Here is a 57,671-nt window from a genome sequence, read left to right on the forward strand (position 1 = left end):
GGCTCCGGGCTCCGGGCTCCGGGCTCCGGGCTCCGGGCTCCGGGCTCCGGGCTCCGGGCTCCGGGCTCCGGGCTCCGGGCTCCGGGCTCCGGGCTCCGGGCTCCGGGCTCCGGGCTCCGGGCTCCGGCAGCGTCGCTAGCACATATCAAACCCGGCTACAACCCTTCGGAATATGCAACTTGTGGCCACTGGGCGGACCTTCGCGACCGACCGACGCGGCGGCCCACCGACCGCAGGGTACCGGTCACCGGGAAGCCGCCCGCCCCCCGAACCGTCCCCGAAGGCGCCGGAGTGCCGCGCCCCCTCCCGGGGAAGCCACGCGGGGTGGGGGGAACGGCCCGACGAACGACGGAGGTTCCAGCCGATGAACAACCCCGGCCTGGTCGCGTGGGCCCACGCGCTCGCCGAGTCCCTGCTGGCCGGGCCGCTGCCGCGCCGCTGGGCCCACAGCCTGGGCGCGGCCGAGCGGGCCAGGGCCCTGGCGCCCGCCCTGGGCGATGACGCCGAACTGTTGGCGGCGGCGGCCGTGTTGCACGACATCGGCTACGCGCCCGCACTGGTCGACACCGGCCTCCACTCCCTGGACGGCGCCCGGCACCTGCGCGCGATCGGGGCCGACGAACGGGTCGTCCGGCTCGTCGCGCACCACTCCTGCGCCTCGCTTGAGGCGGAGGCGCGCGGCCTGTCGGCCGAGTTGGAGGCCGAATTCCCCCACGAGTCAGCCGCGTTGGACGACGCGCTCTGCTACTGCGACATGAGCACGACCCCGGACGGAACGCCCACCAACCCGGTGGACCGCATCCAGGAGATCGGCGAACGGTACGGCGAGGACAGCGTGGTCGGCCGGTTCATCCGCCGGGCCAGGCCCGAGATCCTGGGCGCGACCGCCCGGGTGCTCAACCGCCTCGCCGGCGGAGAGGCCGTGGACATCGCCACCGCCCAGCGGCTCGCCTGGGAGAACAAGCAGGCCAAGAACTTCAACACCACCGATGTGGCCCTGGAGTTCGGCCTCCTCACCGCCGAGGTGGGCGAGGCCTTCACCGCCTGGATCAGGGGTCGGAACGATCTCGGCGAGGAACTGGCGGACGTCTTCCTCTACCTCACGGCGCTCGCCGAGATGAACGGCATCGACCTCGCCTCCGAGGTCACCCGCAAGATCGAGAAGAACCGCCGACGCACCTACGCACGCGACGAGAACGGCGTCCTCACCAGGACCAGCGACGGCTGAGCCCCCGGGCCCCAGGCTCCCGGACCCCGCCCGTCACCGCGCGGCGCGCGCCGCCCGGGTCGCCTGCTCGTAGCCCTCGCTGCCCGCCGTCTCCACCAGCCCCTGGAGCGAGCCGCGCAGATTGCGGGCCAGGGCCTCCTCGTTCCACCGCAGGCCGTCCACGCAGCCGACCGCGAAGGTGTCCGCCGCGTCCGCGACGTCGCCCAGCGCCGTGACCAGGGCGTCGAGGATCACCGGCTCCATGATGTTCAGCTCCAACTCGCCGGCCGCGACCGCCAGATGCACGGTGCTCGCCGCGCCCCGGACGCGGTAGCCGAGCTGCATCACCAGCTCGGGGATCACCGGGTTGACCTTGCCCGGCATGATCGAGGAACCCGCCTGGCGCGCGGGCAGGGTGACCTCGCCCAGCCCGCCGACCGGCCCCGACGACAGCAGCCGCAGGTCGCCCGCGATCTTCGCCATGACCTCACCGGTCCGGGCGCAGGCGTCCGCGATCGCCGCATACGGGTCGAGGTGCGCGAGCGCGTCGAAGAAGTCGTCCGCCGGGATCACGTCCCGGCCGGTCAGCGCCGCCAGCCGGGCCAGCGCGGCGGCGGTGAACCCCGCCGGCGCCCCGACCCCCGACCCGACCGCCGTCCCACCCAACGGCACGGCCCGCAACGCCTCGACGGACTCCCGCAGCGCCTCCCGGTTGCGGCGCACCGCCGCCGCCTGGGCTCGGTGCGTCTGGCCGACGGTCAACGGCACCGCGTCCTGGAGACAGGTCCGCCCCAGCCGCCGCACCGCGTCGAACTCCGCTGCCTTCGCCGCCAGGCTCACCTCCAGCCGCTCCAACGCGGCCAGCGCCGGCCCCGCCAACTCCCGCAGCGCCAGCGCCATCGCCGTCGGATAGGTGTCGTTGGTGGACTGCGAACGGTTGACGTGGTCGTTGGGGTGCACCACGGTCGCGCTGCCGCGTGCGGCCAGGAGCTGGCCGGCTCGGGCGGCGAGCACCTCGTTGACGTTCATGTTGGTGGACGTCCCGCCGCCGCCCTGCACCAGCGCGGTGGGGAACTGCGCCGCGTGCCGCCCCTCGGCGGCCTCCCGCGCCGCCCGCACGATCGCGTCGCCGCGCTCCTCGTCCAGCACGCCGAGCCGCACGTTGGCCAGCGCGGCGGCCGCCTTGGTCAGGGCGTAGGCGCGGACGAACTCGGGAACGTCGCCGAACCGGCGCCCCCGGCCGGGGAAGTTGGCCAGCGCCAGGCGGGTCTGCTCCCCGTAGAGCGGGACGGGCACGGGCGCCTGCGGCGCGGACGACCGCCGTTCGGGCGGCTGCGATGCGGAAGGGACGGTCACGTTCTTCCTCCGAACTCCCCGCCGTCGCGGGGGCGTTCAACGGTGTGGATGTGCAACGGGGCCGGCGGGCCCGGTGGCGTTCAACGGTGTGGACGGGCGCGGGCGTTCGACGAAGCGGGCGGGCGCACAACCGGCGTGCGGGCGGGGGGTCCGCGCGCCCCGCGCCGTCCTAGCGGGCGGGTCGGCCCAGCCGACGCCCGCCAACCTCCGAACGCCGGCCCCGCCGGGGAAGCACCGGACCCGCCGCCGAGGCCAACCGCCAACCGGGGCCGGGGCCCGCAACAGGGGCCCCGCCAGCGGCCGAGGCCAGTTGGGGAGGCACCGGTCTGGCGTTCGCGAGCCGGCCTCCGCCAGCCCCCGAGTCCGGCCGCCGCGCGGCCACGCTCCGACACCGACTGCCGCCCGCCAACCGACGTTCGCCGCCCGCCGAGTCCGGCCGCCGCGCGGCCACCCACCGGCCCTGGCCGCCGAGGCCAGTTGGGGAGGCACCGGTCTGGCGTTCGCCAACTGGTGTTCGCGAGCCGCCGAGTTCGGCCGCCGCGCGGCCACACTCCGGCCTGGCCGCCGAGGCCAGTTGGGGAGGCACCGGGCCAGGCGCCCGCCAACCGGCCGAGGCCAACCGCCGAACGCCCGCCAACCGCCGTGCGGCCACGCTCCTGCCCCGCCGCCGAGGCCAGCCGCCAACTGCCGGCCGTCGAGGCTCCGGGCCAGGCGCCCGCCAACCGGACCCGCCAACTGGCGTTCGCCAACCGCCGGGCCAACCGGCGCCCGCCGTTCGCCGAACGCCCGCCACCCGCCGGCCGCGGCGCGGCCACCCACCGGCCCTGGCCGCCGAGGCCAACCGGCGCCCGCCGGCCGCCGAGGCCACCCCGCGCCCCGCGCCCCGCGCCGCCGGCCCGCGCCGCCGGCCGCCGCCGGCCCTCACCTCCCGGCGGCGCGCCCCGCGCGCCGCCGGCCCGCGCAGGCGGTCAGCCGAGCCGAGGCTCGTCGCCCCGCGCCTTCGCGACCTGCGCCATCACGGCGATCTCGTCGAACACCCGCCACTCGCGGATGATCCTCCCGTTCCGCAGCAGGAACTGGGACGCCCCCAGGATCTCGATCGGGGAGTGGGTGACCGGGCCGTAGACGGGCGCGCCGTCGTAGGTGCCGGTCAGCCGCCACAGCACGCCGATCCGGGTGCCCTGCTCCGGCGCGGTGTTGACCGCGATGTCGCGCACCTCGACCGTGGCGTCGGGGAACGGGGCCAACATCTGGCTGAGTTCGATCTGGTAGTTCTTCGGCCGGGTCCTGATCCGCGAGCGGGTGGTCTCCAGGAACAGGTCGCGCTGGGTGAACTCGGGGACCCGCTCCAGGTGGCGCCGGCCCCACACGTCGTCGATGAACTCCCGGATGAACGCGGCCTCCTTCGCGTGCGTCTCGGGCCGGGGCCCGGACTCGCCGCGCACCAGCACGTCCTCGGGGGCCGGCGTGCCGAACAGCCCCTCCTCCTCGTCCGTGAACGCGACGGTGCGCGCGATCTCCTCGGGGTCGAGGCCGAGCGTGGTCACCACCCGGTACTCGTCACGCACCACCCACTCCTCGACGACCAGACCGTCGCGGACCAGGCAGATGGCGATGTTGCGGGACTCGGAGTTCCGGCCCGAGGGTGCGCCGTAGACCCACTGCCCCTCCTGCGGGCCCGAGTGGAAGACGCGGTGGTGGCTGATGAAGGCGTCGTCGCCGCGCCACTCGCAGATGACGTCCTCGGCGGTGCCGATGCGGTTCGGGAAGGCGCTCTTCTTCACCAACGAGCCCCGCAGCACGGTCTCCATGCCGCGTATCGGGCCATAGGCGCCGTGCACGACCATGTCGTCCGCGTAGTGCTCGTGAAGGCGACCCAGCCCGTACTCCTCCCAGATCTGGTCGGTCCAGCCGAGGATGTACTCCTCGGCGGACTCGAAGGGTGCATAGGTCTTGGGGTTGATCACCATGACGCGCTCACGCCTCTCAGCTGTGCGGTGACTGTTGTGCGGTGACTGTTGTGCCGTGACTGCCGTGACTGTTCGTGACTGTCTGTCGTGACGGTCAAGCTCTTGACTTGCTGGTGCTCGACCATTTGTATACGTATACATGACTGGTTGGAACCCCGCCAGTCCCTCCAGGCCGAGCCTCAGGGCCAGGTAGCCGCTCATCCCCCGGTATACAGGAGCTTGTTGTGACTGACCTTTCCCGTATCCGCTTGCGCTCGGCCACGAGACGACGGTGGGTCGCCACCGCCGCCGTGTCCACGGTCCTCGTCCTGCCGGCGACGGGCTGCGGGGCCGGCTCCGAGGTCGGGGAGTCGAGCGCCGACGTCACCTGCGACATCGATGTGCCGACCGAGCCGGTGACGGTCAACATCCTGGCCTACAACAGCACCGCCACCGACCCGTTCACCAACGCGCTCACCGCGAACTGCGGGTCCGACACCCTCGAACTCAAGCACCCGGCCACCGACCTCGCCGGGCAGAAGCAGCGCGCCGTGCAGTCCCTCTCCGGGAACACCGCGAGCTACGACCTGATAGAGCAGTTCGGCACCGTCTACCCGCTCTACGCGGCCCGGGGCTGGACGGCCCCGCTGGACGACTACATCGACACCTACGCCGACCGCTACCACCTCGACGACATCGACCCCAAACTCATGGCGACCCATGCGTACGAGGGCCACCAGTACGGACTGCCGACCTACTGGAGCGTCAACCACCTGGTCTACCGCGAGGACATCTTCGACTCGCTGGGCCTCGACGCCCCGACCACCTTCGAGGAGCTGCGGCAGGCGGCCGAGACGATCCAGGAGGCGGGCGTCGTCGAGCACCCGCTGGCCGTCCCGATGTCGCCGAGCAACGACATCCAGGGCCTCTTCGGCCAGGCCCTCCGCTCGCTGGGCGGCGACTACTTCGAGGAGGGCGAGCCCGTTCCCACCCTCGACACCCCCGAGGCCGTCGAGGCGGTGAACGAGGTGCGCTCGCTGATGCCCTACATGTCCCCGCAGGTCATGAGCTTCTCCTCACCCGAGGTCACCACCCAGCTCCAGACCGGCCAGGCCGCCATGGGCTTCCTGGTGTCCGGCCGGCTCGGCCCGCTGGTCGACGAGACCAAGTCGCCGCACGCGAACGACTTCGCCTTCGCCACCCCGCCGTCGGTCAGGGAGGGCGGCACGCCGCTGTCGTTCCTCTCGACGGACGGATTCGCCGTCGCCACCAACTCCCAGGCCGACCCCGAACTCCTCTTCCAGCTCGCCGCCGTGGCCACCGGCGAGGAGGCCGCCGCCTCCGTCATCCCCGAGGCGCTGCCGGCCCGGCTCGACCTGCTGGAGGACGCCGACATCCCGTTCGCGGCCAACGCCGTCGAGACCCTGGAGGAGGTCGATCCCCAACCGCTGACCCCCGTCCCCTACATGGCCGACGTCTACAGCGTGATCGGCGCCCCGCTCGGCGACGCCTTCGCGGGCGACCGGCCGGTCCAGGCCGCGCTGGACGAGGCGCAGGCCGCCGCCGTCCAGGCCATCGAAGACGGCGGATACGCCGACTAGTCCAGCCGCCGCCCCGGCCGCGACGGACCACCGGGCCCGTCGCGGCCGCGACCGAGAGAGGACCGCACCAGATGCGTCCCCGCACGTTCTTCGCCCTGTCGGGGCCGGCCATCGCGCTCATGGCGGCGCTGCTGATCGCCCCGCTGATCGCGACGCTGACCTGGAGCTTCCAGAACGTCCCCGTCGGCCAGTCGGGCACGTTCGTCGGGCTGGACAACTACCGGCAGCTCCTGACCAGTCCGCGCTTCGGCCGCGCCGCCGCGTTCACCGTCGCCTTCGCCCTCGTGATCACCTTCCTCAAGCTGGTGTTCGGCTATCTGCTGGCCGTCCTGCTCACCAAGGTGCGGCGTGGGCGCGCCATCTTCCTCGGGCTGCTGCTCTCCACCTATGTGGTGCCCACCGTCGTCGGCGCGCTGGACTTCTCCTGGCTCTTCAACGACGTCTTCGGCGGCCCCTTCAACCGGCTGCTGGAGGTCTTCGGCATCCACATCGACTGGCTCGTCAGCGAATGGCCGGCCCGGACCCTCGTCGCGATGCACATGCTCTGGCACGAGATCCCGTTCGCCGTCCTCATTCTCTTCGCCGGACTCCAGGCCCTCTCCAAGGAACCGCTGGAGGCCGCCGAACTCGACGGCGCCAACTGGTGGCAGAGACAGCGTTATGTCGTCATACCGAGCCTCGGACGACTCATCTCGTTCGTCTGCGTCATCGGCATCATGGACGCGCTGAAGATATTCGACTCCATTCGCATCATCACCCCGGCCGCCTCCCAACTCGGCACCGAGTCGCTGATGACCTACGTCTACCAGATCGCGCTGAACGACAGTTACCGACTCGGAATCGGCAGCGCTGTCAACGTTCTGACGATCATCCTCACCCTCGTCCTACTCGCTCCGTTCCTGCGCTCCACCTGGCGCGACGCAAGGGGGAAATGATGACGCTCACCGAAATCCGCCGCACGGGGACCGGGGAACGGGAACGCGGTCGGCTCGTTCCGACCACCAAACGGCCCCGCCGCCGCCGCAGCACCGACAACCCGCCCGGGTCCGGCGTCAGCTTCGTGGTCATGTGCCTGATCACCCTGCTGATGATGACCCCGTTCCTGTGGGCCGGACTCACGGCCGTCAAGCCGTTCGTGGACGCCTTCCGCAGCCCGCCGGTGTGGACGTTCACCCCGCAGTTCGACGCCTTCGAGCAGCTGTGGAAGGGCTCCACCTTCGCCGAGACGCTGCTCAACACCGCCTGGGTGGCGGCCCTTTCGGTCGTGGTGAGCCTGATCGTCGGCGCGCCCGCCGCCTACGCCTTCGCGCGCTACCGGGGACGGATCGGTCCCGCGCTGCTCGTGCTGGCGCTGATCTTCCGCGCGCTGCCCCGATTCGCTGTCGTCCTGCCCTTCTACCAGGTGTCCAGGTCAACCGGCCTCTATGACACCGATATCGCGCTGGTCATCGCCTTTGTCGCGGTCAACATGCCGTTTACCCTCCTCCTGCTCACCGGATTCTTCCGGGACCTGCCCGAGGAGTTGGACGAGGCCGCGATGGTCGACGGCTGCACCAGACTCCAGACGTTCCGCCGGGTCATTCTCCCGGTCGCCGGACCCGGACTTGTCACCGCCGGGCTCTTCGCCTTTCTGCTGGCCTTTCAGGAATACCTGATCGCCCTCACGTTGACCCAGAACGACGCCGTGACCATCCCCGTGTTCGTCGCCGCGCAGTCCGGCGCCGACGACACCTCGATGTACCAGGTGCTGGCCGCCTGTAGCCTCGCGCTGGCGCTGCCGATCATCTTGATCACCATCTTCGCGCGACGCTATTTTGTTGCTGGTCTCACCGGCGGGGCCGTCAAGGGATGAGCCCCGCACACCACCGCCCCCTCCGGCGCCACGCCGCGCGGCAGACCATCGCGGGGACCACCCCGCCCACCGCCCCGCAGGACCCGCCCACCGCCCCACAGGAGAAGCAGCAGATGAGAGAGAACCAGGTTCGACGCCTGGTACGGGCGGGGGAGCCGGCCCTCAACGCCTGGGTTTCCAGCGGGAGCCCGTACGCCGCCGAGGTGCTGTCACACGCCGGGTACGACGCCGTCACCATCGACCTGCAACACGGCATGTTCGGCGTCGACGGCGCCATCGCCCTCCTGACGGCGGTCAGCGCGGGCCCCGCCGTGCCCATGGTCCGCTGCACCCGGCTGGACCCGGCAGAGATCGGCAAGCTCCTGGACGCCGGCGCCTACGGGCTGATCTGCCCCAGCATCGACACCGCCGAACAGTGCGCCGCCCTCGTCGCCGCCTGCCGCTATCCGCCGCAGGGGCAACGGAGTTACGGCCCGGCGCGTGGCCTGCTCTACGGCGGGCCCGACTATGTGGCGGCGGCCGACGACACCGTCCAGGTCTGGGCGATGGTGGAGTCGAGGACCGCGCTGGAGAACCTGGAGTCCATCCTCGCGGTCCCCGGCCTCGACGGCGTCTATGTCGGCCCCAACGACCTCGCGCTGTCCCTCGGCGTCGAGCCCGGCACGGTGCCGGTCGCGCCCGAGGTCGAGGACGCCCTCGCGCGGGTCCTGCGCCGCGCACGCGCCGCCGGGGTCGCGGCCGGCGCCTACTGCGCGGACGCCGCGATGGCCCGCCGGCTCGCGGACGACGGCTTCCACCTCGTCACCCCGGGCAACGACATGGTGCTGTTGCGCGAGGGGGCCGCCCGGCGGCTCGCGGAGATCCGGGGCCGCCAGGCGTCCGGCGTGGGCGGAGGATACTGATGCGCGAACCGTCCCAGCGGCGCGGCAGCGGCGGCCCCTCGGCCGGCCGCGCGGAACGAACGGGCCGCCGGGGCACCGCCTCCGTCACCAGCCACGACGTGGCGCGCAGCGCCGGCGTCTCGCAGGCCACGGTCTCCCGCGCGCTGCGCTCCGACCCGAGCATCTCGGCCAAGACCCGGGAGAAGGTCCTGGAGGCGGCCCGCGTGCTGGGCTATGTGCCCAACGAACTCGGCCGCAGCCTCTCCACCCGCGCGACCCGCAGGATCGCCCTGGTCGCCGACCTGGACAACCCGCTGTGGCCGATGCTCGTCGGCCAGATACACGACGAACTCGCCGAGCGAGGCTACTCGTTGACGCTGCTCGCCGAGCGCGGCGACCCGGTGGGCATGGAGACCCAGCTGCTCAGCGGCTGGGCCGACGGCGTCATCATCACCTCGGCCAACCTGCACGCCAGGCTGCCGAAGGAACTGGCGCAGCGGCGCGTTCCGTTCGTCCTGGTCAACCGCACGATCGACGACCCGTCGGCGGACGCCGCCGTCGCGGACAACGCGGCGGGCGGGCGCGCCGCCGCGCAGCTGCTCCTGGAGGCCGGGCACACCCGGCTCGGCGCGCTGTTCGGCCCGACCGACACCAGCACCGGCCAGGACCGGGAGCGCGGCTTCCGCGAGGCGCTGGCCGAGGCCGGCGTGAGCCTGCCCAAGTCCCGCGTCGTGTACGGGCCGTTCGACTTCACCCACGGGCGGGAGTCGCTGCCCGCGCTGCTGCGCGGCCGCTACCGGCCGACGGCGGTGTTCTGCGCCAACGACATCATCGCCATCGGCGCCATCAACACGGCCCACGAGCTGGGCCTGCGGGTGCCGGAGGACATCGCCCTGGTCGGCTTCGACGACCTGGACCAGGCGTCCTGGCCGGTGTTCAACCTGACCACCATCAAGGCGCCGTTCGACGCGATGCTGGGCAGCGCGGTGTCGATGCTGGTCGAGCGGCTGTCCGGCTACCGGGGCAAGGGCCGGCTCCAGGTGCACCCGATCATGCCGGTGCTGCGCGGCACCCACGGCCCGGACGACGCGGCGCACGAGGACGCGGCACGCGGGGACTCCGGGCACGGGGCGCGGCCATGACCCGGCACGATCCCGCGCCGGGCGGCGTCTGCCTGCTGCTGCCCGGCATGTTGTGCTCGGCGCGCCTCTGGCAAGCCCAGCAGGAGGCGCTGAGCCGGCACGCCGAGACCCGGGTCGTCGAACTGACCGCCGACAGCGTCGCGTCGATGGCCGACCAGGTGCTGGACCTGCCGTACGAGCGCTTCGCGCTGGGCGGCCTGTCGCTGGGCGGCATCGTCGCCATGACGGTCGCGCACCGTGCGCCGGAGCGCGTGAGCCGGCTCGCCCTGCTGTCCACCAGCGCCCGCCCGCCGCGCGCCGAACAGCGCGCGGGCTGGGACGTGTTGACGGAACGCACCGTGTCCGGCGGCTTCGCCGACATCACGCCGAAGACGCTGCTGCCCCAACTCGTCCACCCCGCGCGGGTGCGCGAGCCGGCCCTGGCCGGGACCGTGGTGCGGATGGCCGACGAGGTCGGGCCCGAGGTCTTCCTGCGGCAGCTGTCCGCGCAGCGCTCGCGGACCGATCTCCGGGGCGCTGTGCGGGAGTTGCGCTGCCCGACGCTCGTCGTGGCCGGCGCCGACGACGCGCTCGCTCCGGTCGCGGCGCACGAGGAGATCGCGGCGCTGGTGCCGGGCGCCCGGCTGGCGGTCGTGCCCGACAGCGGCCATCTGACGCCGCTGGAACGGCCGGCCGAGGTGACGGAACTCCTCACCGGCTGGCTGCTCGCCGACGCTCACCCCGCCCACGCGGCCTGACCCTGCGGCGCCCGACCCGCACCGGCAGTTCGTTCGTTACCCGGTCGCCTGAGCCGCGCCGGGCCGGTTCGGCGACCGCCGGGCCGGCCCGTTCGTTGACCGTCGGTGACCGGCACCGGCCGCGCCCGCGCGGGCCCGTTCCCCGACCGCCGGCCCTTTCCGTTCCGCTGCCCGCCGGGCCGTTCGGGGCGGCCCCCAACGGGGCACACCCCGAACGGCCCGCGCGCCGCCGGCGGTTACTGGATAACGCCGGCGGTCACCGGTGGGCGTCGCCGACCAGCGAGGCCGGCGCCAGATAGCCGTTGGCGTCGAGCGCCACGCCCCCGGCCAGCGCCGCCTCGCGGACCGACTCGTCCCACTCCAGGCGCACCCGCCCGTCCCCGCCGGTCATGACGACCAGCTGGCCGGTCTCCTCGCCGACGCTCTCGATCGTCCGCCACGCGCCGGCCGGCACGGAGAGCGTGTCGAAGGGGCCGATCTCGGTGGAGACCGGGTTCTCCCGGTTGAGGGTCACCCGCCAGCGGCCGTCCTTGACCATGAGCACCTGCGAGGCGTCGTGGCGGTGCGCGTTGACCCCCTTGCCGGGCTCGGCGCGCAGCCACGCCAGGCTGAAGCCGTGCGGGTTGTGCACCCGGGGCGCGGCGTTCCGGTCCTCGGTGACGCCGTACCCGATGACCAGCGCGAGTTCCGCGCCGCCGCCGGGCAACTCCGAGTCCAGGAACGGCGTTGTCGACCAGACCAGGTCCTCCGGGGTGGCCAGCCGCTGCCGCATCTCCTCCGGGGTGACGGGGCGCAGCCGGCGCACCTCCGCCTCCGGCATCGGCTCGGTCAGCTCGACGCCCTCGGGCCGCTGGCCCGGCACGCCCCGGACGAGGCGGTTGTCCGCCGAGAGGTAGTTGCCGTGCTCCGCCGCCGCCTTCAGCACGGACGGCGCCCAGATGATGCCGCCGGTCTCGTCCATGCCGAGCGAGGAGAACATCCACCCGTCGTCGGCGCCGATGTTGGTGAACCCACGGAACATCCAGGTGGGCATGGAGACGACGTCCCCCGGGCGGATCACGCACTCGCCCTCGGAGCCGTCGACCCCCCAACGGAACAGCCACTCGCCGCTGAAGCAGCTGAACACCTCGGCGGTGAAGTGCAGATGCAGCGAGTTGGTGATGCCGTGTGGCATGGCCGCGACGCCCAGGTTGAAGCCGTGGGGGTCGCTGACGGGCACCACCTGCTCGGTGTTCTCCGCGACGCCGGGGCCGATGAGCGCGTAGTTCTCCTTCCCGGCGCACTCGGGCAGACAGGTGTCGATGAAGGCCGACCGGTCGGGAACCAGCTCGGCCCGTCGGATCGTGCGGCGTTCGATCTCCTCCGCGGTGACTGTGAGGCCCTGGGACTGGGACACAGACGTCTCCTCGCTCGGTGATGTATACGTATGCGTCATCTTAGGCTCGCCTGACTCGGACGGGCAAGCTCCCTGGTGGGGACGCATGGTGGGTTGACATCACGGAGTGCGCCAACCTCTAATGACATGCGTATGCGGGGGCCGATCGTCCCCACCGCGCTCCCCAACGGCCGGCCGGCCCCCGGCTCACCCGGTGTGGAGCGGCAACGGCGGCCGCCCGCCTTCACCCGCAAAAGCCCTGCCAGACAAGCGTTCAGCCGGTGCGGGACGCGGTCGGTCCCGTCCGGCGCGCACCGCGCCACCAGTCCGAAACCGTATGCATTACTCGTCCTTGAAAGAGGTGCGCGTTGCCGCTCCTGGGATGCATCGCCGACGACATCACCGGCGCCACGGACCTCGCCGGCGCCCTCGTGCGCCGGGGCGTCGCCACCACCCAGGTCTTCGGGGTGCCCGAGGGGCCGCTCGACCCCGACCCGGACGCCGTCGTGGTCGCCCTGAAGACCAGGACCGCCCCGCCCGCCGAGGCGCGGGAGTTGGCGCTGCGGGCCTGCCGCTGGCTGCGCTCGCAGGGCGTCCAGCACGTGTACCTCAAATATTGCAGCACCTTCGACTCGGTCCCGGAGGGCAACATCGGCCCGGTGACCGACGCCCTGAGCGAGGAGCTGGGGGCCGCCGGCGCGGTGCACTGCCCCGCGTACCCGGCCAACGGCCGGACCCTCTACCTGGGCCACCTCTTCGTCGAAGGGGCGCTCCTCTCCGAGTCCGGGATGGCGGACCACCCACTGACGCCCATGCGGGACCCCAACCTGCTCCGGGTGCTGGGCGAACAGACCGCCGCCGCCGTCGGCCTGTTGCCGTTCGACGTGGTGGACCGGGGCCCCGACGCCAGCGCCGAGCGGCTGCGCGGCCTGGCCGCTGACGGCGTGCGCCATGTCATCGCCGACGCGGTCAGGGACGCGGACCTGGACACCCTCGCGGCGGCGGCCGGCGACCGGCCGTTGAACGCCGGGGGCGCGCCGTTCGGCGCCGCCTGGGGTGCGGCGCTGGCCCGGGCGGCCGGCGTTGCCGGCGGGGCGGCGCCCGTGCCGCCGGCCGGGGGATCGGCGGTGCTGGCGGGCAGCGCCTCGCGGGCCACCGCCCGGCAGGTGGCGGCCTTCGCCCGGCGCCATCCCGTACTGCGCCTGGACGCCCGGGAGTTGGCGGCCGACGGCGGCACGGTCGGCGAGGCGCTGGCCTGGGCCGGCCGCCGCCTCGGGCGCGGCCCGGTCCTGATCGCGGCCGACACCGCGCCGGAGGCCGTCGCCCGCGCCCAGCGCGCGCTGGGCCGCGCCCGCGCGGCGGCGGTCGTGGAGGAGGCGATGGGCCGGCTGGCCGTCGGCCTGACCGCGCTGGGCGTGCGCCGCCTGGTGGTCGCCGGCGGGGAGACCAGCGGCGCGGTGGCCGAGGCCCTCGGGGTCGACCGGGTCCGCATCGGTCCCGAGATCTGCACCGGGGTGCCCTGGACGTTCTCCGCCGAGCCGCACGTCGCGCTCGCCTTCAAGTCGGGGAACTTCGGCGGCGACGACTTCTTCCTCGACGCCTTCGCGCGCCTGGCGGAACCGGGGGAGCCGGGGGAACGGGAGCCGGGGGAACGGGGGGAGCCGGCGGCCGGCGAGGCCGGTCGGGCGGAACGGGCCGGCGACGGCACCGTGGAGGGCGACCGTGACTGAGCCGGCGAACCGCACGGAAGCGGCTGAGCCGTCGAACGACGCCGAGGCGCGGGCCCGTTCCGCGATCGTCGAACTGGGCCGGGCGCTCTACGACCGGGGGATCACCCCGGGCCGGACCGGGAACCTCAGCGTCAGGATCGGCGACCGGCTGCTGATGACCCCCACCAACGCCTGCCTCGGGCGGCTTGACCCCGACCGGCTGTCGCTGGTCGGCCCGGCGGGCGAACTGCTCGCCGGCGACCGGCCGTCCAAGGAACTGGCGCTGCACCAGGTCTCCTACCGGCGCCACCCGGACGTCGCGGCCGTCGCGCATGTGCACTCCACCCACGCGGTCGCGGTCTCCTGCCTCAACGGGCTCGACCCGGCCCGGCCGTTGCCCGTGCTCACCGCGTACTTCGCGATGCGCGTCGGCCCGTTGCCGCTGGTCGGCTACTTCCCGCCGGGCGACCCCGGCCTGGCCCGCGCGCTCGCCGAGACCCCGCCCGAAGCGCGGTGCGCGCTGCTCGCCCACCACGGCTCCCTCGCCGCCGCGCCGACGCTGGAGGCGGCCGTGGACGCGGTCGAGGAGATCGAGGAGACCGCCAGACTGGCCCTGCTGCTCCACGGCCGCGACGCCCGCACCCTGACCGCCCGACAGGCCGCCGCGCTGTACCCCCGACGGAGAACGGAGAACGGACGGTGAAGACCGTGAACGTCGTCTGGTTCACCCTCGGCGGCACCATCGCGATGGCCGCGCCGGCCACGGACGACCCGGAAGGCGGGGTCGTCGCCGGGCTGCGCGGCGCCGACCTCGCGGCGGCCGTGCCCGGGCTGCGCGACCTCGGGGTGACCCTGGACGTGCGCGACGCGCTGGCCGTCGGGAGCGCGAACCTGACGTTCGCCGACTTCCTCGACGTGCTGGACGCCGCGTCCCGGGCGGTGACCGCCGGCGCCGCCGGGGTCGTCGTCACCCAGGGCACGGACACCCTGGAGGAGACCGCCTACCTGGCCGACCTGCTCTGGCCGCACCCGGAGCCGTTCGTGCTGACCGGGGCGATGCGCAACCCGACGCTGGCGGGGGCCGACGGCCCGGCCAACCTGCTGGCCGCCGTCCGCGTCGCCGCCGCCCCCGAGGCGCGCGGGCTCGGGGCGGTGGTCGTCTTCAACGACGCGGTCCACGCGGCGCGTTGGGTGCGGAAGACGCACAGCTCGCACCCCGGCGCCTTCGCGTCCCCGGACCTCGGCCCGATCGGGCAACTCGCCGAGGACCGCGTCCACATCCTGGCCCGACCGCCGCGCCCCGAGCCCCTCCCGACCCCGCCGGACCCGGCGCGGCTCGCCGCGACCAAGGTGGCGCTCCACACGGCGACGCTGGACGACGACGGCGCGCTCCTCGACGGGCTCGCCGCCACCCACCAGGGGCTGGTCGTCGCGGCCTTCGGCGTCGGGCATGTCGCGGCGCCGCTGGCGCCCGTGCTGGGCGCGCTGGCCGAACGGCTGCCGGTCGTGCTCACCTCCCGCACCGGGGCCGGCACGGTCCTGCGGCACACCTACGGTGGCGCCGGCTCCGAGGCCGACCTCCAGCAACGCGGCCTGATCAACGGCGGGTTCCTGCACCCCTACAAGGCCCGGGTCCTGCTCCGCCTCCTCCTCGCCGCCGGCACCCCACCCGCCGACCTCCCCGCCGCCTTCGCCCGCCACGGGTGAGTCCGCCACGGGTGAGTCCGCCACGGGTGAGTCCGCCACGGGTGAGTCCGCCACGGCTGAGCCCGCCACGGCTGAGCCCGCCACGGCTGAGCCCGCCACGGCTGAGCCCGCCACGGGCGGGGGCGCGGCGCGGCGTTCCCGCTCAGGCGCAGCCGTCGCCGGCCCCGTCATCGGTCCGGTCGCCGGCCCCGCCCGTGCCGCAGCAGCCGCCGCCCGCCGCGCGCCGTTCCCCGCCGGCCGCCGGTCGGGCGGGCGCGCCGATCGGCGGGAGCGGGCGCGGCCCGGCACAGCAACCGGCGTCCCGCCCCCGGACGTCGGGGCCTGGCGCGGCTCCGGCCGGGTCCGGCAGCCCGACGCCCGCCGGCAGCCCGCCGCCGCCGCAGACCCCCGTCGCCGGCAGGGTCAACGCGACGCTCCGGGCCGCCGCCAGGTCCCCGGCCAGCGCGGCGGCGAGGGAACGGACCTGCTCGTAGCCGGTCATCGCCAGGAACGTGGGCGCGCGGCCGTAGGACTTCGCCCCGGCCAGGAACAGGCCGGGCTCCGGCTGGGCCAACTCGGCCACGCCATGCGGGCGGACCGTGCCGCAGGAGTGGACGTCGGGGTCGATCAGCGGGGCCAGCGCGACGGGGGCGGAGAGCCGTTCGTCCAGGCCGAGTTGGACCTCCGTCAGGAAGGAGAGGTCGGGGCGCAGGCCGGTGAGCACGACGATCCGGTCCACGGGCGCGGTGCGGCGGCCGTCCTCGGCGACCAGCACCAGCCGGTTGTCGGCGTCCCGTTCGACGGCGACGGTGCGGAAGCCGTCGACCGCCCGCGCGTGGCCGGCGGCGACGGCCGCCCTGGCGGCCAGGCCCAGGGCGCCGCGCGCCGGGAGTTGGTCGGCGGCGCCGCCGCCGAAGGTGGTCGCCGAGATCGCGCGCCGCGTCACCCACAGCGCCTCGGTGCCCGCGCCCTCCTCGGTCCCGGCCAGCTCGGCCAGCGCGGCGAGCGTGGTGAACGCCGAGGCGCCGGCGCCGACCACGGCGGTCCGCCGCCCGGCGAACGTCGCGCGCACGGCGGGGTCGTGGAGGTCGGGAATGCGGTAGCCGAGGCGCCCGCGCGCGGCCAGTTCGCGTTCGCCGACGGCGGGGAGGCCGTCGGCGCCGAGAGGGCCGGGGGTGGACCAGGTGCCGGAGGCGTCGATGACCGCGCGGACCGGGACGCGTTCCTCGCCGCCGTCGGCGGTGGTCAGGTGAACGGTGAACGGCCGCCGGTCCCGGCCGGCGTCCGCCACCCGGTCGCGGCCGGCGCGGGCCAGGCCGGTGACGACGGTGCCGTAGCGGACCCGGTCGCCCAGGGCGTCGGCCAGCGGCTGGAGGTAGTCGGCGACCCAGTCGGCGCCCGTCGGGTACCGGTCGCTCGGGGGCGGGGTCCAGCCGGTCGGGGCGAGCAGCTTCTCGGCGGCGCGGTCGACGAGTTCGGCCCAGGTGGAGAAGAGGCGCACATGGCCCCAGGCGCGGACGGCGGTCGCGGCCGTCGGGCCGGCCTCCAGGACCAGCGGCGTCAGGCCGCGCCCGACGAGTTGGGCGGCGGCCGCCAGCCCCACGGGCCCGGCGCCGATGACCGCGATCGGCAGGGCGTTGCGCTCCGGCATAGCCACCATTCCTTTGCCACCTTCCCGCCATCCTTGATTCGACGGTTGTCGATATCCACTCCGGAGCCTGGCACTTGATATCGATGTCTGTCAACATAGAGGCATGTCGAATTCGGGATCGCAGCGGCCCCAACTCCCGGTGCTGCCCGGCGAGAACGCGGCCGCGCCCTGCTGCCCGCCGCTGACGGCGGGGGAGCTGTCCGTGCCGGACGCCGAACGGATGGCCGCGATGTTCAAGGCCCTGGCCGACCCGGTGCGGCTGCGGCTCTTCTCCAAGGTCGCCGCCCACCCCGGACGCGAGGCGTGCGTCTGCGACATCGCCGACGTCGGCGTCTCCCAACCCACCGTCAGCCACCACCTGAAGAAGCTCCGCGAGGCCGGACTCCTGACCTCCGAACGCCGGGGCACCTGGGTCTACTACGCCGTCGCCCCCTCCGTCGTCGCGGCGATGTCGGCGATGCTCGACCTGCCCGCCGACCGCTGAAGGACGTCCCGCCGTGCTCCCCGAGCCCACCGCCCCCCGCGCCTCCGTGCTGTTCGTCTGCGTCCACAACGCCGGCCGCTCCCAGATGGCCGCCGGCTTCCTCGCCCATCTCGCCGGCGACCGGATCGAGGTCCGCTCGGCCGGCTCCCTGCCCGCCGACCGCATCAACCCGGCCGCCGTCGCGGCCATGCGGGAGGCGGGCATCGACATCACCGCCGAGCGGCCGAAGGCGTTGACCACCGGCGCCGTCGAGGCGTCCGACTACGTCATCACCATGGGCTGCGGCGACGCCTGCCCCGTCCTCCCCGGAAAGCACTACCGCGACTGGCCGTTCGACGACCCCGCCGGCCGGGGCCCCGACGCCGTCCGCCCCATCCGCGACGCGATCCGCACCCGCGTCGAGCAGCTGATCCACGAGATCGACACCCAACCAAGGCCGTGACGGGCGGCCTTCGCCTCCCCGCCCGCCGGGGAACCCCCCGACCGACGCGGACAGCGGGGGACTCGGGTCAGATGTCGAGGAAGCGGACGTCCCTGGCGTTGCGTTGGATGAAGTGGCGTCGGGCCGCCACGTCCTCGCCCATCAGGATGGCGAACAGCTCGTCGGCGGCGGCCGCGTCATCGAGGGTGACCTGACCCAGGACCCGGTGGTCGGGGTCCATGGTGGTGACGCGCAACTCCTCGGCGTTCATCTCGCCCAGGCCCTTGAACCGCTGGATGGAGTCGTCCCGCAGCCGCCTGCCGGCCCGCCGGCCCCGCTCCACGAGCGCGTCGCGCTCGCGGTCGGAGTGGGCGTACTCGACGTGGTCCCGGCTCCACTTGATCTTGTACAGCGGCGGCCGGGAGAGGTAGACGTGTCCCTCCTCGACCAGGGGCCGCATGAAGCGGAACAGGAACGTCAGCAGCAGCGTGCTGATGTGCTGCCCGTCGACGTCCGCGTCCGCCATCAGGATGATCCGGTGGTAGCGGAGCCTGGCGATGTCGAAGTCCTCGTGCACGCCCGTGCCGAACGCGGAGATGATCGCCTGGATCTCCTGGTTGTGCAGGATTCTGTCGATCCTGGCCTTCTCCACGTTGAGGATCTTGCCCCGGATCGGGAGGATCGCCTGGTACTGCGGGTTACGGCCGGACTTGGCGCTGCCGCCGGCCGAGTCGCCCTCCACGATGAAGATCTCCGACATCGCCGGGTCGTTCGACTGGCAGTCGGACAGCTTGCCCGGCAGCGCCGCCGTCTCCAACAGGCCCTTGCGGCGGGTGAGTTCGCGCGCCCTGCGAGCCGCGACCCGGGCCGTGGCCGCCCGCATGGCCTTGCGCACGACGTCGACGGCCTCGTGCGGGTTGCGGTCGAACCAGTCGGTCAACCGCTCGTGGACGACCTTCTGCACGAACGTGCGCGCCTCGGTGTTGCCGAGCTTGGTCTTGGTCTGGCCCTCGAACTGCGGCTCGCCCAGCTTCACCGAGACGATCGCGGTCAGGCCCTCGCGGACGTCCTCGCCCGAGAGGTTGGCCTCCTGCTCCCGCAGCAACCTCTTCTCCCGCGCGTAGCGGTTGACCACGGTGGTCAGGGCCGTGCGGAACCCCTCCTCGTGGGTGCCGCCCTCGTGCGTGTGGATGGCGTTGGCGTAGGAGTACACGCTCTCGCTGTACTGGCTGTTCCACTGGAGGGCGACCTCGGCCGACAGCAGCCGTTCCGTGTCCCGGGCGGCGATGGTGATGACCGAGGGGTGAACCGGCTCGCCCTTGCGGGCGTTGAGGTGGGCGACGAAGTCGGCGATGCCGCCGTCGTAGCGGTGGGAGACCGTCCTCGCGACGGCGTCGGCGTCGGCGTCGGAGGCGGTGGCCGTGGGGCGTTCATCGGCGAGGGTCAGGGTGAGCCCACGGTTGAGGAAGGCCATCTCCTGGAAACGCCTGGCCAGCGTGTCGAAGGAGTAGTCGGTGGTCTCGAAGATGTCGCCGTCCGCCCAGAACGTCAACGAGGTGCCCGTGCGCTGGCTCGCCTCGTGGCGGGCCAACGGCGCGGTGGGTTCGCCGTGCCGGTACTCCTGCGTCCACCGGTGGCCGTCGGTCCAGATCTCCACCGACAGCCGGGTCGACAGCGCGTTCACCACCGACAGGCCCACGCCGTGCAGGCCGCCGGAGACCACATACCCGCCGCCCCCGAACTTCCCGCCCGCGTGCAGCACGGTCAACACCACCTCGACGGCCGGCCGTTGCTCCACCGGATGCGTCCCCACCGGGATGCCCCGGCCGTTGTCGACCACCCGCACGCCGCCGTCGGGCAGCAGCGTCACGTCGATCCGGTCGGCCACCCCGGCGAGCGCCTCGTCCACGGCGTTGTCGACGAGTTCCCGCACCAGGTGGTGTAGCCCCCGCGCGCCCGTGGAACCGACATACATCCCGGGCCGCTTGCGCACCGCGTCCAGCCCGTCGAGCACGGTGATCGCGTTGGCGTCATACGACGCCGGGCCTGCGGGGCCGAACTGCTCGGGGCCGGAACTACCGGGCGCGGTGCGGGTGTCATACGTGGTCACAGACGCTCTCTTTTCGGGCATGGCGGACCGCGCTCACGCATCGTCGTGCGGGAGCGGCCGGACAGTTGACGGAAACGGGGCAGGGCGGCCCAAACAGGGCCCCGGAGGCACGCGGACCCTGGTCCATCGACCACCGGAACCCTCCCGACCCTACCGGAGCGCCCCCTCGTCGACAGCTCCAGAACCTCTCTGTGCCCCGCTGTGCCGCCCCAACGCGCTTACGTCCGATCCCCCCTGCCTCGAATCCCCGAAAATGCGAGAGACGGTCGCTCAGGGGCTTTCCCGACGCCCTGTCGCGCCGCGCTCAAGGTGCTTGTTTTCGCCGTCACCCTCCGGAGTCGCCAGTCGCCAGTCGCCAGCCGCCCCGCACCCGGCCGCCCCGCCCCGCGCCCGGCCGCCGTTTGGCGAAACGGCAACGCCGACCGCCGCGCTCCGCCACCGCACCGTGGAGGCCCCCGCCGGGCGCCTGCACCTCGTCGAGCAGGGCAGCGGCCCGCTGGTGCTGCTCGTGCACGGCTTCCCCGAGTCCTGGTACTCCTGGCGCCGCCAACTCCCGGCCCTCGCCGCCGCCGGCTACCGGGCGGTGGCGCTCGACGTGCGCGGCTACGGCCGTTCCTCCAAGCCGGCGGCGGTCGACGCCTACCGGATGCTCGAACTGGTCGAGGACAACGTCGCCGTCGTGCGCGCCCTCGGCGCGGAGAACGCGGTGGTGATCGGGCATGACTGGGGCTCCCACATCGCCGCCACCTCCGCTCTGCTCCACCCCGAGGTCTTCCGGGCCGTCGGCCTGCTGAGCGTTCCCTACGCGCCGCCCGGCGGGCCCCGGCCCACCGACACCATACCCACCCAGAACGAGCCGGACCCGCATTTCGTCGCCCACGGCGGCCAACTGCGCGACCGCTTCCCCGCCGGCGTCCTCCCGGCCTGGCCGCCTCCCACCTCCTTGACGGCTGCGGCCACTGGCTCCAACAGGAACGCCCCGAGGAAACCAACGGCTCCTGACCGCCTGGCTCGACGCCGTCACGCCGTGAACCACCGCGCCCCAACCGGTCCGGACAACACGCCTAGGCGTCCATGGCCGCCCCGTCGACGAGGCCGGCCCTGATGGCGTTGACGACCGCCCTGGTCCGGTTGTTGGCGTTGAGTTTGAGCAGGACGCTGCCGACCAGCCGCTTGGCGCCGTGCTCGGAGATCAGCAGTCGTCGGCCGATCTGCTTGTTCGAAAGGCCGTGGACCAGGAGGAGCAGCGCCTCACGCTCCCGTGCGGTCAGCGCGGCGGGGCGGTTGGCCGCCGGCGTCGCACCGGACCCGCGCAGCAGCCGTCGGCCGACCTCGACGGGGATCGCCATCTCTCCGGCGGCGAGTTGGCTCAGGGCGCGGGCGAGAGTCTTGGCCGTCACCTTCTGGCGGACCAGATAGCCGTCCGCCGGCATCCGGTCAACGCCTCCGTGCAGTAACAGGTGTTGATCGACGATCACGAGCAGACGCGCGGCGTGTTGGGGAAACTCCGCCTCCACCCGGTCCCAGTGTCTCCGGCTCTCCACGGTGAGCACGACCACGTCCGGCCTGAGATCCCGAACGCCACGCACGAGGTCTTCCTCGTTCCGGGCGAAGTGGGTCTCCATGTCGAGGTCCGTTTCAGAAAGCAGGGCCCGCATTCCGAGATCGAGAACCTGATCCTCGACACAGATGATCACCGCGCTTCGGGCCACACCCGCCCTGGCCTCCGACGCAGATGCGGAACCTGTTGCCACGATTCCCCGCTTTCCGTTCAGCCATCTCACGCATTCAAGGTGCTGACGTTGGAAGTTCGCGTCGTTCCCCCGCGCGACACGCACGCGTCCACGCGACGTTCGGATCGCTGGTGCACACACTGCGAACATCATGTCCGGATGTCACGTCGCGCGAACGAAGCCGTGGTTTGCCTCGCTGCACTGGGTGATACTGCCGCCTGCCGCAAGGTGGCAAAGCTAAGGATGTTTGCAGTAGGAACGCTACTTAGCGCCCGTTCGGACGTCAACCCGCCCGCTTGGGCAAGCGGAGTGCTCGCCTTTGTCTCGCGGCGGCTCACGGCCGCCCCAAACCCGCCCGCTCGCGCACGGGAGAGGGCATCAGGGGCAGTCCCGTCAGGCGGGTCGAAAGGGGGCAATCGCCTTGGGGTGGTAGCGCGACGAGAATGAGCGGCACGCGGTCATTCGCTCGCCGAAAGCCGTGTGGTGTGCCGAGCCCAGGAGATCCAGCCGCATCCGCCGAGGGCGGGCTGAACTCGTGTTGCCACATTGCTGTGTCATGACGGGAACGCACCACGGTCGGGTGGCCTCGTCCGTCAGCCGGGCAGCGGCCGGCGCCGTTCAGTGGTCCATGGCCCGCCGTCCGCTCGGCGTCCATGGGCTCAGGTGATCCTCTGGTCGTTCTCGGTTCGTGTGGAGCGCGATCCCGTGGCGCGGACGGCGAGCCCGGCGCGTTCGAGCTGCGTGGCCAGGTCGCCGGCCGGCACCCGATCGGCCCAGGCCGGGTGGCGGATGAGCGGGACGCTCGGTCGCGGGGCGTCGTGCTCGACCGACGCGTTCCGGTCCCGAGGGAGATCGCGGGCAGTGGTGCCGTCACCGCTGGCCCGATATCGGGACTCCGCCGCGGCATCACGCTGGCCCTCGATTCCAGGCGTCGAAGAAACGGTCTCCGCTCGACGTTCGACGTCAGGAACGACCGTCATCCAGAATGCCGATGCACCAACCATGGACGCCGCCCAGCCGGCTGGACAAGAAACGATCGAGCGCTCGATCAGGGTGACCGAACGGCTATACCCGGAAGAATTCCGCCGGCCGCTCGCGGTCGAAGCCGGCGGCGCACTACGCTGCGAATCCCTTTCATCCGGCCGGCGCTGAACGCGCGGCCGAGGACGGTTGATCGAGGGGCGACATGGACGAAGACGGTCTCGCCGAGGCGGCCGAGCAGGCGTGTGTCCGCGCCGGACGCTTCCTCGCACAGCACCAGCGGGAGGGCATCGATGTCAGGGCGAAGGGCGCGTTCCACGATCTGCTGACCGAACTCGACGCCGAGGCCGAGCGGTTGATCCGGGCGGAACTCCTCGCGCGGTATCCGGGGTCGGTGGTCGTCGGCGAGGAGTTGGGGACCCAACGCGGCGCCGGTTCGCCGGCAGCGGGGGGCGACATCCGTTGGTATGTGGACCCCATCGACGGCACCTACAACTTCGCCCGAGGGTTTCCGGCCTTCGCTGTCTCCGTCGGGGCGCGCGTGGGCCTCGACTTCGTGGCCGGCTGTGTCTTCGACCCGACGACGGCCGTGGCCTACACCGCGACGCGCTCCGGGGGGTTCAGCGTCGCCGGGCGCCGTCACTCCGCCCGCCGTGGGCCGGTGTCCGACGGGCCGCCGCTGATGCTCACCGACATCCCCGGTCATGAGGCGCGGCTCGATCCGCACCAAACGGGTTTCCTTGCCGATCTGTTGGAGACCATGGACGTCCGCCGCGTCGGGTCGTCCGCCATGGCCCTGGCCCATGTGGCCGCTGGCCGGGCCGACTTGGCGGCCAACGCGAACGTGTTCGCATGGGACACCGCCGCCGGCCGCGTGCTCGTCACGGCCGCCGGCGGCGGCTTCCTGCCGCTGCCCGGGGAGGCGGGCACGGAGAGACGCAGTGGATTCGTCGCCTGGGCGGCCGGCCACGAGGCGGCCGGCAAACAAGTGGCCGAGGCAATGCGGGAATTCCCCGCCCTGCGCTCCGGAACGGCCTGAGCCTTTTCGGAAGGGCGATAAAGCCGCAACCCTTTTCCTGCCCCTCCCCGGGCGGTATGCCGACCCGGAAACCGGATCGCACGACACCAACCACCGGCACTACGACCGTGGGGACGGCGGCGGCAGCATCGTGAACCAGCATCCCAGGACAGCTGACGAGGCCCCACGTACCCTTCGAGATGTTCGCCCATGCCGGTGACAAGAGGCCATTCGTGAACAACCACGTATCACTCGTCGCGGTCCGCGATGAGGGCTTGGCCCCACATCCCGACGAAACGAACGCCGAGCCGAACTACGGGGCCCACGTGAGGCGTTGAGGGAGGAACTCGCCGCCCTCGAAGAGGAGACGCACCGGGCGCCGAACCCCGCCCCGCTCCACCGCCTGCCGGTCATCCCGGTCGATGGGCCCCTGCTCCCGGACGAACTGTCCCGCCGGCTCTTCGAGCCGTGCGGCTGGAGATCCCCTGCGACGACACAACGAAGGCCGCTCCCGTGAACGTGAACAACGGGACCGGCCATCAGAACAACATGAAGGGAAAGCGCACCATGGAGCGTCGCAAACACCCTGCGACCATCTACGTGGTGCCCCCGGCACGGCACCCGGAACAAGGGAACGGGCGCCGGGGGACGCCGAACGCCAGCTCACGATCACGGCCGTGGACCCGGCGAGGAGCGGGGTAAGGCGGGCGCGGTGAGGGGCGTTGCGCATCTTGACAACTTCGAAGCAAGTGCGTGGACCAGAACAGAAGTCACTGGGGGCATTGACCTGTGTCAGTCGGTGCACCGTCCCGACTGACACAAGACCCCTTGCGGACCCTCCAGGGTCGATGAGGAACGGGCTGGGCGCGCCCCACCCACACCGATGGCTCATGCTTGTTGCGAACCCTCCAGGGCTGATGAGGACGGCCCGACCAGCCTCGGGCCGAGGTTGACGGAACGCCGGCCAGGCAGCGGGGCACGACGGACAGCAGACCTTCGTGCGGCGATGGAGGGAAACGGACAGGAGCAGTCGACGGTCCCTCATACCCGGATCTGTGACGGTGCGTTCGTGACTTTGACGCTGTGTTCTCAGGCTTTCTAGGATGATCTGGGTACTTCTCCTGGGGGTGGGGCATGGCACGTGCGTCCGACTGGAGTCCGGTGGACATGGACCGGGACCCGACGCCCGGTGATCCGGACGAGGTTCGGGAACTGGCCGACGAACTCCAGGAGTTCGCCGACGATGTCGGTGAGGCGCTGGGGAAGATCCGAGGGTTGGCCTCGGAGCGCGCGGTGTTGGACTGGGCGGGACTGTCGGCGGACGCCTTCCGCTCCGAGTTCGACGGGGTGCCAGACAACCTGACCAAGCTGGAGGAGAGTTACTCCCTCTGCTCGCAGGCGCTCCAGACCTACTGGCCCAAGCTCCAGACGGCGCAGGGCATGGCCGACCGCGCCCTGGACCGGGCGATCTCCGCGCAGACGGATCTCGCCTCCGCCCAGTCGGCGCTCGGGGATGCCCAGGACTGGGTGGGCCGGGCCGGTGAGGAGGCCGAGCGGCTGCAACGCGCGGGGGAGCGGGAGGACGTCGAGCCACCGGACGAGGCCGATGTGCGGGCCGCCACCCGTGACCACCGGGCCGCCGAGGCGGCCGCCACGGCCGCCCGGTCCCGGGTGAACGACGCCGAGGAACGCCTCGCGGCCGCCCGCCAACTTGCCCTGGATGCGCAGGAGATGCGGGAGGAGGCCGCCCGCGAGTGCGCCCGTGACATCGACGAGGCGAGTGACGCCGGCATTCAGAACCGCAAGTGGTGGCAGAAGGCGATCAAGTGGGTCACCGACAACTGGGACACCATTGTTGCCGTCTGCAAGGTCATCGTCGCCGTCCTCGGCGTCGTCGTGATGATCATCGGCGGACCGCTGGCCTGGGTGGTGCTGGCCGCCGCCCTCGTCGTCCTCGCCGACACCCTCATCAAATACGCGAGAGGCGAAGCCGGACTCCTCGACGTCGCATTCGCTGCTTTGGACTGCATTCCGGGCATGAAGGGGCTCACCACTCTCGGTGGACTCGCGCGGGGCCTTCGTGGCGTCGCGTCAGCGGGGCGCACCGGCCTGCGAGGGCTCGCACAGGGAGCGCGCGGTCTCGGTCGGAACCTGCGGGAGCGAGCGGTGGATTGGGGCCGTCGGAATTTCTCCCCCGACCCCGTGGACTACGCCACTGGCGAGGTGGGGTGGCCGTCGACCGACCTTGAGCTACCCGGCGTCCTGCCCCTGGTCCTGCGTCGCCATCATCTCTCCTCCTATCGGGACGGCCGACTCTTCGGGCGCTCCTGGGCCTCCACGCTCGATCAGAGACTCGTCCTGGAGGAACATGGCGTCCGTTTCCTCGCCGAGGACGGTAAGGAACTGCACTATCCCGTTCCGCTCGCCGACACCGAGGTCCCGGTACTGCCTGTTGAGGGTCCCCGATGGACGCTGAGTTGGGATGGACAGCCGGGATCTGACTTCCGCGTCCACCAGCAGGACAGCGGTCTGACCCTCCGATTCGCGCCCATCGCCGGAGGCAGGCCTTCCGAGTGCGTCCTGCAAGCGATCGAGGATCGCAACGGCAACTTCATCGCGTTGAGCCACGACGAACAAGGTGCGCCCACCGAGGTGCGGCATTCCGGCGGCTATCGTGTCGGTGTCGCAGTGGTGGAGGGGCGCGTCACTTCGTTGCGGCTTCTGAGCCACCCCGATCAGCCATTGTTGCGGGCGTACGAGTACGACGATTCCGGAAACCTCGCGAAGGTCTACAACTCCTCCGGGTTGCCCCTCACCTACTCCTATGACGAGGCCCGGCGGCTCACGCGTTGGGAAGACCGAAATGGCATGTGGTACCGGTACAAGTACGACGAGACCGGGCGATGCGTCTTCGGTACGGGAACCGATCGGATGCTTGAGTATCGGTACCAATATGAGCCTGAGGAGTACCGCACCACGGCGATCGACTCCCTGGGCAACGCCACGGTCTACCAGTTCAACGACTGCTTCCAACTCGTAGCCCAGACCGACCCATTGGGGCACACCACCCAGCACTCCTGGGATCGCTATGACCGTGCCGTGACCGTCACCGACCCCGTGGGACACACGACACGTTTCACATACGACGAGAGCGGACACCTCGTGGCCCTGACGCGTCCCAATGGTGGGACCGTTCAGGTCGAGTACAACGAACTCGGCCTGGTCACCAGCCTCACGGAGGCCGATGGTTCGTGCTGGGAACAGTCCTTCGACACAAGGGGGAACCGGGTCGCGCTGCTCGATCCCGCCGGCCATCGCACCCGCTACACCCACGACGATCACGGAGGCATGTCCTCGTTCACTGTGGCCACGGGGGAGGTCACCCGCTTCGAGTGTGACGCGGCGGGGTTGCCCCTCTCCACTACCGATCCGATGGGTGAGACGACCCGTTACCGCCGGGATGCCCTTGGCCGGGTCACCGAACAGATCAGCCCGCTGGGCGCCATCCAGCAGGCCGAGTACGCCCTCGAGGGCAGGCCACTGCGCAGGCTCGACCCTCTGGGCGGCGTGCAGACCTGGGAGTGGGACGCTGAGGGCAACCTGCTCCGTCACGTTGACGAGCACGGTGGTGTCACTCGCTTCGAGTACGGTCCGTTCGACCTGCTGACGGCCCGCTGTGAATCGGACGGCGCCCGTTACGAGTTCCTGCGCGACTCGGAGACCCGTATCACTCGGGTGGTCGCGCCTCTGGGGCTCACTTGGGAGTATGCCTACGACGCGGCGGGCCACCTGGTGCGAGAAACGGACTACGACGGTCGCACCGTCACCTACACGGTTGACGCCTCGGGCCGTGTCCTCTCCCGCACCAACGCCACCGGCCAGACGGTCACCTATCGACGCGATGCGCTGGGCAACATCATCGCGAAACGTGCCGGTGACCAGGTCACCACCTACGAGTACGACCTTCTGGGGCGTCTGGCGGCCGCGGAGGGGCCCTCGTGTCATCTCGCGATCGAGCGAGACCAGTTGGGGAGGATTCTGTCCGAGACCGTCGACGGGCTCACCCTCACTCACACCTACGACGCGATGGGGCGCCCACTCTCCCGTACGACTCCGGGCGGAGTCGTCAGCGTCTGGGGCTACGACGACGTGGGACGCGCCGCGACCCTCACCACCGCAGGTCGTCTGCTCAGCCTTCGGCGGGATGCCGAGGGGCGACTGACCGAACGAAGCCTGGGCAACGACATCGTGCTCGGGCAGGAGTGGGACGACATGGGGCGACTGACAAGCCAGTCGCTCACCCTTGCCGGGCAGCAGGTTCGGGACCGTGGATACACCTATCGATCCGACCACCACCTCACCCGCATCACCGACAACGCGGCGGGAACCGTGGATGAACTGACGCTGGACCGAGCCGGCCGCGTCACCACCGTCGCTCGGCCCCAGGGCAGCGAGTCGTACGCCTATGACCTGATCGGAAACCAGCGCGTTGCCCGTATGACGGGTGGGGCAGGCGCCATCCCAGGTGTCGCGGAGCACGACGGCGCGCGCACCTACGCGGGCAGCCGGGTCACGCGCGCCGGCCGCTTTCGTTACACCTACGACCGGGCCGGGCGCACAGTCAGCCGTCAAAAGACGATGCTATCCAAGAAGCCCGAGACCTGGCGGTATGAATGGGACGCTGAGGACCGGTTGGTGCGTGCCATCACCCCGGACGGGGCGCGCTGGCACTACCGGTACGACCCCTTGGGGCGTCGAGTGGCCAAGGAGCGGATGGCCGACGACGGGAGCGTCATCGCACTGACTCGATTCACCTGGGACGACTTCACACTCGTCGAGGAGAGCGGCACCGGACAGCCCGGTGGCGAGCCGGTCGCACGCACCTGGGAGTACGAGGGGCCACACCCCGTCGTCCAGGTGGACAGCACGGGGGGAGCGCGATCGGACGACACGGACCGTCGGTTCTTCGCGATCGTCACCGATCTGGTGGGAGCGCCCACCGAACTGGTCGAAGAGACCGGGACCATCGCCTGGCGATCGCACACCACGCTGTGGGGCCTCACCACACACGCGTCGCCCGGCGGCACCGAAACGCCGCTGCGCTTCCCTGGGCAGTACCACGATCCGGAGACGGGCTGGCACCACAACGTCTTCCGGCACTACGACCCGACCATCGCGCGGTTTACCAGCCCTGACCCTCTGGGGCTGGCGGCGGCGCCCAACCACTATGGCTACGTTCACAATCCGTGTACGTTGGCCGATCCACTGGGCTTGACCGGGGAGGAGATCCTCCCACCCGGCTATACTTCCTCCCCCGCGTTGGAAGGCGATCCCTACCACCCCGACATGGTCGCGGAACGCAGCCAGCAGAACCGGGATCTCTACGGACCATCCGTGGCCGACCGGGCACGGGAGTTGGGCTACAACCAGCGCGTACCCCCGAACCGGGCGCCGTTCAACTCACATGGCCAGCCGGTCTTCTCGAATGGCAGAAACTTCATCACTCCTGATGTGGACGGTCACAATGTGAGTGATGGCTGGAAGATGTTCGACAGGCGCGGCAGGCGCACCGGCACCTACGATTCGGCGCTGAACTATGTCAAGAAGTGACGTATTCGCTATCACCCTCGACTCGGGGCGGGTGCCTCCGGACGCGACAGCGTGGGAAGAAGCGGTGGGTGTCATCCGGATCGGGGACTTCCAGGAGGATTTCCACGCGAGTCTCAGCTTCTGGAGCGCCGACGACTACCGCCGCAGCTGGCGCTCGGCGTTCGTCGCTCTTGCCGACGATTCCGCCGCGACCTCGTGTCTGGTGACGTCCATCACCGACCCGGCGAACAGCAACTTCATCTTCTGCTGGCCGCTCTACCGCTCAGGCGAGACGGTGTTCGTTCAGAACTCCCTCATCTTTCTCGAGGAGTTGACCTCTCCCTTCGACCCTGCGGAACCGTGGCACTCCGTCCTGCCACGAGAAACGGTCAGCGAGGAGGGACGACCGATCTCCGAATGGGCGACTACCATGTCGGCGTTGGGCGCGTTCTTCTCCGACTGAACGAACAGCACTCTGCTCGTCTGATCGCAGCTGACGGGTCCCGCTCGCACCGACGACGCGAGGCTGTGAACAACAGGGAGTCCGAGCGGGCCATGGGCAGGGGCCGAGGACAGGAACACCTGAGCCGGCCGCCCACGCGCCCCTCACGCGTGAACACCGCGACACAGCGAAACAGGGCGGGAGTCAGTGAGACTGACTCCCGCCCTCTGCTGCGACGAGTTGGCTGGTCAGCGGGCGGTTTCCGCTGGTTTCCAGGAGGTGCCCCCGGCAGGATTCGAACCTGCGCACACGGCTCCGGAGGCCGTTGCTCTATCCCCTGAGCTACGGGGGCGCTTGGCGCCTTGGGTGGCGACGGAGAGAACACTACCAGCTCGGCGGGGGTGCCCCGCACCGTGGTTTCCGCACGTGGGTGCGGAGGGAGGTACTCCCGGGTAGAAGTTGCCGGAAAGGCCGGACGGCGGCGGGGGAACGCGCTTACGCTGGCAGGGTGCCAGGCGCTCCTGGCCGGGTGCTGGTGGTGGACGACAGCCAGGTCATCCGGCAGCTGATCAGGGTCAATCTCGAACTCGACGGGTTCGAGGTCATGACCGCCTGCGATGGCGCCGAATGCCTGGAGCGGGTCCACAGGTTCCGCCCGGACGTGATCACCCTCGATCTGGCGATGCCCCGCCTCGACGGCCTCGGCACCGTCGACCAGCTGCGCCTCGACCGCCGCACCCGGCACATCCCGCTGCTGCTGGTCTCCGCCAGCGTCGACCCGCGCCGCCCCTGGGGCGCCGACGACGGGCCGCTCGACTGGAGCGGCAGCGGCGAAGCGGGCGCGCCCCCCGGCGGGGGGATCGACGCCGTGTTGAGCAAGCCCTTCGAACCGGCCGAACTCGTCGGCCTGGTCAAGCGGTTCTGCGCCGAGGGCCGGCGACGCGTCGTCCAGTTGGTGAAACCCCTCGCGGAGTGCGCCCCCGCCTCTCGTACGCTTGCTCCGTGACCCCGACCCAGCTCTCCCAGGCCGTGCTGCGCTCCGTGCGCGGCGCGGTGGACGGCGGCGAGCTGCGGGTGGCCGTTCCCGAGCGGGTCACGGTGCGCCGCCCGCCCCGGCACGTCGGGGCGCACGCCTGGTCGACGGGCATCGCGCTGCGGCTGGCCGGCCCGGCCGGGCTGCCGGCGCCCGAGGTCGCCCGGCTGCTGCGCCGCCGGCTGGTGGCCGAGCCCGGCGTCGCCGAGGTGAACGTCACCGGCGGCGGCTTCCTGACCATCGCGCTGGCCGACGACGCCGAGGCCGCCTTCCTGCGCGCGATACTCGCCGCGCCCCCCGCGCCCAGCCTCCCCGAGGACCCGGCGCTTGACGCCGCCCGCTGGGCGGCCGTCGCCGGCGGCGACCCGCACGGTGCGCTGCTGGTGCAGCGCGAGGAGAACCCTCTGTTCCTGGTGCGCTACGCCCGCGCCCGCTGCGCCGGCCTGGCCCGCGCCGCCGAGGCGCTCGGCGTCCGCCCGGAGCCCGGCGCCGCCCCGCTCCAACTCCCCGCCGAGCGCGAGCTGTTGACCGCGCTCGGGGACGGCGGCCGCCCGGCGGCCCGGCTGACGGCCGTCGCCGACGCCCTGCTGACCGTCGAGGCACTGCGCCCCACGCTCCCCGTCGGGGACGAGAAACCCGGGGCCGTCCACCGCGCCCGGCTGGCCCTCGCCCAGGCCACCGGAACGGTGCTCGCCGACGGCCTGCACGCCCTGGGCGTCAGCGCTCCCGAGCGGCTGTGAGCACCCCCCACGGCGCCCCCCACGGCGCCCCGGTGGACCACCCGTCGAACCACGCGGTGGGCCACCCGTCGTGAGGCGCCGGCCGCCAGATCCAAGGAAAGTCACACCATGAGTCGTTCCGCCCACCCCGCAGGCCCCCGCCATGCCGACGTGCTGCCCGAGGGCCACTATTCCGCGCCTCCGGTCGACCTCAACGCCCTGGACCCCAAGGTCTGGGCGCGCACCGTGCACCGTGACGCCGACGGCGTGGTGACCGTCGGCGGGCTCGATGTCCGCGCGCTGGCCGAGGAGTTCGGCACCCCGGCGTTCGTGCTGGACGAGGCCGACTTCCGCGCCCGCTGCCGCGCCTGGCGGGACGCGTTCGCGCCGGACGCCGACGTCTTCTACGCCGGCAAGGCGTTCCTCTCCCGCGCCGTGGTGCGCTGGCTGCGCGAGGAGGGCCTCAACCTCGACGTGTGCACCGGCGGCGAGCTGGCCACCGCGCTGGCCGGCGGGATGCCGCCCGAGCGGATCGCGCTGCACGGCAACAACAAGTCCGTCGCCGAGATCGACCGCGCCGTGGCCGCCGGCGTCGGCCGCGTGGTGCTGGACTCGTTCCAGGAGATCGACCGGGTCGCCGACGCCGCCCGCCGGCACGGGGTGCGGCAGCGGGTGCAGATCCGGGTGACGGTCGGCGTCGAGGCGCACACCCACGAGTTCATCGCGACCGCGCACGAGGACCAGAAGTTCGGCCTGGCGCTGGCGGACGGCTCGGCGCTGGAGGCGGTGCGCCGGGTGCTGGCCGCCGACAGCCTCGAACTGGTCGGCCTGCACTCGCACATCGGCTCGCAGATCTTCGACATGGCCGGCTTCGAGGTCTCCGCGCGCCGCGTCGTCGGCCTGCTGCGCACGGTCCGCGACCGGCACGGCGTCGAGCTGCCCGAGATCGACCTCGGCGGCGGCCTCGGCATCGCCTACACCTCGGACGACGACCCGGCCGAGCCGCATCAGATCGCCAAGGCGCTGCGGGACATCGTCACCCGGGAGTGCGAGTCCGCAGGGCTGGCGCTGCCCCGGCTGTCGGTCGAGCCGGGCCGGGCGATCGTCGGCCCGACCGCGTTCACCCTCTACGAGGTGGGAACGGTCAAGCCGCTGGAGGGCCTGCGCACCTATGTGAGCGTGGACGGCGGCATGTCGGACAACATCAGGACCGCGCTCTACGACGCCGAGTACTCGGTGGCGCTGGTCTCCCGCGCCTCGGCCGCGCCACCGCTGCTGGTGCGGGTGGTGGGCAAGCACTGCGAGAGCGGCGACATCGTGGTGCGGGACGCCTATCTGCCGTCCGACCTGGCCCCTGGGGACCTGATCGCCGTCCCGGCCACCGGCGCCTACTGCCGCTCGATGGCCAGCAACTACAACCACACGCCGCGCCCGCCCGTGGTCGCGGTGGCCGGCGGGCTGGCCGGCCTGCTCATCCGCCGCGAGACGGAGGAGGACCTGCTCCGACTCGACGTGGGCTGAGAACGGGCCCGACCGGGTCGGCCCGGAGACGTTCGAGGGGAACGTGGGCGGCGGCCCGTTGATCGTTCACCGACGCGGGCCGACCGGGAGCCGACCGTTGACCGGCCGGGGGCCGGACGCCGGCCGATCACTTCCTGATCGCCGGCGTCCGCATGGTGAACGTGGTGGGGCGGTCCGCCGCCCGTGCGTGAGACTGATAGTTCCGAGTGAGCTGAAAGGCTGGGTCGAATGGTGCGCACTCGTCCGTCGCGTCCGTTGAGGGTGGCGCTGCTTGGCTGCGGCGTGGTCGGCTCCCAGGTGGCCCGGCTGATGCTGACGCAGGCGGACGACATGGCGGCGCGCATCGGCGCCCCCGTCGAGCTGGCCGGCGTCGCCGTGCGCCGGCCCGACCGGGCGCGCGGCGAGGTGCCGCCGGAGCTGATCACCACGGACGCGGCGGGGCTGGTCGCCTCGGGCGACATCGACGTGGTCGTCGAGCTGATCGGCGGGATCGAGCCGGCCCGTTCGCTGATCGACAGCGCCTTCGCGCACGGCGCCAGCGTGGTCACCGCCAACAAGGCGCTGCTGGCCCAGGACGGCCCGGCGCGGCACGCGGCGGCCGAACGGCACGGCGTGGACCTCTACTTCGAGGCCGCCGTGGCCGGCGCGATCCCGCTGCTGCGCCCGCTGCGCGAGTCGCTGGCCGGCGACCGGGTCAACCGGGTGCTGGGCATCGTCAACGGCACCACCAACTTCATCCTGGACCGCATGGAGTCCACCGGCGCCGGCTACGGCGAGGCGCTCGCCGAGGCCGCCGCGCTCGGCTACGCCGAGGCCGACCCGACCGCCGACGTCGAGGGCTTCGACGCGGCGGCCAAGGCCGCGATCCTGGCCGGCATCGCCTTCCACTCCCGGGTCCGCCTCGATGACGTGCACCGCCAGGGGATCACCGAGGTCACCGCATCCGACATCGCCAGCGCGCGGGCGATGGGCTGCACCGTCAAGCTGCTGGCCATCTGCGAACGCGCCCAGGACGGCCGGTCGGTGACCGCCCGGGTGCACCCGGCGATGATCCCGCTCAGCCACCCGCTGGCCTCGGTGCGCGAGGCGTACAACGCGGTCTTCGTCGAGGCCGACTCCGCCGGCCAGCTGATGTTCTACGGCCCGGGCGCCGGCGGCGCGCCCACCGCGTCCGCCGTGCTCGGCGACCTGGTGGCCGCCTGCCGCAACCGGCTCACCGGCGGCCGTGGCCCTGGCGAGTCGACGTACGCGCGGCTGCCAGTCAGCCCGATGGGCGAGGTCGTCACGCGGTACCACATCAGCCTCGACGTGATGGACAAACCGGGCGTGCTGGCGCAGTGCGCGATGGTCTTCGCCGACCACGGGGTCTCCATCGACACGGTGCGGCAGACCGGCAAGGACGGCGAGGCCCAACTCGTCGTCGTCACCCACCGGGCACCCGACGCGGCGCTCGGCGCCACGGTCAACGCACTGCGCGAGCTGGACACGGTGCACGGTGTGGCCAGCATCATGCGCGTCGAGGGCGAGTAAGCGTGCGAGACGTGCGAGACCGTGCACAGCGGAAGGCACCCCGTGGGCACATCCCCCGGGGCGAGCAGAAGGACATGAGATGGGCATGAACGCATCCGCCGAGCCCCGCACCAGCGGCCAGTGGCGCGGGGTGATCGAGGAGTACCGCGACCGGCTCCCGGTCACCGAGCGGACCCCGGTGGTCACCCTGGGCGAGGGCGGCACCCCGCTGGTCACCGCCGAGACGCTCTCCGAGCGCACCGGCTGCGAGGTGTACCTCAAGGTCGAGGGCGCCAACCCGACGGGCTCGTTCAAGGACCGTGGGATGACCATGGCCATCTCGCACGCCAAGGAGGCCGGCGCGCAGGCCGTCATCTGCGCCTCCACCGGCAACACCTCCGCCTCGGCCGCCGCCTACGCCGTGCGCGCCGGCATGGTCTGCGCGGTGCTGGTGCCCCAGGGCAAGATCGCGCTCGGCAAGATGGGCCAGGCGCTGGTCCACGGCTCCCGCATCCTCCAGGTCGACGGCAACTTCGACGACTGCCTGACCCTGGCCCGCGGCCTCTCCGAGAAGTACCCGGTGGCGCTGGTCAACTCGGTCAACCCGTCCCGCATCGAGGGCCAGAAGACCGCCGCGTTCGAGGTCGTCGACCGGCTCGGCGACGCCCCCGACCTCCATGTGCTGCCGGTGGGCAACGCCGGGAACATCACGGCCTATTGGAAGGGCTACCGGGAGTACGCGGCCGATGGCCCGGCCACCCGCACCCCCCGCATGTGGGGCTTCCAGGCCAGCGGCTCGGCGCCCATCGTGCGCGGCGAGCCCGTCAAGGACCCGACCACCATCGCCACCGCCATCCGCATCGGCAACCCCGCCTCCTGGACCCAGGCCGAGTCGGCACGGGACGCGTCCGGCGGCCTCATCGACGAGGTGACCGACCGTCAGATCCTGTCCGCCTACCGGCTGTTGGCCTCCCGCGAGGGCGTCTTCGTCGAGCCGGCCTCGGCCGCCTCGGTCGCCGGCCTGCTGAAGGCCGCCGAGTCCGGCCGCCTCGACCGGGGCCAGCGCGTGGTCTGCACGGTCACCGGCAACGGCCTCAAGGACCCCGACTGGGCGGTCGCCGGTGCGCCGCAGCCCATCGTCGTCCCGGTCGACGCCGACGCCGCCGCCGAGCGGCTCGGCCTCGCCTGAACGACCCGCGCCCACGGTCAGCGCGCCGCCCGCCCACGAGGCCAACGCCGCGCGCCGGCCACGACACCGCACCGCCCTGTATCGCGTCTGAACCTTCCTTCGATAGGCTGGTATTCGTCCCGGAGCGGTCCACCGCTCGTGGCCGTCGCGCCCGAGCGGGTTCACATCCGACGTGGCGCCTCGTGTCCCCCCTCGTGCCGCGCGTCCGCAGGGGACACGTGCCGCACATCTCACCAAGGAGAGTCATCGAGCGATGGCCCATCCCGCCTTCCGCGCCGCCGCCGTCCGCGTCCGGGTGCCCGCCACCAGCGCCAACCTCGGCCCCGGCTTCGACGCCCTGGGCCTGGCGCTCGGCCTCTACGACGACGTCGTGGTCAGGGTCGCGGACTCCGGGCTGCACCTGGACATCGCGGGCGAGGGCGCCGACACCGTGCCGCGCGACGAATCCAACCTGCTGGTGCGGACGTTGCGCACCGCGTTCGACGCACTGGGCGGGCAGCCCAGGGGACTTGAGGTCGTCTGCGCCAACCGCGTGCCGCACGGCCGTGGTCTGGGCTCCTCGTCCGCCGCGATCTGCGCCGGACTGGTCGCGGCCCGCGCCGTGACGACCGGCGGCGAGGCGAAGTTGGACGATGTCGCGCTGCTGGAGCTGGCCGCCGAGATCGAGGGCCACCCGGACAACGTGGCGGCCTGTCTGCTCGGTGGATTCACCCTGGCCTGGGGGGAGTCGGGGGCCGTGCGCGCCATCCGCATGGAGCCGGCGGCGAGCGTCGTTCCGCTGGTCTTCGTGCCGGCCCGCCCGCTGGCGACCGAGACCGCGCGCGGGCTGCTGCCGCGCGCCGTTCCGCACGCCGACGCGGCGGCCAACGCCGGCCGCGCCGCGCTGCTCGTCGAGGCGCTGACCAGGCGCCCCGAGCTGCTGCTGCCCGCCACCGAGGACCGGCTGCACCAGGACTACCGCGCGCCGGCGATGCCCGAGAGCATGGACCTGGTGGGCCGGCTGCGCGCCGAGGGCGTGCCGGCCGTGATCTCGGGCGCGGGGCCGACGGTGCTCGCGCTCGCCGACGAGAGCCAGGCCGACAAGTCCGCGCTGCTGGCGGGCGACGGATGGACGGCCAACCGGCTGTCCCTGGACACGGCGGGCGCCTGCGTGCTCCCGCTGGCCGGCGCCGCCGCATGAGCCGCTCGCCCCTGGCGACCGAGCGCGCGACGGCCGGGCAACGGGGCGCCCACGCCGGCGCTTCCGGGGAAAAGCAAGTGAAGAACGACAGAGAGGGGGAATGAAGGCAGCATCCGGTAGTGTTAATCTCAAGTCTGCACGTACCGTTCTGTCGGGCGTCACACAGAATGCGTGCGGAATCCGGGGTCCCACCTTCTGGGACCGCTCTTCTTCCGGGAGCCTCCCTCATCTGCCTGAGCAGCCTGCCTGGTAGCGCCGAGCACGCTCCGGAACCGGTGCGTCGGTTCGACGGTTCAACGTTCCTTCGACGTGTCTCGTCGATCCCCCCGCACCACCACGCATTGATCTTCCGCCGTGATCGAACAGGCGGGTTTACCGCACCGGCCGGTCCACCGCGAAGGGGCCGCAGCCGGACAGCACGACCGGTCGCCGAGCCAGACAGGCCGACGTCCGCTCCAGGGAAGGACCCTTAGTGAGCGACACCACCGATCTGATGGGCGTGAGTGCCGACAGCGCCGACAAGACTTCCGGTGCTGCCACCGCGTCCGCCACGGACGCTCCCGCCGCCTCCGCCGCTCCCCGCCGCCGGCGTTCGGGTACCGGCCTCGACGGGATGGTCCTGGCTGAACTACAGCAGGTCGCCTCCCAGCTGGGGATCAGGGGCACCGCGCGGATGCGCAAGAGCCAGTTGATCGAGGTGATCAAGGAGAAGCAGGCCGCCGGCGGCCAGGCCACGGCGCCGGCCGAGTCCGCGTCGTCCGCCGAGAAGCCCAAGCGCCGCGCCACCTCCCGGGCCCGCACCGGCGAGGAGGGCCAGCAGCAGGGCCAGATCGAGATCCCCGGCCAGCCCGCCGAGAACAACGGCCAGCAGACCGAGGCGCCGAAGGCGGCCAGGGCCGCCGAGCGCAAGGCCGCCGAGCCCGCCGCAGAGGCGAAGGCCACGGCCGAGCCCACCGAGAAGGAGCGCCGGGCGACCCGCGCCTCCGAGGGCAGGGGCACCGACGCCAGGGCCGAGTCCGGCCGGGACGAGGGCAAGGGCGAGAACGGCAGGAACGACGGCGGCAAGGGCGACGGCCAGGCCGACCGGCAGAGCAAGCGCGAACGCCGTGGCAAGGGCGAGCGCCAGGGCCAGAACCAGGGCGGCGACCGCCAGGGGCAGAACGGCCAGGGCGGCGACCGTCAGGGCCAGAACAACCAGGGCGGCGGCCGCAACCGGGACAAGGACGGCGGTCGCGACCGCGACAACAACCGCGACAACAACCGGGACCGGGACAACAACCGCGACCGGGACCGCGACAACAACCGCGACGACGACTTCGAGGGCGGCCGACGCGGCCGGCGCGGCCGCTACCGGGACCGCAGGGGCCGGCGCGGGCGCGACGAGGTCGCCGAGCCGCAGATCAGCGATGACGACGTGCTGATTCCCGTCGCGGGCATCCTCGACATCCTCGACAACTACGCGTTCGTGCGCACCTCCGGCTACCTGCCGGGCCCCAACGACGTCTATGTCTCGCTCGCCCAGGTCCGCAAGAACGGCCTGCGCAAGGGCGACCACGTCACCGGCGCGGTGCGCCAGCCGCGCGACGGCGAGCGGCGGGAGAAGTTCAACGCCCTGGTCCGCCTCGACTCGGTGAACGGCATGAGCGTCGACTCCGGCCGGGGCAGGCCGGAGTTCAACAAGCTCACCCCGCTCTACCCGCAGGACCGGCTCCGCCTGGAGACCGACCCCGGCGCCCTGCTGACCCGCATCATCGACCTGATCACGCCGATCGGGAAGGGCCAGCGCGGCCTGATCGTGGCCCCGCCGAGGACCGGCAAGACCACGATCATGCAGATGATCGCCAACGCCATCACGCACAACAACCCCGAGTGCCACCTGATGGTCGTGCTGGTCGACGAGCGCCCCGAAGAGGTCACCGACGTGCAGCGCGCGGTCAAGGGCGAGGTCATCTCCTCGACCTTCGACCGGCCGTCGGAGGACCACACCACCATCGCCGAGCTGGCCATCGAGCGGGCCAAGCGACTGGTCGAACTCGGCCACGACGTCGTCGTGTTGCTCGACAACCTCACCCGCCTGGGCCGCGCCTACAACCTGGCGGCCCCCGCCTCCGGGCGCATCCTCTCCGGCGGTGTGGACTCGGCCGCGCTCTACCCGCCGAAGAAGTTCTTCGGCGCCGCGCGGAACATCGAGGACGGCGGCTCGCTGACCATCCTCGCCACCGCGCTGGTCGAGACCGGCTCGCGGATGGACGAGGTGATCTTCGAGGAGTTCAAGGGCACCGGCAACATGGAGCTGAAGCTCGACCGGAAGCTCGCCGAGAAGCGGATCTTCCCCGCCGTGGACGTGGACGCGTCCGCGACCCGGAAGGAAGAGATCCTGATGGGCTCCGAGGAACTGGCCATCGTCTGGAAGCTGCGCCGGGTGCTGCACGCGCTCGACCAGCAGCAGGCGATGGAGCTGCTGCTGGACCGGATGAAGAAGACGAAGTCCAACGCCGAGTTCCTGATGCAGATCCAGAAGACGACGCCGACGCCGGGGAACGGGGACTAGTCGCTTGCCGCGGGTGGGTGGGGCTTTCTAGCCCGACCCACCCGCCCCTTTGCCTGCGGCCCTGCCGGGACGCCGGTGCCCGGGGCGATGCCCGGGCCGGCCCGGTTTTTTCCCCACCCACCCGCCCGTTTGCCTGGCGGCGCTTCCGGGACACCGGGTCGTGCCTGCGGCGCTTCCCGGGCCGGCCCGGTTTTTTTCCCCACCCACCCGCCCTTCCTGCCTGCGGCCCTTCCGGGGGTCGTTTTTTGTCTGCGGGGTCGGTGCCCGGCTGCGCCTCGGCCTGTTGCTCTGCGGCCCCATTCGCCTGCGGCGCTTCCCGGGGCCGGGGCCAGGCCCGGGGCTGCGCGCCCCGGCCTTCTTGCCTGCGCCCCTTCTTGCCTGCGGCCCTTGCGGGGGCCGTTTCCTTGTCCTCGGGGCCGTTGCCCACGGCCTTCCGGGAGGGCCGTCAGGCAAGAGGGGCGGGTGGGTGGGGCACCGGCCCCCGGGGCACCGGCCTCTCGGCAGGGCCGCCAGGCAAGAGGGGCGGGTGGGTGGGGGCGATAAGCCCGGGCGCAGCCCCGGGCACGGGTGGCGGCGCAGCCCCCGGGGCACCGGCCCGTGCGCCCCGGCCTCTCGGCAGGGCCGAAGGCAAAGGGGGCGGGTGGGTGGGGGTGAAAAGCCGGGGCGTCGCCCCGGGCACCAGCGTGCCGGCGTGCCGGGAGGGCCGCCAGGCAAAGGGGCGGGTGGGTGGGGCGGAGAACCGGCCGAGAAGCACAGCACCGCGTACCAGGGCACAATGGGTGAATGGTCCCTCCTTCGGGCGAAGGGCCAGCGGCGGTTTCCGGCCAGGAGGAGCCGCCCGCCCGGCCCACGCCACTGCTCCGTCGCCGCCTGGTGCGGGTGACGCTGATCACCACGCTCGCGCTCGCGCTGCTGCTCGGCGTGGGCGGCACCGTGCTCTACCTCAAGCTCGACGGAAACATCTCCCACATCGACATCGAGGGAGCCCTCGGCGAGGACCGCCCGGAGGACAGTGACAACGGCTCGCTCGACCTGCTGGTGCTCGGCTCCGACACCCGCAGCGGCCAGAACGGCGGCTACGGCGGGGACGACCCGGACGGGGAGGCCCGTTCCGACACCGCGATGATCGTGCACGTCAACGAGGAGCACGACGCCGCGACCGTGGTCTCGATCCCCCGGGACACCATGGTTCCGCGCCCGGAGTGCGAGCGGATCGACGGCGGCGGGACGGCGCCGGCGGCGGACCGGACCATGTTCAACGAGGCGTACGGGATCGGCGGGCCGGTCTGCGCGGTCAAGACCGTGGAGGCGCTCACCGGGCTGCGGATGGACCACTACCTGGAGGTGGACTTCGCCGGGTTCGCGGAGCTGGTCGACACCCTGGGCGGGGTGGAGGTCACCACCACGCAGCCGATAGAGGACAGCGACAGCCATCTGCGGCTGGCCGCCGGCACCCACACCCTCAGCGGTCGGGAGTCCCTGGCGCTGGTGCGCACCAGGAAGGCCGTCGGGGACGGCAGCGACCTCAGCCGCATCCAGCTCCAACACTCGTTCCTCCAGGCCCTGATGGGGCAGATCGACGGCGTGGACCTGTTCGGCGACCCCAGGCGGCTCTACGACCTCGCCGACACCGCGACGTCCGCGTTGACCACGGACTCCGACCTGGCCTCCGTCTCCAAGCTGGTGAGCCTGGCGCGCACGCTCAGGGACGTGAAGCCGGACGCGATCCAGATGGTGACGCTGCCCGTCGGGTACGACCCGGAGGACCCGAACCGGGTCGCGCCGCTGCGCGAGCAGTCCCGGCAGGTGTGGGCGGCGCTGCGGGACGACCGCCCGGTGCCGCGTTCGGCGATCAGGGACTCGGCCGCCGAGGAGGGCGGCGGGGACGACCTCATCATCCAGGGCTGATCGTCCAGGGCTGATCGTCCAGGGCTGACGAGCCGGTTCCGAAGGCCGCCCCCGCCCCGGTTCCCGGGGAATATCCGCCGGGGGGACCCCGTTTTGGTCGTCACGTGCCAGTGCTGGCAGACTGGAGCGTCGGTCCCGGTTCACGGAGCGCATCCCGCGCGCCGACCCGGCGGCCCTCCCGAACCCTAGGAGAAGCCTTGAAGCGCGACATTCACCCGGAGTACGTCGAGACCCAGGTCAGCTGCACCTGTGGCGCGTCGTTCACCACCCGCAGCACGGTCGGCGGCGGCAACATCCGCGCCGACATCTGCTCGGAGTGCCACCCCTTCTACACCGGCAAGCAGAAGATTCTCGACACCGGTGGTCGGGTGGCCAGGTTCGAGGCGCGCTTCGGCAAGAACGCCGGGTCGGCCCGCAAGTAGCGACCCCGTCGGCGTCGGCCGGCCGCGCACCACGGCGGCCGGACCGGCGCCTTTCGCGTCCCCGGATGACCGTTCCGGATCAACGTTCCCCGGCACCCAGCCCTCTCCCGCCACTCTTCTTCTCCAGGAGCGACCCATCATGTTCGAGGCCGTCGAGGAACTGATCGGCGAGCACGCCGACCTCGAACGACGGCTCGCCGACCCCTCGGTCCACGCCGACCAGTCCGCCGTCCGTCGCTACGGCCGGCGCTACGCCGAGCTGACCCCGATCGTGCGGGCCTACCAGCAGTGGCTCTCGACCGGGGACGACATCGAGACGGCACGTGAACTGGCCGCCGAGGACCCGGAGTTCGCGGCCGAGGTGAAGAGCCTGGCGGCCCGCAGGGACGAGCTGACCGACGAGCTGCGGCTGCTGCTGGTGCCCCGCGACCCCAGCGACGACAAGGACGTCATCCTGGAGATCAAGGCCGGCGAGGGCGGCGACGAGTCCGCGCTGTTCGCCGGCGACCTGCTGCGGATGTACCTGCGCTACGCGGAACGGGTCGGCTGGCAGACCGAGATCATCGACGGCAACGAGTCGGACCTCGGCGGCTACAAGGACGTCTCCGTCGCGGTCAAGAGCCGGGGCGGCGTCGTGCCAGGCCAGGGCGTGTGGGCGCGCCTGAAGTACGAGGGCGGGGTGCACCGGGTGCAGCGGGTTCCGGCCACCGAGTCGCAGGGCCGCATCCACACCTCGGCCGCCGGCGTGCTGGTGCTGCCGGAGGCGGAGGACGTCGAGGTCGAGATCAACCAGAACGACCTGCGCGTCGACGTCTACCGCTCCTCGGGGCCCGGCGGGCAGTCCGTGAACACCACCGACTCCGCCGTCCGCCTCACCCACCTGCCCACCGGCATCGTGGTCTCCTGCCAGAACGAGAAGAGCCAGCTCCAGAACAAGGAGCAGGCGCTGCGCATCCTGCGCGCCAGGCTGCTGGCCGCCGCGCAGGAGGAGGCCGACCGGGAGGCGTCCGACGCGCGCCGCAGCCAGGTGCGCACGGTGGACCGTTCCGAACGCGTGCGGACCTACAACTACCCGGAGAACCGGATCTCCGACCACCGGGTGGGTTACAAGGCGTATAACCTCGACCGCGTGCTCGACGGCGAGCTGGACGCGGTGATCCAGGCGTGTGTGGACGCCGATTCGGCGGCCAAGCTGGCCGCCGCGCAGTGAACGTAGGGTGGGCGATGTGACTGCGGCTGCTTCTTCTTCGGGTTCCTCGGGTTCCGCCGGTTCCGCCGGTTCCGGGGCAGGTTCGGCGCCGGCGCAGGGGGCGCGTTCCGTGCTGCTGGCCGAGGTGGCCAGGGCGACCCAGCGGCTGGCCGACGCGGGCGTCCCCTCGCCCAGGTTCGACGCCGAGGAGCTGGCCGCCCATGTGCACGGCACCGAGCGGTCCCGGCTGCACTCGGTGCCCGACGCCGAGTTCGACGCCCGCTACTGGGAGGCGGTGGCCCGCCGCGAGGCCAGGGAGCCGCTCCAGCACATCACCGGGCGCGCGTTCTTCCGCTACCTCGAACTCCAGGTGGGGCCAGGCGTGTTCGTGCCCAGGCCGGAGACCGAGTCGGTGGTCGGCTGGGCGATAGACGCGGTCCGTGCGATGGACGTGGCGGAGCCGTTGATCGTGGACCTGTGCACCGGCTCCGGCGCGATCGCGCTCGCCCTGGCCCAGGAGGTGCCCCGTTCCCGGGTGCACGCCGTGGAGCTGGACGAGCGCGCGCTGGCCTGGGCGCAGCGCAACGTCGAGGGCAGCCGGGTGGTGCTGCACCACGGCGACGCCCGCGAGGCGCTGCCCGAGCTGACGGGCCAGGTCGACCTGGTGATCTCCAACCCGCCCTACATCCCGCTCGGCGAGTGGGAGAACGTGGCGCCCGAGGCGCGGGACCACGACCCCGAACTCGCCCTGTTCTCCGGCGAGGACGGCCTCGACACCATCCGCGGCCTGGAGCGGGCCGCGCACCGGCTGCTGCGGCCCGGCGGGATGGTGGTCGTCGAGCACGCCGACACCCAGGGCGGCCAGGTCCCGTGGATCTTCACCGAGGACCGGGGATGGGCGGACGCGGCCGACCACCCCGACCTCAACAACCGCCCCCGGTTCGCCACCGCCCGGCGGGTGGCCCGATGACCGGCGGTCGCGCATCGCGAGAGGAGCAACTGTGATGGCACGGCGTTACGACTGCGCGGACGAGGTCGACCGCAGGCACGGGCTGCGCGAGGCGGCCTCCGCCGTGCGCAGGGGCGACCTGGTCGTCCTGCCGACCGACACGGTCTACGGCATCGGGGCCGACGCCTTCAGCGCGGACGCGGTGGCGGACCTGCTGGCCGCCAAGGGTCGGGGCCGTGGCGTGCCGTCGCCGGTCCTGGTCGGCTCGCCGACCACGCTGCACGGGCTCGTGACGGACTTCTCCGAGCTGGCCTGGGAGCTGGTGGACGCCTTCTGGCCCGGCGCCCTGACCCTGGTCGCGCGCCACCAGCCGTCGCTCGCCTGGGACCTGGGGGAGACCCGGGGCACCGTCGCGGTGCGGATGCCGCTGCACCCGGTCGCCATCGAACTGCTCAAGGACGTCGGCCCGATGGCCGTCTCCAGCGCCAACCTCACCGGCCAGCCGGCGCCGCAGACCTGCGACGCCGCCCGCGAGATGCTCGGCGACTCGGTGGCCGTCTACCTCGACGGCGGCCCGACGCCCGACAGCGTGCCGTCCTCCATCGTCGACGTCACCGGAGAGGTGCCGGTGCTGCTGCGCGCCGGGGCGGTGAGCGAGGAGGAGCTGCGCAAGGTCGTACCCGATCTGGAGACCGCGCATTGACGGCCTCCGCTGAGGGCCCTCCCGACCCGGGCATAGCCGCGCCCGACGCCTTCGCCCAACCGGCCCTGGAAACGCCGGTGTTCCGCATCCTGCACGTCAGCACGGGGAACGTGTGCCGTTCCCCGATCACCGAACGTCTCACCCGGCAGGCGCTGGTCGAACGGCTCGGCGACGGCGCCAGCAGCGTGGTGGTGGAGTCGGCCGGCACCTGGGGGCACGAGGGCGCGCCCATGGAGGAGCACGCCGCCGCGCTGCTCGCCGAGTACGGCGCCGACCCGGGCGGGTTCTTCGGGCGCGAGCTGCTCGACGAGCACGTGATAAGGGCCGACCTGGTGCTCACCGCGACCCGGGACCACCGCGCGCAGGTGATCTCGATGGGGCACTCCGCCGGGCTGCGCACGTTCACGTTGAAGGAGTTCACGCGGCTGGTGCGCGCCATCGACCTGGCGACGCTGCCGGTGGCCGGCTCCCCCGAGGCGCTGGTGGACCGCGCCAGGGCGCTGGCCCGCGCGGCGGCCGCGCTGCGCGGCTGGCTGCTGGCGCCGAGCGTGGAGGCCGACGAGGTGCAGGACCCCTATGGCGCGCCGCTGCCGTATTTCCGCAGCGTGGGGGAGGAGATCAGAGCGGCGCTCGACCCGGTGGTCACCGCGCTGACCGGGGTGCCGGCGCGCGGCCGGGACGTGGGGAACGCGGCGGTCTGACGGCTGTCGGGCCGGCGGCTAGCCGGGGAGACCGGCGGCTAGCCTGGGAGAGAGGCTGATAACCGCCTTCCGGGGCGCGGTTGATGGGCGTGCGACATGAGAGGGTGTTGCGCGGTAGTCCAGCGAGACCTCTGGGGCAGCTTGTGCGCGAATACCTGTTGACGCTCTGCGTCACGGCGGCCGTCACCTACCTGCTTTCCGGGCCGGTGCGGAAGTTCGCCATCGCCTGGGGCGCGATGACCGCGATCCGGGCCAGGGACGTGCACCGCGAGCCGACGCCGAGGCTGGGCGGCATCGCGATGTTCGGCGGGCTCTGCGCCGGGCTGCTGGTCGCCTCCCAACTCACCAACGTGGGCCAGGTGTTCCGGCTCTCCGACGAGCCCAGGGCGCTGCTCTCGGGGGCCGCGTTGATCTGGCTGGTCGGCGTGCTGGACGACAGGTACGGCGTGGACGCCCTGGTCAAGCTGGGCCTCCAGATGGTCGCGGCCGGCGTGATGGTGCTCCAGGGTCTGACGGTGCTGTGGCTGCCGGTGCCCGGCGTCGGCATGGTGGCGCTGACCCCGATGCAGTCCACCCTGCTGACGGTGGCGATCGTGGTGATCACCATCAACGCGGTGAACTTCGTGGACGGCCTGGACGGGCTGGCCGCCGGCATGGTGTGCGTGGCGGCCTCCGCGTTCTTCCTGTACGCGTACCGCATCTGGTACGGCTACGGCATCGAGTCGGCGGCCCCCGCGACCCTGTTCGCGGCCGTGCTGATCGGGATGTGCGTGGGCTTCCTGCCGCACAACGTGCATCCGGCGCGGATCTTCATGGGCGACTCGGGCTCGATGCTGCTGGGCCTGGTGCTGGCGGCCGGCGCGGTCTCCGTCACCGGGCAGGTGGACCCGGACGCGATGCGCCTGTTCACCGGCTCGGAACGGAGCGCGGTCACCGAGATGGTGCCCGTCTACATGCCGCTGCTGCTGCCGCTGACGATCATCGTGCTGCCGTTCCTCGACCTGGTGTTGGCGATCGTGCGGCGCACCTGGAACGGGCGGTCCCCGTTCGCCGCCGACCGGGGGCACCTGCACCACCGGCTGCTGGAGATCGGGCACTCGCAGAGCCGCGCGGTGCTGATCATGTACTTCTGGTCGGCGCTGGTGGCCTTCGGCGCGGTGGGCTACTCGGTGGGCGCCAACGCCTGGGTGGTGCCGCTGGTGGTGGTGCTCTCCGGCGTTGGCCTGGTGGCGCTGCTGCTGCCCCGGTTCACGCCCCGGGTGCCGGGGTGGGCGGAGCGGGTGGTGCCGCCGCGCTACCGGGCCTCGCGCCGGCGTGCGGGGCGGGTGCGCCCGGCGGAGCCGGCGGCGCGGGACTGGGCGGAGAAGCCGGCGCGCCGGCTGGAGCCCGAGGCGGAGCCTGCGGTGGAGGCGGAGCCGGAGGACGCCGGCGCGGACGCCGGCGGCGAACCGCGCACCCCGCCGGGGCTGCACGGGGCGACGGCGGTGGGCAGCCGGCAGCGGTTCGCGCCCCGCCGCAAGATCGACAGCCGGTCCTGACGTTCGGCGGAGTCGCCCGCGCGCCGTTGTTGCTCCTGGTCCGTGGCCGTCCGCGGCCCGTGGTGGGTGACTCGCGCAGTTCCCCGCGCCCCTGAGGTGGCGCCGGTCCGCCGGACCGAGGTCGCTCCGCTAGCAGCCCCCCGCCGTGTGGGCGGGAGGGCGCGCCGGGGATACTCCCAACGGTGTGAGGTCCTGCACACGTTCGAGTAAAGACCTCATCAAAAAGTTTGTGATAGCGTTCACGAGACCCGGCGTGGAGGCCCAACTGCCGGGCCAAACCCGCTCGTCAACGACGACAGTCCCCAAGCCCGTCGGAGAACACTTCCATGCAGTCCAACGACGCCCGGATCATCCGAGGCGCCGCACTCCCCACTGCCACGGTAGGTGTCCTTGCCACCCTGGTCGCCGCGTTGCTGGCCGGGGGCCGGGAGGCCGGCGGGGTCGCGCTCGGCGCCTTCGTGGCCGCCGCCTTCTTCGCCATCGGGCTGCTGTCGCTCAACGTCGTGGGCCAACGCTGGCCCGAGCTGTTCTTCGGTGCCGCCTTCCTGATCTACACCACGCAGATGGGCCTGCTGCTCGTGCTGCTGCTGGTGCTGCGGGACGCCGACTTCCTCGACGGACAGGCGTTCGCCATCGGGGTCCTGGTGGGCGCGGCCGTCTGGCTCGCCGGTCAGGTCCGTGGCCATCTGCGGGTCAAGACGCTGTACGTCGACGTGACCGCCGGGTCGGACCGGAAGCCCGAGGCCGCCGACGAGCGGTCCACCGTCACACCGGGCGGTCCGGCATGACCAGCAACGGTGAGCCGGGGGGCTGCATAAGCACTGTCCTTCCCTGCTGCTATCGTCCGTCGCCGGAGGGCGGCTCACCGGCGAAGCGCGCGGTGCCCGGGACAGCGCCGTGGTCGCGGACCGGCCTCTCCTCCGTCACACCTAGTCCAGTGCCGCTCCGTGGTATGCCGCCACGCCGACACATCGAGGTAGCCGTATCCATGCGTCACGCCGAGGGAGTCTCGCGGTGAGTAATGACCAGGTGCTCGCCTTCGAGACCGACTGCCATCTCTTCAAGGACTGCGGCTTCCCCGCCCCGTCTGAGTGGTCGTTCATCTTCGAACCGCTGTTCACCATCGGTTCGTTCGAGGTCAACAAGCCGATGGCGCTGGTGTTCCTGAGCACCGTCATCATCTGCGGATTCTTCTGGGCCGCGTTCGCCAAGCCCAAGGTCGTGCCGGGCAAGCTCCAGCTGGTGGCCGAGGTCCTCTACGACTTCGTCCGCCGGGGCATCGCCCGCGAGACCATGGGCAAGAAGGGCGAACCGTATGTCCCGTTGCTGGTCACGCTGTTCTTCTTCGTCTGGATCATGAACATCTGGGCGATCATCCCGTTCGCCCAGTTCCCGGCGACCTCGATCATCGCCTATCCGGCGGCGCTCGCGCTGATCGTCTGGTCGACGTACATGTACCTGACGTTCAAGACCAACGGCCTGGTCGGCGGCATCAGGAACCTCTGCGTGCCCAGCGGGCTCCCCAAGGGGATCTACGTGATCCTCACGCCCATCGAGTTCATCTCGGCGGTCTTCATCCGCCCGCTGACGCTGACCGTCCGGCTCTTCGCGAACATGTTCGCGGGCCACCTCCTGCTGCTGGTCTTCATCATCGGCTCCTGGTACACCCTGGGTACGGTCGTGGGCACGTTCTACTCGGCCACCTCGCTGGTCATGACGCTGCTGCTCACGGTCTTCGAGATGTTCATCCAGGCGCTCCAGGCCTACGTGTTCACGGTGCTGACCGCCTCCTACATCTCCCAGGCCCTCGAAGAGGCGCACTGAGAGAGGCCCCAGGGCGACCCGGTCACCCGTGAACGGCGCCCGACGCCACCCCAAGAACCGCAACGCACTCCGGTGGACATCCCCCACCGGGTCACCACAGAGAAGGAATACAACGGACATGTCCGCAGCTCTCGCCGCAGTTGAAGGCAGCGTCAACACCATCGGCTTCGGCCTCGCGGCCATCGGCCCGGGTGTCGGTATCGGCATCATCTTCGGTAACGGTGTCCAGGCCATCGCCCGTCAGCCCGAGGCCACCGCCGTCATCCGGCAGAACATGCTGCTCGGCTTCGCCGTCGTCGAGGCGCTGGCGCTGATGGGCTTCGTGCTCGCCTTCGCCCTCGGCGGCTGACGCAAGCACTCACGCCACTACCGAGGAAGGGTCCACCATGCTGATGCAACTGGCCGCGGAGGAACCGCAGAGCCCTGTGGTGCCGGTGGTGCCTGAGATCGTCATCGGGCTGATCTGCTTCGGTGTCATCTTCTTCGTCTTCTACAAGAAGCTCCTGCCGTCCATCAACAAGGCGCTTGATGAGCGACGGGAAGCTATCGAAGGCGGCATGGAGAAGGCCGAGGCGACCCAGGCCGAGGCCCGGCAGACGCTCGAAAGCTACCGGGAGCAGCTGTCCGAGGCCCGGCACGAGGCGGCCAGGCTCCGCCAGGAGGCCAAGGAGCAGGGCGCCGCGCTCATCGCCGAGATGCGCGAGGAGGGGCAGCGCCAGCGCGAGGAGATCATCTCCGCCGGCCACGCCCAGATCGAAGCCGACCGCAAGCAGGCCGCCGAACTGCTCCGCCAGGACGTCGGCAAGCTGGCCGTGGAACTGGCCGGTCGGCTCGTCGGGGAGTCCCTTGAGGACCACGCCCGGCAGAGCCGCACCATCGACCGCTTCCTCGACGAGCTGGAGGCCAAGGCCGAGACGGCGGGAACCGAGGCCGCCCGATGATGGGAGCGAGCCGCGAGGCGCTGGACGCCGCGCGGGAGCGGCTGGACACGCTGGTGGACAGCACCGGCGTGGACGTCGCCGCGCTGGCCGGCGAGCTGGCCGCCGTCACCGCCCTGCTCGACCGCGAGGTCGCGCTGCGGCGGGTGCTGACCGACCCGGCCCAGCCCGGCGAGGCCAAGGCGGAGCTGGTGGGCAGGCTGCTGTCGAACCAGGTGGGCGGCGAGGCCGTCGACCTGGTGTCGGGCATGGTCCGCTCCCGCTGGTCCGCTTCCCGTGATCTGGTGGACGCGGTCGAGGAGCTGGCCGACATCGCGGACCTGATCGTCGCCGAGCGGGACGGCAGCCTGGACTCGGTGGAGGACGAGCTGTTCCGGTTCAGCCGGATCGTCGCCACCTCGCCGGAGCTGCGCGCCGCGCTCAGCGTCAGGGACCGTGGCGAGCGGGCCCTCGCCGCCCAGAGCGAGCTGGTCAACCAGCTGCTGGGCGGCCGGGCGCGCGAGGTCACGCTCCGCCTGGTCACCCGTCTCGTGGAACATCCGCGAGGCCGTAGCCTGGACAGTGGGCTCGACGCGCTCAGCGTGCTGGCCGCCGCCCGGCGGAACCGTTCGGTCGCGCAGGTCACCTCGGCGGTCCCGCTCAGCGACGCGCAGCGGGAACGTCTCGGCGCCGCCCTCGGCCGGCTCTACGGCCGGCCGGTCCAGCTGAACCTCGACGTGGACCCCGCGGTCCTCGGCGGGATCTCGGTGCGGATCGGGGACGACGTGATCCACGGCACGATCGGTGACCGGCTGGAAGAGGTCACCCGCCGCATGGCGGGCTGACCGCGCGGCGCGGACACCAACTCAACAAGCAGGACCAGCGGCCCGGGTTGGGCCGTAGCGGAAGAACTTACGGGCCCAACAAGGAGAGCAGGGAACCCAGATGGCGGAGCTCACGATCCGGCCGGATGAGATCCGGGACGCACTGGAGAACTTCGTCCAGTCGTACACGCCGGACGCGGCCTCGCGGGAAGAGGTCGGGACGGTCAGCGTTGCCGGTGACGGCATCGCGAAGGTCGAGGGGCTCCCCTCGGCCATGGTGAACGAGCTGCTGGAGTTCGAGGACGGCACCCTCGGCCTCGCCCTCAACCTTGAGGAGCGGGAGATCGGCGTCGTCATCCTCGGTGAGTTCAGCGGCATCGAGGAGGGCCAGTCGGTGCGCCGCACCGGCGAGGTGCTCTCCGTCGGGGTCGGCGACGGCTACCTCGGCCGGGTCGTCGACCCGCTGGGGAACCCGATCGACGGCCTGGGCGAGATCGAGACCACGGGCCGCCGGGCCCTGGAGCTCCAGGCTCCCTCGGTGATGCAGCGCAAGTCGGTGCACGAGCCGATGGAGACCGGCTACAAGGCCGTCGACACCATGACGCCGATCGGCCGTGGCCAGCGTCAGCTGATCATCGGCGACCGGCAGACCGGCAAGACCGCGCTGGCCGTCGACACGATCATCAACCAGCGCGACAACTGGCGCTCCGGCGACCCCACCAAGCAGGTCCGCTGCGTCTATGTGGCGATCGGCCAGAAGGGCTCCACCATCGCCTCGGTGCGTGGCGCCCTGGAGGAGGCCGGCGCGCTGGAGTACACCACCATCGTGGCGGCCCCGGCCTCCGACCCGGCCGGCTTCAAGTACATCGCGCCGTACACCGGTTCGGCCATCGGCCAGCACTGGATGTATGACGGCAAGCACGTGCTGATCGTCTTCGACGACCTGTCCAAGCAGGCCGACGCCTACCGCGCCGTCTCCCTGCTGCTGCGGCGCCCGCCGGGCCGCGAGGCGTACCCGGGCGACGTCTTCTACCTGCACTCCCGGCTGCTGGAGCGCTGCGCCAAGCTCTCCGACGAGATGGGCGCCGGCTCCATGACCGGGCTGCCGATCGTCGAGACCAAGGCCAACGACGTCTCCGCGTTCATCCCGACCAACGTGATCTCGATCACCGACGGTCAGTGCTTCCTGGAGTCCGACCTGTTCAACGCGGGCCAGCGGCCGGCGCTGAACGTGGGCATCTCGGTCTCCCGGGTCGGTGGCGCCGCCCAGCACCGGGCGATCCGGCAGATCACCGGTTCGCTCCGCGTGGACCTGGCCCAGTTCCGCGAGCTGGAGGCGTTCGCCGCCTTCGGCTCCGACCTGGACGCCTCGTCCAAGGCGCAGCTGGAGCGGGGCCGGCGGATGGTCGAGCTGCTGAAGCAGGAGCAGTACAGCCCGTACTCCACCGAGAACCAGGTCGTCTCCATCTGGGCCGGCACCAACGGCCTGATGGACGACATCCCGGTCGGCGACATCCGCCGCTTCGAGCGGGAGCTGCTGGACTACCTCGGTCGCGAGCGCAAGGACCTGATGACCAGCATCCGCGAGGGTCAGAAGATGTCCGACGAGACGGTCGAGGCCGTCCGGGCCGCCGTGCTCCAGTTCAAGCAGCAGTTCGAGACCTCGGACGGCAAGCTGCTGGGCGAGGACTGATCCATGGCTGCCCAGCTGCGCGTATACAAGCGGCGGATCAAGTCGGTCACCGCCACCAAGAAGATCACGCGGGCGATGGAGATGATCGCCGCCTCGCGGATCGTCAAGGCTCAGCGGAAGGTGGCCGCCTCGACCCCGTACGCGGACGAGCTGACCGCCGCCGTCACGGCGGTGGCGCACGGCTCCGACGTCAAGCACCCGTTGACCACCGAGGCCAAGCGGCCCCGGCGGGCGGCCGTTCTGATCATCACCAGCGACCGGGGCCTCGCCGGCGCCTACTCCAGCAACGCCATCAAGGCGGGCGAGCACCTGACCAGCCAGCTGGCGAGCGAGGGCAAGGAGGTGGACACCTACATCGTGGGTCGCAAGGGCGTCTCCTACTACGCCTTCCGGGAGCGGCACGTGACCCGGTCGTGGACGGGGTTCACCGACAACCCGACCTACGCCGACGCCAAGGAGGTCGCCGCCCCGCTGATCGAGGCGATGGAGCGGGACGCCGACGAGGGTGGCGTGGACGAGCTGCACATCGCGTTCACGGAGTTCGTGTCGATGATGACGCAGACGCCGGTGGAGCGCCGGCTGCTGCCGCTGAAGCTGGAGCGTTCCGCCGAGGAGTCGGCCGAGGTCTTCCAGCGCGACGAGCACACCCACGCGCTCTACGACTTCGAGCCCTCGGCCGAGCAGGTCCTGGACGCGCTGCTGCCGCGCTACGTGGAGAGCCGCATCTACAACGCTCTGCTCCAGTCGGCCGCCTCCAAGCACGCCGCGACCCGGCGGGCGATGAAGTCGGCGACGGACAACGCCGAGGAACTGATCAAGTCGCTGACGCGGCTTGCCAACGCGGCCCGCCAGGCCGATATCACCCAGGAAATCTCTGAGATCGTCGGTGGCTCCAGCGCCTTGGCCGACGCGAGCGCGGGAAGTGAACGCTAACCATGACTACTGCTGCTGAGGCGGCCCCCAAGCAGGACCTGCCGACCGGGCGGGTCGCGCAGGTTCGCGGCCCGGTCGTCGACGTGGAGTTCCCCGTCGACGCGATGCCCGAGATCTACAACGCGTTGACCGTGGACATCGCCGACCCGGCGAACGCGGGCGCCAAGAAGACGCTGACCCTGGAGGTCGCGCAGCACCTGGGCGAGGGCCTGGTGCGCACGATCGCCCTGGAGCCCAACGACGGCCTGGTCCGCCAGGCCGTGGTGACCAACACCGGCGGCGGCATCTCCGTGCCGGTCGGCGACGTCACCAAGGGCCGGGTCTTCAACACCCTGGGCCGCATCCTCAACGAGCCCGAGGCCGAGTCCGAGGTCACCGAGCGCTGGGAGATCCACCGCAAGGCCCCGGCGTTCGACCAGCTCGAGTCGAAGACCGAGATGTTCGAGACCGGCCTGAAGGTCATCGACCTGCTGACCCCGTACGTCAAGGGCGGCAAGATCGGTCTGTTCGGTGGTGCGGGCGTCGGCAAGACCGTCCTCATCCAGGAGATGATCATGCGTGTGGCGAAGCTGCACGAGGGCGTCTCCGTCTTCGCCGGCGTCGGCGAGCGCACCCGTGAGGGCAACGACCTGATCGAGGAGATGGCGGAGTCCGGCGTGCTGCCGCAGACCGCCCTCGTCTTCGGTCAGATGGACGAGCCGCCGGGCACCCGGCTGCGGGTGGCGCTGACCGGTCTGACCATGGCGGAGTACTTCCGCGATGTGCAGAAGCAGGACGTGCTGTTCTTCATCGACAACATCTTCCGCTTCACCCAGGCCGGTTCCGAGGTGTCCACCCTGCTGGGCCGGATGCCGTCGGCGGTGGGCTACCAGCCCAACCTGGCGGACGAGATGGGTGTGCTCCAGGAGCGCATCACCTCGACCCGTGGCCACTCGATCACCTCGATGCAGGCGATCTACGTGCCGGCGGACGACCTGACCGACCCGGCGCCTGCGACCACCTTCGCCCACCTGGACGCCACCACGGTGCTCTCCCGGCCGATCTCGGAGAAGGGCATCTACCCGGCGGTGGACCCGCTGGACTCCACCTCCCGCATCCTGGACCCGCGGTACATCTCGCAGGACCACTACGAGTGCGCCTCGCGGGTCAAGGGAATCCTCCAGAAGTACAAGGACCTCCAGGACATCATCGCCATTCTCGGCATCGACGAGCTGGGCGAGGAGGACAAGCTGGTCGTCAGCCGGGCGCGCCGGATCGAGCGCTTCCTGTCGCAGAACACCCACGCGGCCAAGCAGTTCACCGGCCTCGACGGCTCGGACGTTCCGCTGGACGAGTCCATCGCGGCGTTCAACGCCATCGCCGACGGCGAGTTCGACCACTTCCCGGAGCAGGCGTTCTTCATGTGCGGTGGCCTGGACGACCTGAAGGCCAAGGCCAAGCAGCTGGGCGTCTCCTGACGGCCGCGCGCCGCGCGTCGGTTCACCGGCCGCGCGGCGCGCACCGTTTCACCCCGGCCGAACGCGGTCACCCGTGGGGCGGGCCCCGCCCCACGGGCGTTCGGGGCGGGAAACTATCCTTCGACCAAGCCAGAGACCATCCCCTTGGGACCATCCAGGGATTCCAGGTGAACAGGAGCCATCGTGGCTGAGCTGCACGTCGAGCTGGTCGCCGCCGACCGGAAGGTCTGGGCCGGCGAGGCCAGCCTGGTGATCGCGCGCACCACCGCGGGCGACATCGGCATCATGCCGGGCCACCAGCCGGTGCTCGGCGTGTTGCGTTCCGGCCCGGTGACCATCCGCACCACGGGTGAGACGGGGGAGGGCACGGTGGTCGCCGCCGTCCACGGAGGCTTCCTGTCCTACACGGACGGTAAGCTGTCGCTGCTTGCCGAGGTGGCTGAGCTGGCCGACGAGATCGATGTCGAGCGGGCCCAGCGGTCACTTGAGCAGGCCCAGGCGGAGACGGACGCCGAGGCGGAGCGCCGGGCGTCGGTCCGCTTGCAGGCCGTGGCGGCGGAGCGCTGAGAGAAGACGGAGCGATCGAGCCCGGGTGAGAGCCGGGACGGACGCACGAGGCGAGGAGGTCGGTCGAGATGGTCCTCGCCTTGACCGTGTTGGGCGTGGCGCTGTTGTTGTTGGTGCTCGGGCTCTTCGCCTTCGGGCTGCGCCGCCGGGTGATCCAACGCTCCGGCGGCACTTTTGACTGTAGCGCCAGGTTCGCGCCGCCCGCGTCCGGCAAGTCGGCGGGCAAGGGGTGGCGGTACGGGGTCGCCCGGTACAACGGGGACCGCGTCGAGTGGTTCCGGGTCTTCTCCTACGCGCCGCGCCCGAGGCAGTCGCTGCACCGGGAGCGGATCGAGGTGCGGGACCGTCGACTGCCGCAGGGCGACGAGGAGTTGGCGCTGCTGCCGGGCGCGGTGGTGCTCAGCTGTCGGCACGACGGGCTCGATGTGGAGCTGGCGATGAGCGAGGACGCGCTCACCGGGTTCCTGGCGTGGCTGGAGGCGGCGCCGCCGGGGCAGCGGGTCAACGTGGCGTGAGGCGTTGCGCTTGCCGCTTGCCGCTTGCCGCTTGGCTTTCGGGGGTTGGCGGGGGCTGACGGGGGTCGGCCTTCGGGGGGTTGGGCGTTGTTTGTTGGGGCGCGCGTTTTCCGGGGTTGTGGTTCGCCGGGGCGCGCGTTTCGTTGTTCGTTCTCGGTGCTCGTGCCTGCGGGGTGGCACCGGGCGCTGTTGATCGCCGGTGCCACCCCGCAGGCGGTGCGTGCTGGCTCTGTACGGGCCTTTGTCAGGCGGCGTTGAGGCCGCTGTCGATGGCGTCCAGCAGGGCGCCGTCCGAGGTGTCGCCGGAGAACTCCCAGAAGAAGGCGCCGCCGAGACCCTGGCTGTTGGCCCAGGCCATCTTGTCGACGATGGTCTCCGGGGTGTCGTAGCTCCACCACTCGTTGCCGCAGTGCGCGTAGGCGGTGCCGGCGACGGTGCCGGTCGCCGGGCAGGAGTTGACGAGCACGTGGTAGTCGTCGATGCCGGCCTCATAGGTGCCGGGCGCGGCGCCGGTGGCGGTGCCACCGGGCTCGGACTGGGTCACGCCCGTCCAGCCACGGCCGTAGAAGCCGACGCCGAGCAGCAGCTTCTCGGATGGCACGCCCTGGGCCTGGAGCGCGGCGATCGCGTCCTCGCTGGTGAAGCCCTCCTGGGGGATGCCGTCGTAGCTGGTGAGCGGCGAGTGCGGGGCGGTGGGCCCGTCCGCGTCGAAGGCGCCGAAGAAGTCGTAGGTCATCACGGCGAGGTAGTCCGCGTACTCGGCGCCGTAGGCGTAGTCGGCGGCGGCTATCTTGCCGCCGTCGGAGGCGTCGGCGGTGATCGCGGCGGTCACCAGCTGGTCGCCGAAGGCGCCCCGGAAGGCCTGCATCATGTCGCCGAAGACCTCGGGGCCCGACTCGTCACAGGTCAGGCCGCAGGCGTTGGGGTACTCCCAGTCGAGGTCGATGCCGTCGAAGACGCCGGCCCAGCGCGGGTCGTTGACCAGGTCGTAGCAGGACTGGGCGAAGGCCTCGGGGTTCTGCATGGCCTCGCCGAAGCCGCCGGACCAGGTCCAGCCGCCGAAGGACCACAGGACCTTGATGTGGGGGTACTGCTCCTTGAGCTGCCTCAGCTGGTTGAAGTTTCCGCGCAGGGCACCCGGGTCCCAGGTGTCGGCCTCGCCGCTGACGCTCTCCTCGGCGGTGTAGGCGCGGTCGTAGGCGGCGTAGGAGTCGCCGACCGTACACTCGCCGCCGACCACGTTGCCGAAGCTGTAGTTGATGTGGGTGATCTGCTCGGCGGAGCCGGAGTCCACGATGTCCTTGACGTGGTAGTCGCGGTCGTAGACGCCCCACTCGGTGAAGTAGCCGAGGCGGACCTCGCCGACGGCGTTGGGCTCGGCGGTGACGATCTCGGCCGCCGGCCCGGACGCCGACCCTGCCGCCGGCTCGTCGGCCCCGGCGGGCGCCGTCAGGGCGACCAGGCCGGCGGCGGGGAGGGCGAGGGCGGCGGCGAGAACGGTGATCAGCCGGCGCGCACGACGCGGGCGGCGCTGCTCGGGGTGCTGCTCGGGACGGCGCTCGGGACGGCGCTCGGAGGGTGTGGATGATCTCAAGGGGACTCCCTGGTTGGAGAGAGACGGTGGGGGTGGGTGGGGGTTTGTGGTGCGGGGGTTCGTGGTGGGGGGTTGTGGTGGGGGTGAGCCGGGGTGGGTGTGCCGGGGTGTGGGGGGACGCCTCCGCCACGCGGAGCGCGCGTTCTCCGGGCGCTGTGACTCAAGGGGTGTGACTCAAGGGGTGGAGCGGCGCGGGGAGTTGACTGTGGGGGTTGTCATGGCGTGCTCAGCGTGTGCCCGAGAGATTAGAGTGGTCTGGACCACGGGTCAATAGGTCTGTACCAAAGGCGGGGTGCCTCCGGCGGTGGGTG

Annotated in this window: 47 protein-coding genes, 1 tRNA gene and 2 pseudogenes; 42 read left to right on the top strand and 8 right to left on the bottom strand. The window is 71.8% G+C overall.

Features of this window, described 5'->3' with window-relative positions:
- Positions 1-364: 364 nt before the first annotated feature.
- Positions 365-910 (top strand): annotated as a pseudogene (locus FH609_RS31720) (HD domain-containing protein); the annotation flags it as partial.
- A 114-nt stretch (positions 911-1,024) separates the two neighbouring features.
- A complete protein-coding gene (locus FH609_RS31725; protein WP_226961786.1) occupies positions 1,025-1,228 on the top strand; it encodes a MazG-like family protein in 204 nt (67 codons plus the stop codon).
- Positions 1,229-1,261: 33 nt separating this feature from the next.
- On the opposite strand, the gene FH609_RS17390 is transcribed toward FH609_RS31725, so the two are convergent.
- On the bottom strand, positions 1,262-2,563 hold the full coding sequence (locus FH609_RS17390) for a lyase family protein (protein ID WP_139668597.1): 1,302 nt from the start codon (positions 2,561-2,563) through the stop codon (positions 1,262-1,264).
- Positions 2,564-3,531: 968 nt separating this feature from the next.
- Positions 3,532-4,533 carry an ester cyclase gene (locus tag FH609_RS17395; protein WP_139668599.1) on the bottom strand — a complete coding sequence of 334 codons (1,002 nt, stop codon included), beginning with the start codon at positions 4,531-4,533 and terminating at the stop codon, positions 3,532-3,534.
- A gap of 224 nt (positions 4,534-4,757) precedes the next feature.
- Here FH609_RS17395 and FH609_RS17400 point away from each other — a divergent pair, with 224 nt between their 5' ends.
- From FH609_RS17400 to FH609_RS17425, 6 genes are all read left to right on the top strand, one after another.
- Positions 4,758-6,113, top strand: a complete 1,356-nt coding sequence (locus FH609_RS17400) for an ABC transporter substrate-binding protein (protein WP_193317925.1) — start codon at positions 4,758-4,760, stop codon at positions 6,111-6,113.
- Positions 6,114-6,184: 71 nt separating this feature from the next.
- On the top strand, positions 6,185-7,048 hold the full coding sequence (locus FH609_RS17405; protein ID WP_139668603.1) for a carbohydrate ABC transporter permease: 864 nt from the start codon (positions 6,185-6,187) through the stop codon (positions 7,046-7,048).
- Complete coding sequence (locus FH609_RS17410; RefSeq protein ID WP_193317926.1) at positions 7,048-7,965, top strand: carbohydrate ABC transporter permease; 918 nt, start codon at positions 7,048-7,050, stop codon at positions 7,963-7,965. Before FH609_RS17405 ends, FH609_RS17410 begins: the two co-directional genes overlap by 1 nt.
- A 113-nt stretch (positions 7,966-8,078) precedes the next feature.
- Positions 8,079-8,867: an HpcH/HpaI aldolase family protein gene (locus FH609_RS17415; protein ID WP_139668607.1), complete on the top strand. Its 789-nt coding sequence runs from the start codon at positions 8,079-8,081 to the stop codon at positions 8,865-8,867.
- The gene (locus FH609_RS17420) at positions 8,867-9,988 is read left to right on the top strand and encodes a LacI family DNA-binding transcriptional regulator (protein WP_139668609.1); all 1,122 of its coding nucleotides are present in this window, start codon (positions 8,867-8,869) and stop codon (positions 9,986-9,988) included. The genes FH609_RS17415 and FH609_RS17420 overlap by 1 nt, the downstream gene beginning before the upstream one ends.
- Entirely contained in the window at positions 9,985-10,725 is a 741-nt protein-coding gene (locus FH609_RS17425) for an alpha/beta fold hydrolase (protein WP_139668611.1), read from the top strand. The genes FH609_RS17420 and FH609_RS17425 overlap by 4 nt, the downstream gene beginning before the upstream one ends.
- A gap of 256 nt (positions 10,726-10,981) precedes the next feature.
- On the opposite strand, the gene FH609_RS17430 is transcribed toward FH609_RS17425, so the two are convergent.
- Positions 10,982-12,121: a cupin domain-containing protein gene (locus FH609_RS17430; RefSeq protein WP_226961762.1), complete on the bottom strand. Its 1,140-nt coding sequence runs from the start codon at positions 12,119-12,121 to the stop codon at positions 10,982-10,984.
- 347 nt (positions 12,122-12,468) lie between these two features.
- On the opposite strand from FH609_RS17430, the gene otnK reads away from it, so the two are divergent.
- The 3 genes from otnK to FH609_RS17445 are packed head-to-tail and all read left to right on the top strand — an operon-like array spanning position 12,469 to position 15,516.
- Entirely contained in the window at positions 12,469-13,830 is a 1,362-nt protein-coding gene (gene otnK / locus FH609_RS17435; protein ID WP_139668616.1) for a 3-oxo-tetronate kinase, read from the top strand.
- Positions 13,823-14,512: an aldolase gene (locus FH609_RS17440; protein ID WP_139668618.1), complete on the top strand. Its 690-nt coding sequence runs from the start codon at positions 13,823-13,825 to the stop codon at positions 14,510-14,512. The genes otnK and FH609_RS17440 overlap by 8 nt, the downstream gene beginning before the upstream one ends.
- Positions 14,509-15,516: an asparaginase gene (locus FH609_RS17445; RefSeq protein WP_319789602.1), complete on the top strand. Its 1,008-nt coding sequence runs from the start codon at positions 14,509-14,511 to the stop codon at positions 15,514-15,516. The genes FH609_RS17440 and FH609_RS17445 overlap by 4 nt, the downstream gene beginning before the upstream one ends.
- 142 nt (positions 15,517-15,658) lie before the next feature.
- On the opposite strand, the gene FH609_RS17450 is transcribed toward FH609_RS17445, so the two are convergent.
- Positions 15,659-17,152 (bottom strand): FAD-dependent oxidoreductase, encoded by a 1,494-nt coding sequence (locus FH609_RS17450; RefSeq protein ID WP_405379001.1) that lies wholly within the window; start codon positions 17,150-17,152, stop codon positions 15,659-15,661.
- Positions 17,153-17,249: 97 nt separating this feature from the next.
- Here FH609_RS17450 and FH609_RS17455 point away from each other — a divergent pair, with 97 nt between their 5' ends.
- Together FH609_RS17455 and FH609_RS17460 are read left to right on the top strand one after the other, a co-directional pair.
- Entirely contained in the window at positions 17,250-17,630 is a 381-nt protein-coding gene (locus FH609_RS17455; RefSeq protein WP_139668622.1) for an ArsR/SmtB family transcription factor, read from the top strand.
- 13 nt (positions 17,631-17,643) lie between these two features.
- A complete protein-coding gene (locus FH609_RS17460) occupies positions 17,644-18,072 on the top strand; it encodes an arsenate reductase ArsC (RefSeq protein WP_226961763.1) in 429 nt (142 codons plus the stop codon).
- A gap of 67 nt (positions 18,073-18,139) precedes the next feature.
- Here the strand turns inward: FH609_RS17460 and gyrB are convergent, their stop codons facing one another.
- Positions 18,140-20,161, bottom strand: coding sequence for a DNA topoisomerase (ATP-hydrolyzing) subunit B (gene gyrB, locus FH609_RS17465; RefSeq protein WP_139668624.1), 2,022 nt, complete (start codon positions 20,159-20,161; stop codon positions 18,140-18,142).
- A 445-nt stretch (positions 20,162-20,606) separates the two neighbouring features.
- Here gyrB and FH609_RS17470 point away from each other — a divergent pair, with 445 nt between their 5' ends.
- On the top strand, positions 20,607-21,266 hold the full coding sequence (locus tag FH609_RS17470; RefSeq protein WP_319789603.1) for an alpha/beta hydrolase: 660 nt from the start codon (positions 20,607-20,609) through the stop codon (positions 21,264-21,266).
- Here the strand turns inward: FH609_RS17470 and FH609_RS17475 are convergent.
- Positions 21,226-21,786 (bottom strand): helix-turn-helix transcriptional regulator, encoded by a 561-nt coding sequence (locus FH609_RS17475; RefSeq protein ID WP_226961764.1) that lies wholly within the window; start codon positions 21,784-21,786, stop codon positions 21,226-21,228. The genes FH609_RS17470 and FH609_RS17475 overlap by 41 nt on opposite strands.
- Before the next feature lie 1,110 nt (positions 21,787-22,896).
- Between FH609_RS17475 and FH609_RS31135 the strand changes: the two genes are divergently transcribed.
- The 4 genes from FH609_RS31135 (at position 22,897) to FH609_RS17490 (ending at position 29,945) form a co-directional block, all read left to right on the top strand.
- Positions 22,897-23,046, top strand: a complete 150-nt coding sequence (locus FH609_RS31135) for a hypothetical protein (RefSeq protein WP_193317927.1) — start codon at positions 22,897-22,899, stop codon at positions 23,044-23,046.
- A 34-nt stretch (positions 23,047-23,080) separates the two neighbouring features.
- Positions 23,081-23,914 (top strand): inositol monophosphatase family protein, encoded by an 834-nt coding sequence (locus FH609_RS17480; RefSeq protein WP_139668629.1) that lies wholly within the window; start codon positions 23,081-23,083, stop codon positions 23,912-23,914.
- Positions 23,915-25,027: 1,113 nt separating this feature from the next.
- A complete protein-coding gene (locus FH609_RS17485; RefSeq protein WP_139668631.1) occupies positions 25,028-29,503 on the top strand; it encodes an RHS repeat-associated core domain-containing protein in 4,476 nt (1,491 codons plus the stop codon).
- Positions 29,490-29,945 carry a hypothetical protein gene (locus tag FH609_RS17490; protein ID WP_193317928.1) on the top strand — a complete coding sequence of 152 codons (456 nt, stop codon included), beginning with the start codon at positions 29,490-29,492 and terminating at the stop codon, positions 29,943-29,945. Before FH609_RS17485 ends, FH609_RS17490 begins: the two co-directional genes overlap by 14 nt.
- Before the next feature lie 259 nt (positions 29,946-30,204).
- On the opposite strand, the gene FH609_RS17495 is transcribed toward FH609_RS17490, so the two are convergent.
- A tRNA-Arg gene (locus tag FH609_RS17495) sits at positions 30,205-30,276 on the bottom strand.
- Between the two features lie 156 nt (positions 30,277-30,432).
- On the opposite strand from FH609_RS17495, the gene FH609_RS17500 reads away from it, so the two are divergent.
- The 24 genes from FH609_RS17500 (at position 30,433) to FH609_RS17615 (ending at position 55,766) form a co-directional block, all read left to right on the top strand.
- Positions 30,433-30,930, top strand: a complete 498-nt coding sequence (locus FH609_RS17500; RefSeq protein ID WP_139668633.1) for a response regulator — start codon at positions 30,433-30,435, stop codon at positions 30,928-30,930.
- Positions 30,927-31,697: a DALR anticodon-binding domain-containing protein gene (locus FH609_RS17505; protein WP_139668635.1), complete on the top strand. Its 771-nt coding sequence runs from the start codon at positions 30,927-30,929 to the stop codon at positions 31,695-31,697. Before FH609_RS17500 ends, FH609_RS17505 begins: the two co-directional genes overlap by 4 nt.
- 108 nt (positions 31,698-31,805) lie before the next feature.
- Positions 31,806-33,197, top strand: coding sequence for a diaminopimelate decarboxylase (gene lysA, locus FH609_RS17510; RefSeq protein ID WP_139668637.1), 1,392 nt, complete (start codon positions 31,806-31,808; stop codon positions 33,195-33,197).
- A 228-nt stretch (positions 33,198-33,425) separates the two neighbouring features.
- Entirely contained in the window at positions 33,426-34,727 is a 1,302-nt protein-coding gene (locus FH609_RS17515) for a homoserine dehydrogenase (protein WP_139668639.1), read from the top strand.
- Between the two features lie 85 nt (positions 34,728-34,812).
- A complete protein-coding gene (thrC, locus tag FH609_RS17520; protein ID WP_139668641.1) occupies positions 34,813-35,895 on the top strand; it encodes a threonine synthase in 1,083 nt (360 codons plus the stop codon).
- A 253-nt stretch (positions 35,896-36,148) separates the two neighbouring features.
- Positions 36,149-37,075, top strand: a complete 927-nt coding sequence (thrB, locus tag FH609_RS17525) for a homoserine kinase (protein WP_139668643.1) — start codon at positions 36,149-36,151, stop codon at positions 37,073-37,075.
- Positions 37,076-37,547: 472 nt separating this feature from the next.
- A complete protein-coding gene (gene rho, locus FH609_RS17530; RefSeq protein ID WP_139668645.1) occupies positions 37,548-39,626 on the top strand; it encodes a transcription termination factor Rho in 2,079 nt (692 codons plus the stop codon).
- Positions 39,627-40,409: 783 nt separating this feature from the next.
- Positions 40,410-41,534: an LCP family protein gene (locus FH609_RS17535; protein ID WP_139668647.1), complete on the top strand. Its 1,125-nt coding sequence runs from the start codon at positions 40,410-40,412 to the stop codon at positions 41,532-41,534.
- Between the two features lie 197 nt (positions 41,535-41,731).
- Positions 41,732-41,956, top strand: a complete 225-nt coding sequence (rpmE, locus tag FH609_RS17540) for a 50S ribosomal protein L31 (RefSeq protein ID WP_139668649.1) — start codon at positions 41,732-41,734, stop codon at positions 41,954-41,956.
- Between the two features lie 139 nt (positions 41,957-42,095).
- Positions 42,096-43,166 carry a peptide chain release factor 1 gene (gene prfA / locus FH609_RS17545; protein WP_139668651.1) on the top strand — a complete coding sequence of 357 codons (1,071 nt, stop codon included), beginning with the start codon at positions 42,096-42,098 and terminating at the stop codon, positions 43,164-43,166.
- A gap of 109 nt (positions 43,167-43,275) precedes the next feature.
- On the top strand, positions 43,276-44,115 hold the full coding sequence (prmC, locus tag FH609_RS17550) for a peptide chain release factor N(5)-glutamine methyltransferase (protein WP_139668653.1): 840 nt from the start codon (positions 43,276-43,278) through the stop codon (positions 44,113-44,115).
- 34 nt (positions 44,116-44,149) lie between these two features.
- On the top strand, positions 44,150-44,797 hold the full coding sequence (locus FH609_RS17555; protein ID WP_139668655.1) for an L-threonylcarbamoyladenylate synthase: 648 nt from the start codon (positions 44,150-44,152) through the stop codon (positions 44,795-44,797).
- The gene (locus tag FH609_RS17560; RefSeq protein WP_139668657.1) at positions 44,794-45,498 is read left to right on the top strand and encodes a protein-tyrosine-phosphatase; all 705 of its coding nucleotides are present in this window, start codon (positions 44,794-44,796) and stop codon (positions 45,496-45,498) included. Before FH609_RS17555 ends, FH609_RS17560 begins: the two co-directional genes overlap by 4 nt.
- Before the next feature lie 143 nt (positions 45,499-45,641).
- The gene (locus FH609_RS17565) at positions 45,642-47,036 is read left to right on the top strand and encodes an MraY family glycosyltransferase (protein WP_139668659.1); all 1,395 of its coding nucleotides are present in this window, start codon (positions 45,642-45,644) and stop codon (positions 47,034-47,036) included.
- Positions 47,037-47,362: 326 nt separating this feature from the next.
- Positions 47,363-47,824: a hypothetical protein gene (locus FH609_RS17570; protein WP_139668661.1), complete on the top strand. Its 462-nt coding sequence runs from the start codon at positions 47,363-47,365 to the stop codon at positions 47,822-47,824.
- A gap of 226 nt (positions 47,825-48,050) precedes the next feature.
- Positions 48,051-48,860: a F0F1 ATP synthase subunit A gene (atpB, locus tag FH609_RS17575; RefSeq protein WP_139668663.1), complete on the top strand. Its 810-nt coding sequence runs from the start codon at positions 48,051-48,053 to the stop codon at positions 48,858-48,860.
- Between the two features lie 118 nt (positions 48,861-48,978).
- Positions 48,979-49,209, top strand: a complete 231-nt coding sequence (atpE, locus tag FH609_RS17580; protein WP_122399263.1) for an ATP synthase F0 subunit C — start codon at positions 48,979-48,981, stop codon at positions 49,207-49,209.
- A 37-nt stretch (positions 49,210-49,246) separates the two neighbouring features.
- A complete protein-coding gene (locus FH609_RS17585; protein ID WP_122399264.1) occupies positions 49,247-49,801 on the top strand; it encodes a F0F1 ATP synthase subunit B in 555 nt (184 codons plus the stop codon).
- Positions 49,798-50,622 carry a F0F1 ATP synthase subunit delta gene (locus FH609_RS17590; RefSeq protein ID WP_139668665.1) on the top strand — a complete coding sequence of 275 codons (825 nt, stop codon included), beginning with the start codon at positions 49,798-49,800 and terminating at the stop codon, positions 50,620-50,622. The genes FH609_RS17585 and FH609_RS17590 overlap by 4 nt, the downstream gene beginning before the upstream one ends.
- A gap of 100 nt (positions 50,623-50,722) precedes the next feature.
- Positions 50,723-52,294, top strand: coding sequence for a F0F1 ATP synthase subunit alpha (gene atpA, locus FH609_RS17595; protein WP_139668667.1), 1,572 nt, complete (start codon positions 50,723-50,725; stop codon positions 52,292-52,294).
- Between the two features lie 3 nt (positions 52,295-52,297).
- Positions 52,298-53,227: a F0F1 ATP synthase subunit gamma gene (locus tag FH609_RS17600; RefSeq protein ID WP_139668668.1), complete on the top strand. Its 930-nt coding sequence runs from the start codon at positions 52,298-52,300 to the stop codon at positions 53,225-53,227.
- Between the two features lie 2 nt (positions 53,228-53,229).
- Positions 53,230-54,684: a F0F1 ATP synthase subunit beta gene (gene atpD / locus FH609_RS17605; RefSeq protein ID WP_122399268.1), complete on the top strand. Its 1,455-nt coding sequence runs from the start codon at positions 53,230-53,232 to the stop codon at positions 54,682-54,684.
- Between the two features lie 183 nt (positions 54,685-54,867).
- Positions 54,868-55,251: a F0F1 ATP synthase subunit epsilon gene (locus FH609_RS17610; RefSeq protein WP_122399269.1), complete on the top strand. Its 384-nt coding sequence runs from the start codon at positions 54,868-54,870 to the stop codon at positions 55,249-55,251.
- A 68-nt stretch (positions 55,252-55,319) separates the two neighbouring features.
- Entirely contained in the window at positions 55,320-55,766 is a 447-nt protein-coding gene (locus FH609_RS17615; protein WP_139668670.1) for a DUF2550 domain-containing protein, read from the top strand.
- Between the two features lie 244 nt (positions 55,767-56,010).
- Here the strand turns inward: FH609_RS17615 and FH609_RS17620 are convergent.
- Positions 56,011-57,123: pseudogene (locus tag FH609_RS17620) on the bottom strand (glycoside hydrolase family 18 protein); the annotation flags it as partial.
- Between the last annotated feature and the right edge of the window lie 548 nt (positions 57,124-57,671).

The sequence above is a fragment of the Streptomyces sp. 3MP-14 genome (genome assembly GCF_006334905.2).
Taxonomy (GTDB): domain Bacteria; phylum Actinomycetota; class Actinomycetes; order Streptomycetales; family Streptomycetaceae; genus Streptomyces; species Streptomyces triticirhizae.

Excerpts from the sequence above, each read along its gene's own strand:
- FH609_RS17395 (WP_139668599.1), bottom strand. The coding sequence starts at position 4,533 with ATGGTGATCAACCCCAAGACCTATGCACCCTTCGAGTCCGCCGAGGAG.
- FH609_RS17405 (WP_139668603.1), top strand. The coding sequence starts at position 6,185 with ATGCGTCCCCGCACGTTCTTCGCCCTGTCGGGGCCGGCCATCGCGCTC.
- FH609_RS17410 (WP_193317926.1), top strand. The coding sequence starts at position 7,048 with ATGACGCTCACCGAAATCCGCCGCACGGGGACCGGGGAACGGGAACGC.
- FH609_RS17415 (WP_139668607.1), top strand. The coding sequence starts at position 8,079 with ATGAGAGAGAACCAGGTTCGACGCCTGGTACGGGCGGGGGAGCCGGCC.
- FH609_RS17420 (WP_139668609.1), top strand. The coding sequence starts at position 8,867 with ATGCGCGAACCGTCCCAGCGGCGCGGCAGCGGCGGCCCCTCGGCCGGC.
- FH609_RS17425 (WP_139668611.1), top strand. The coding sequence starts at position 9,985 with ATGACCCGGCACGATCCCGCGCCGGGCGGCGTCTGCCTGCTGCTGCCC.
- FH609_RS17455 (WP_139668622.1), top strand. The coding sequence starts at position 17,250 with ATGTCGAATTCGGGATCGCAGCGGCCCCAACTCCCGGTGCTGCCCGGC.
- FH609_RS17475 (WP_226961764.1), bottom strand. The coding sequence starts at position 21,786 with ATGGAGACCCACTTCGCCCGGAACGAGGAAGACCTCGTGCGTGGCGTT.
- FH609_RS31135 (WP_193317927.1), top strand. The coding sequence starts at position 22,897 with ATGGACGCCGCCCAGCCGGCTGGACAAGAAACGATCGAGCGCTCGATC.
- FH609_RS17480 (WP_139668629.1), top strand. The coding sequence starts at position 23,081 with ATGGACGAAGACGGTCTCGCCGAGGCGGCCGAGCAGGCGTGTGTCCGC.
- FH609_RS17485 (WP_139668631.1), top strand. The coding sequence starts at position 25,028 with ATGGCACGTGCGTCCGACTGGAGTCCGGTGGACATGGACCGGGACCCG.
- FH609_RS17490 (WP_193317928.1), top strand. The coding sequence starts at position 29,490 with ATGTCAAGAAGTGACGTATTCGCTATCACCCTCGACTCGGGGCGGGTG.
- lysA (WP_139668637.1), top strand. The coding sequence starts at position 31,806 with ATGAGTCGTTCCGCCCACCCCGCAGGCCCCCGCCATGCCGACGTGCTG.
- FH609_RS17515 (WP_139668639.1), top strand. The coding sequence starts at position 33,426 with ATGGTGCGCACTCGTCCGTCGCGTCCGTTGAGGGTGGCGCTGCTTGGC.
- thrC (WP_139668641.1), top strand. The coding sequence starts at position 34,813 with ATGAACGCATCCGCCGAGCCCCGCACCAGCGGCCAGTGGCGCGGGGTG.
- thrB (WP_139668643.1), top strand. The coding sequence starts at position 36,149 with ATGGCCCATCCCGCCTTCCGCGCCGCCGCCGTCCGCGTCCGGGTGCCC.
- FH609_RS17535 (WP_139668647.1), top strand. The coding sequence starts at position 40,410 with ATGGTCCCTCCTTCGGGCGAAGGGCCAGCGGCGGTTTCCGGCCAGGAG.
- prfA (WP_139668651.1), top strand. The coding sequence starts at position 42,096 with ATGTTCGAGGCCGTCGAGGAACTGATCGGCGAGCACGCCGACCTCGAA.
- FH609_RS17555 (WP_139668655.1), top strand. The coding sequence starts at position 44,150 with ATGGCACGGCGTTACGACTGCGCGGACGAGGTCGACCGCAGGCACGGG.
- FH609_RS17570 (WP_139668661.1), top strand. The coding sequence starts at position 47,363 with ATGCAGTCCAACGACGCCCGGATCATCCGAGGCGCCGCACTCCCCACT.
- atpE (WP_122399263.1), top strand. The coding sequence starts at position 48,979 with ATGTCCGCAGCTCTCGCCGCAGTTGAAGGCAGCGTCAACACCATCGGC.
- FH609_RS17585 (WP_122399264.1), top strand. The coding sequence starts at position 49,247 with ATGCTGATGCAACTGGCCGCGGAGGAACCGCAGAGCCCTGTGGTGCCG.
- FH609_RS17590 (WP_139668665.1), top strand. The coding sequence starts at position 49,798 with ATGATGGGAGCGAGCCGCGAGGCGCTGGACGCCGCGCGGGAGCGGCTG.
- atpA (WP_139668667.1), top strand. The coding sequence starts at position 50,723 with ATGGCGGAGCTCACGATCCGGCCGGATGAGATCCGGGACGCACTGGAG.
- FH609_RS17600 (WP_139668668.1), top strand. The coding sequence starts at position 52,298 with ATGGCTGCCCAGCTGCGCGTATACAAGCGGCGGATCAAGTCGGTCACC.
- atpD (WP_122399268.1), top strand. The coding sequence starts at position 53,230 with ATGACTACTGCTGCTGAGGCGGCCCCCAAGCAGGACCTGCCGACCGGG.
- FH609_RS17615 (WP_139668670.1), top strand. The coding sequence starts at position 55,320 with ATGGTCCTCGCCTTGACCGTGTTGGGCGTGGCGCTGTTGTTGTTGGTG.